This window comes from Halocynthiibacter styelae (assembly GCF_016123485.1).
Taxonomy (GTDB): domain Bacteria; phylum Pseudomonadota; class Alphaproteobacteria; order Rhodobacterales; family Rhodobacteraceae; genus Halocynthiibacter; species Halocynthiibacter styelae.
The window spans coordinates 112,348-168,470 of sequence record NZ_JADCKQ010000010.1 but is presented as its reverse complement, the minus strand read 5'-3'; the positions used below and the strand labels follow the sequence as shown (position 1 = coordinate 168,470).

At 55.9% G+C, this 56,123-nt stretch carries 59 protein-coding genes (2 of these 59 only partly in view); 27 read left to right on the top strand and 32 right to left on the bottom strand.

Going from position 1 to position 56,123, the window contains the following annotated elements:
* The 10 genes from H1D41_RS13770 to dtd all read left to right on the top strand — a co-directional run.
* Positions 1-238, top strand: partial view of a pseudouridine synthase gene (locus H1D41_RS13770; protein WP_228849452.1) — the final stretch only. The gene continues 698 nt to the left of window position 1, outside the view; the window shows 238 of its 936 coding nt (coding positions 699-936); its start codon lies off the left edge, out of view; the stop codon is at positions 236-238.
* A 132-nt stretch (positions 239-370) separates the two neighbouring features.
* Positions 371-1,081, top strand: a complete 711-nt coding sequence (locus tag H1D41_RS13765) for an SGNH/GDSL hydrolase family protein (RefSeq protein WP_267473693.1) — start codon at positions 371-373, stop codon at positions 1,079-1,081.
* A gap of 92 nt (positions 1,082-1,173) precedes the next feature.
* Positions 1,174-1,998 carry a TerC family protein gene (locus H1D41_RS13760; protein ID WP_107498321.1) on the top strand — a complete coding sequence of 275 codons (825 nt, stop codon included), beginning with the start codon at positions 1,174-1,176 and terminating at the stop codon, positions 1,996-1,998.
* Between the two features lie 172 nt (positions 1,999-2,170).
* Positions 2,171-3,052 carry a 5-bromo-4-chloroindolyl phosphate hydrolysis family protein gene (locus tag H1D41_RS13755; protein WP_228849450.1) on the top strand — a complete coding sequence of 294 codons (882 nt, stop codon included), beginning with the start codon at positions 2,171-2,173 and terminating at the stop codon, positions 3,050-3,052.
* Positions 3,053-3,081: 29 nt separating this feature from the next.
* Positions 3,082-4,272: a toxic anion resistance protein gene (locus H1D41_RS13750; protein WP_228849449.1), complete on the top strand. Its 1,191-nt coding sequence runs from the start codon at positions 3,082-3,084 to the stop codon at positions 4,270-4,272.
* A gap of 21 nt (positions 4,273-4,293) precedes the next feature.
* Complete coding sequence (locus H1D41_RS13745; RefSeq protein WP_228849448.1) at positions 4,294-5,235, top strand: DUF2927 domain-containing protein; 942 nt, start codon at positions 4,294-4,296, stop codon at positions 5,233-5,235.
* A gap of 15 nt (positions 5,236-5,250) precedes the next feature.
* The gene (locus H1D41_RS13740; RefSeq protein ID WP_228849447.1) at positions 5,251-6,393 is read left to right on the top strand and encodes an SPFH domain-containing protein; all 1,143 of its coding nucleotides are present in this window, start codon (positions 5,251-5,253) and stop codon (positions 6,391-6,393) included.
* A gap of 117 nt (positions 6,394-6,510) precedes the next feature.
* On the top strand, positions 6,511-7,035 hold the full coding sequence (locus tag H1D41_RS13735) for a cytochrome b (protein WP_228849446.1): 525 nt from the start codon (positions 6,511-6,513) through the stop codon (positions 7,033-7,035).
* A 3-nt stretch (positions 7,036-7,038) separates the two neighbouring features.
* The gene (locus H1D41_RS13730) at positions 7,039-8,139 is read left to right on the top strand and encodes a TFIIB-type zinc finger domain-containing protein (RefSeq protein WP_228849445.1); all 1,101 of its coding nucleotides are present in this window, start codon (positions 7,039-7,041) and stop codon (positions 8,137-8,139) included.
* Between the two features lie 9 nt (positions 8,140-8,148).
* Positions 8,149-8,586, top strand: a complete 438-nt coding sequence (gene dtd / locus H1D41_RS13725; RefSeq protein ID WP_228849444.1) for a D-aminoacyl-tRNA deacylase — start codon at positions 8,149-8,151, stop codon at positions 8,584-8,586.
* On the opposite strand, the gene H1D41_RS13720 is transcribed toward dtd, so the two are convergent.
* Positions 8,587-9,111 carry an alkylphosphonate utilization protein gene (locus H1D41_RS13720; protein WP_228849443.1) on the bottom strand — a complete coding sequence of 175 codons (525 nt, stop codon included), beginning with the start codon at positions 9,109-9,111 and terminating at the stop codon, positions 8,587-8,589. It lies immediately after the preceding gene.
* Positions 9,112-9,298: 187 nt separating this feature from the next.
* Here H1D41_RS13720 and H1D41_RS13715 point away from each other — a divergent pair, with 187 nt between their 5' ends.
* Positions 9,299-10,561 (top strand): uracil-xanthine permease family protein, encoded by a 1,263-nt coding sequence (locus tag H1D41_RS13715; RefSeq protein ID WP_228849442.1) that lies wholly within the window; start codon positions 9,299-9,301, stop codon positions 10,559-10,561.
* A 17-nt stretch (positions 10,562-10,578) separates the two neighbouring features.
* Here H1D41_RS13715 and H1D41_RS13710 read toward each other — a convergent pair whose 3' ends face one another.
* The 4 genes from H1D41_RS13710 to gcvT form a co-directional block, all read right to left on the bottom strand.
* Positions 10,579-11,082, bottom strand: coding sequence for a hypothetical protein (locus H1D41_RS13710; RefSeq protein ID WP_228849441.1), 504 nt, complete (start codon positions 11,080-11,082; stop codon positions 10,579-10,581).
* Positions 11,083-11,166: 84 nt separating this feature from the next.
* Positions 11,167-14,022, bottom strand: a complete 2,856-nt coding sequence (gene gcvP / locus H1D41_RS13705; RefSeq protein WP_228849440.1) for an aminomethyl-transferring glycine dehydrogenase — start codon at positions 14,020-14,022, stop codon at positions 11,167-11,169.
* Positions 14,023-14,096: 74 nt separating this feature from the next.
* Positions 14,097-14,462 (bottom strand): glycine cleavage system protein GcvH, encoded by a 366-nt coding sequence (gene gcvH / locus H1D41_RS13700; RefSeq protein WP_228849439.1) that lies wholly within the window; start codon positions 14,460-14,462, stop codon positions 14,097-14,099.
* Positions 14,463-14,489: 27 nt separating this feature from the next.
* Positions 14,490-15,584 carry a glycine cleavage system aminomethyltransferase GcvT gene (gene gcvT, locus H1D41_RS13695; protein ID WP_228849438.1) on the bottom strand — a complete coding sequence of 365 codons (1,095 nt, stop codon included), beginning with the start codon at positions 15,582-15,584 and terminating at the stop codon, positions 14,490-14,492.
* A 190-nt stretch (positions 15,585-15,774) separates the two neighbouring features.
* Here gcvT and H1D41_RS13690 point away from each other — a divergent pair, with 190 nt between their 5' ends.
* A complete protein-coding gene (locus H1D41_RS13690) occupies positions 15,775-16,389 on the top strand; it encodes a helix-turn-helix domain-containing protein (RefSeq protein ID WP_228849459.1) in 615 nt (204 codons plus the stop codon).
* 53 nt (positions 16,390-16,442) lie between these two features.
* Here H1D41_RS13690 and H1D41_RS13685 read toward each other — a convergent pair whose 3' ends face one another.
* From H1D41_RS13685 to H1D41_RS13675, 3 genes are all read right to left on the bottom strand, one after another.
* Complete coding sequence (locus H1D41_RS13685; protein ID WP_228849437.1) at positions 16,443-16,988, bottom strand: peptidoglycan-binding domain-containing protein; 546 nt, start codon at positions 16,986-16,988, stop codon at positions 16,443-16,445.
* A gap of 93 nt (positions 16,989-17,081) precedes the next feature.
* On the bottom strand, positions 17,082-18,146 hold the full coding sequence (locus H1D41_RS13680; protein WP_228849436.1) for an AbrB family transcriptional regulator: 1,065 nt from the start codon (positions 18,144-18,146) through the stop codon (positions 17,082-17,084).
* A 30-nt stretch (positions 18,147-18,176) separates the two neighbouring features.
* Positions 18,177-19,436 (bottom strand): urate hydroxylase PuuD, encoded by a 1,260-nt coding sequence (locus H1D41_RS13675; RefSeq protein WP_228849435.1) that lies wholly within the window; start codon positions 19,434-19,436, stop codon positions 18,177-18,179.
* Positions 19,437-19,559: 123 nt separating this feature from the next.
* Between H1D41_RS13675 and H1D41_RS13670 the strand changes: the two genes are divergently transcribed.
* Positions 19,560-20,480, top strand: coding sequence for a LysR family transcriptional regulator (locus tag H1D41_RS13670; RefSeq protein WP_228849434.1), 921 nt, complete (start codon positions 19,560-19,562; stop codon positions 20,478-20,480).
* Between the two features lie 152 nt (positions 20,481-20,632).
* On the opposite strand, the gene H1D41_RS13665 is transcribed toward H1D41_RS13670, so the two are convergent.
* The gene (locus tag H1D41_RS13665; protein WP_228849433.1) at positions 20,633-21,502 is read right to left on the bottom strand and encodes an oxidoreductase; all 870 of its coding nucleotides are present in this window, start codon (positions 21,500-21,502) and stop codon (positions 20,633-20,635) included.
* Between the two features lie 158 nt (positions 21,503-21,660).
* Here H1D41_RS13665 and H1D41_RS13660 point away from each other — a divergent pair, with 158 nt between their 5' ends.
* Complete coding sequence (locus H1D41_RS13660; protein WP_228849432.1) at positions 21,661-22,302, top strand: TetR family transcriptional regulator; 642 nt, start codon at positions 21,661-21,663, stop codon at positions 22,300-22,302.
* Here H1D41_RS13660 and uraH read toward each other — a convergent pair whose 3' ends face one another.
* Positions 22,303-22,656 (bottom strand): hydroxyisourate hydrolase, encoded by a 354-nt coding sequence (gene uraH, locus H1D41_RS13655; RefSeq protein ID WP_228849431.1) that lies wholly within the window; start codon positions 22,654-22,656, stop codon positions 22,303-22,305. It abuts the gene before it with no gap.
* A gap of 151 nt (positions 22,657-22,807) precedes the next feature.
* Here uraH and puuE point away from each other — a divergent pair, with 151 nt between their 5' ends.
* From puuE to H1D41_RS13640, 3 genes are all read left to right on the top strand, one after another.
* A complete protein-coding gene (gene puuE / locus H1D41_RS13650; RefSeq protein WP_228849430.1) occupies positions 22,808-24,235 on the top strand; it encodes an allantoinase PuuE in 1,428 nt (475 codons plus the stop codon).
* Positions 24,232-24,735: an ureidoglycolate lyase gene (locus H1D41_RS13645; RefSeq protein ID WP_228849429.1), complete on the top strand. Its 504-nt coding sequence runs from the start codon at positions 24,232-24,234 to the stop codon at positions 24,733-24,735. Before puuE ends, H1D41_RS13645 begins: the two co-directional genes overlap by 4 nt.
* Before the next feature lie 73 nt (positions 24,736-24,808).
* The gene (locus H1D41_RS13640; protein ID WP_228849428.1) at positions 24,809-26,131 is read left to right on the top strand and encodes a uracil-xanthine permease family protein; all 1,323 of its coding nucleotides are present in this window, start codon (positions 24,809-24,811) and stop codon (positions 26,129-26,131) included.
* A gap of 55 nt (positions 26,132-26,186) precedes the next feature.
* Here the strand turns inward: H1D41_RS13640 and H1D41_RS13635 are convergent, their stop codons facing one another.
* From H1D41_RS13635 to rpe, 8 genes are all read right to left on the bottom strand, one after another.
* Positions 26,187-26,684 (bottom strand): GNAT family N-acetyltransferase, encoded by a 498-nt coding sequence (locus H1D41_RS13635; protein WP_228849427.1) that lies wholly within the window; start codon positions 26,682-26,684, stop codon positions 26,187-26,189.
* A 14-nt stretch (positions 26,685-26,698) separates the two neighbouring features.
* A complete protein-coding gene (locus tag H1D41_RS13630) occupies positions 26,699-26,959 on the bottom strand; it encodes a YjhX family toxin (protein ID WP_228849426.1) in 261 nt (86 codons plus the stop codon).
* Between the two features lie 582 nt (positions 26,960-27,541).
* Positions 27,542-27,877, bottom strand: coding sequence for a hypothetical protein (locus H1D41_RS13625; protein WP_228849425.1), 336 nt, complete (start codon positions 27,875-27,877; stop codon positions 27,542-27,544).
* Between the two features lie 223 nt (positions 27,878-28,100).
* Entirely contained in the window at positions 28,101-28,622 is a 522-nt protein-coding gene (locus H1D41_RS13620; RefSeq protein WP_228849424.1) for a histidine phosphatase family protein, read from the bottom strand.
* Positions 28,623-28,726: 104 nt separating this feature from the next.
* Complete coding sequence (locus tag H1D41_RS13615; protein ID WP_228849423.1) at positions 28,727-29,548, bottom strand: bifunctional allantoicase/(S)-ureidoglycine aminohydrolase; 822 nt, start codon at positions 29,546-29,548, stop codon at positions 28,727-28,729.
* 96 nt (positions 29,549-29,644) lie between these two features.
* Positions 29,645-30,598, bottom strand: coding sequence for a transaldolase (tal, locus tag H1D41_RS13610; protein ID WP_228849422.1), 954 nt, complete (start codon positions 30,596-30,598; stop codon positions 29,645-29,647).
* Between the two features lie 89 nt (positions 30,599-30,687).
* Positions 30,688-30,981, bottom strand: coding sequence for a hypothetical protein (locus H1D41_RS13605; RefSeq protein WP_228849421.1), 294 nt, complete (start codon positions 30,979-30,981; stop codon positions 30,688-30,690).
* 531 nt (positions 30,982-31,512) lie between these two features.
* A complete protein-coding gene (gene rpe / locus H1D41_RS13600) occupies positions 31,513-32,196 on the bottom strand; it encodes a ribulose-phosphate 3-epimerase (protein WP_228849420.1) in 684 nt (227 codons plus the stop codon).
* Between the two features lie 190 nt (positions 32,197-32,386).
* Here rpe and deoC point away from each other — a divergent pair, with 190 nt between their 5' ends.
* The 3 genes from deoC to H1D41_RS13585 are packed head-to-tail and all read left to right on the top strand — an operon-like array spanning position 32,387 to position 36,032.
* Positions 32,387-33,397: a deoxyribose-phosphate aldolase gene (deoC, locus tag H1D41_RS13595; RefSeq protein WP_228849419.1), complete on the top strand. Its 1,011-nt coding sequence runs from the start codon at positions 32,387-32,389 to the stop codon at positions 33,395-33,397.
* A 5-nt stretch (positions 33,398-33,402) separates the two neighbouring features.
* A complete protein-coding gene (locus tag H1D41_RS13590) occupies positions 33,403-33,687 on the top strand; it encodes a hypothetical protein (protein ID WP_228849418.1) in 285 nt (94 codons plus the stop codon).
* The gene (locus H1D41_RS13585; protein WP_228849417.1) at positions 33,684-36,032 is read left to right on the top strand and encodes an aldehyde dehydrogenase family protein; all 2,349 of its coding nucleotides are present in this window, start codon (positions 33,684-33,686) and stop codon (positions 36,030-36,032) included. Before H1D41_RS13590 ends, H1D41_RS13585 begins: the two co-directional genes overlap by 4 nt.
* 77 nt (positions 36,033-36,109) lie before the next feature.
* Here the strand turns inward: H1D41_RS13585 and H1D41_RS13580 are convergent, their stop codons facing one another.
* The 8 genes from H1D41_RS13580 to H1D41_RS13545 all read right to left on the bottom strand — a co-directional run bounded on the left by H1D41_RS13580 (position 36,110) and on the right by H1D41_RS13545 (position 44,538).
* Positions 36,110-36,799 carry a DUF1523 family protein gene (locus H1D41_RS13580; RefSeq protein ID WP_228849416.1) on the bottom strand — a complete coding sequence of 230 codons (690 nt, stop codon included), beginning with the start codon at positions 36,797-36,799 and terminating at the stop codon, positions 36,110-36,112.
* A gap of 7 nt (positions 36,800-36,806) precedes the next feature.
* A complete protein-coding gene (locus H1D41_RS13575; protein WP_228849415.1) occupies positions 36,807-37,076 on the bottom strand; it encodes a hypothetical protein in 270 nt (89 codons plus the stop codon).
* Between the two features lie 12 nt (positions 37,077-37,088).
* Positions 37,089-38,423, bottom strand: coding sequence for a DUF6638 family protein (locus tag H1D41_RS13570; protein ID WP_228849414.1), 1,335 nt, complete (start codon positions 38,421-38,423; stop codon positions 37,089-37,091).
* A complete protein-coding gene (locus H1D41_RS13565; protein ID WP_228849413.1) occupies positions 38,420-39,001 on the bottom strand; it encodes a hypothetical protein in 582 nt (193 codons plus the stop codon). The genes H1D41_RS13570 and H1D41_RS13565 overlap by 4 nt, the downstream gene beginning before the upstream one ends.
* A gap of 127 nt (positions 39,002-39,128) precedes the next feature.
* On the bottom strand, positions 39,129-41,063 hold the full coding sequence (locus H1D41_RS13560; protein ID WP_228849412.1) for an ATP-binding protein: 1,935 nt from the start codon (positions 41,061-41,063) through the stop codon (positions 39,129-39,131).
* An 83-nt stretch (positions 41,064-41,146) separates the two neighbouring features.
* Entirely contained in the window at positions 41,147-42,277 is a 1,131-nt protein-coding gene (locus H1D41_RS13555; RefSeq protein ID WP_228849411.1) for a hypothetical protein, read from the bottom strand.
* A gap of 210 nt (positions 42,278-42,487) precedes the next feature.
* The gene (locus tag H1D41_RS13550) at positions 42,488-43,561 is read right to left on the bottom strand and encodes a hypothetical protein (RefSeq protein ID WP_228849410.1); all 1,074 of its coding nucleotides are present in this window, start codon (positions 43,559-43,561) and stop codon (positions 42,488-42,490) included.
* Between the two features lie 167 nt (positions 43,562-43,728).
* On the bottom strand, positions 43,729-44,538 hold the full coding sequence (locus H1D41_RS13545) for an alpha/beta hydrolase (RefSeq protein ID WP_228849409.1): 810 nt from the start codon (positions 44,536-44,538) through the stop codon (positions 43,729-43,731).
* A 96-nt stretch (positions 44,539-44,634) separates the two neighbouring features.
* Between H1D41_RS13545 and H1D41_RS13540 the strand changes: the two genes are divergently transcribed.
* The gene (locus tag H1D41_RS13540; RefSeq protein ID WP_228849408.1) at positions 44,635-46,101 is read left to right on the top strand and encodes an NAD-dependent succinate-semialdehyde dehydrogenase; all 1,467 of its coding nucleotides are present in this window, start codon (positions 44,635-44,637) and stop codon (positions 46,099-46,101) included.
* Between the two features lie 155 nt (positions 46,102-46,256).
* On the opposite strand, the gene H1D41_RS13535 is transcribed toward H1D41_RS13540, so the two are convergent.
* From H1D41_RS13535 to H1D41_RS13510, 6 genes are read right to left on the bottom strand one after another with little or no spacing between them, the layout of a single operon-like run.
* Positions 46,257-47,111, bottom strand: a complete 855-nt coding sequence (locus H1D41_RS13535; protein WP_228849407.1) for an energy transducer TonB — start codon at positions 47,109-47,111, stop codon at positions 46,257-46,259.
* A complete protein-coding gene (locus tag H1D41_RS13530; RefSeq protein ID WP_228849406.1) occupies positions 47,108-47,515 on the bottom strand; it encodes an ExbD/TolR family protein in 408 nt (135 codons plus the stop codon). The genes H1D41_RS13535 and H1D41_RS13530 overlap by 4 nt, the downstream gene beginning before the upstream one ends.
* Positions 47,512-47,862 (bottom strand): biopolymer transporter ExbD, encoded by a 351-nt coding sequence (locus tag H1D41_RS13525; RefSeq protein ID WP_228849405.1) that lies wholly within the window; start codon positions 47,860-47,862, stop codon positions 47,512-47,514. Before H1D41_RS13525 ends, H1D41_RS13530 begins: the two co-directional genes overlap by 4 nt.
* Positions 47,863-47,890: 28 nt before the next feature.
* Positions 47,891-48,550 carry a MotA/TolQ/ExbB proton channel family protein gene (locus H1D41_RS13520; protein ID WP_228849404.1) on the bottom strand — a complete coding sequence of 220 codons (660 nt, stop codon included), beginning with the start codon at positions 48,548-48,550 and terminating at the stop codon, positions 47,891-47,893.
* On the bottom strand, positions 48,547-48,999 hold the full coding sequence (locus H1D41_RS13515; RefSeq protein ID WP_228849403.1) for a hypothetical protein: 453 nt from the start codon (positions 48,997-48,999) through the stop codon (positions 48,547-48,549). The genes H1D41_RS13520 and H1D41_RS13515 overlap by 4 nt, the downstream gene beginning before the upstream one ends.
* A gap of 18 nt (positions 49,000-49,017) precedes the next feature.
* Positions 49,018-51,084 (bottom strand): TonB-dependent receptor domain-containing protein, encoded by a 2,067-nt coding sequence (locus tag H1D41_RS13510; RefSeq protein ID WP_228849402.1) that lies wholly within the window; start codon positions 51,082-51,084, stop codon positions 49,018-49,020.
* Positions 51,085-51,262: 178 nt separating this feature from the next.
* Between H1D41_RS13510 and H1D41_RS13505 the strand changes: the two genes are divergently transcribed.
* From H1D41_RS13505 to H1D41_RS13480, 6 genes are all read left to right on the top strand, one after another.
* Positions 51,263-52,372 (top strand): hemin-degrading factor, encoded by a 1,110-nt coding sequence (locus H1D41_RS13505; protein WP_228849401.1) that lies wholly within the window; start codon positions 51,263-51,265, stop codon positions 52,370-52,372.
* A complete protein-coding gene (locus H1D41_RS13500; RefSeq protein WP_228849400.1) occupies positions 52,369-53,235 on the top strand; it encodes a heme/hemin ABC transporter substrate-binding protein in 867 nt (288 codons plus the stop codon). Before H1D41_RS13505 ends, H1D41_RS13500 begins: the two co-directional genes overlap by 4 nt.
* Positions 53,236-53,237: 2 nt before the next feature.
* Positions 53,238-54,326, top strand: coding sequence for a FecCD family ABC transporter permease (locus tag H1D41_RS13495; RefSeq protein ID WP_228849399.1), 1,089 nt, complete (start codon positions 53,238-53,240; stop codon positions 54,324-54,326).
* A 3-nt stretch (positions 54,327-54,329) separates the two neighbouring features.
* Positions 54,330-55,127, top strand: a complete 798-nt coding sequence (locus H1D41_RS13490) for a heme ABC transporter ATP-binding protein (RefSeq protein WP_228849398.1) — start codon at positions 54,330-54,332, stop codon at positions 55,125-55,127.
* A gap of 171 nt (positions 55,128-55,298) precedes the next feature.
* Positions 55,299-55,778, top strand: coding sequence for a thiamine pyrophosphate-dependent enzyme (locus H1D41_RS13485; RefSeq protein WP_228849397.1), 480 nt, complete (start codon positions 55,299-55,301; stop codon positions 55,776-55,778).
* Positions 55,779-55,807: 29 nt separating this feature from the next.
* Positions 55,808-56,123, top strand: the 5' portion of a protein-coding gene (locus tag H1D41_RS13480) for an aminotransferase class I/II-fold pyridoxal phosphate-dependent enzyme (RefSeq protein ID WP_228849396.1). 56 nt of this gene lie beyond the right edge of the window; the window shows 316 of its 372 coding nt (coding positions 1-316); the start codon lies at positions 55,808-55,810; the stop codon falls past the right edge of the window.

Sequence of the window (56,123 nt, the reverse complement as noted above, 5' to 3'; positions counted from 1 at the left end):
ACTGAAATCACGTGTTGTGCGCGATCAGCTGGGGCTTGATGGTGCGGATGAAAAGCCAACGGTTACGCGCCGTCGCAAACCCGGCCTGAAATCCGGGACACATGGGAAGAAGCCGACCAGATCACAGCCCGCGGCACAAAGGGCTGATGCCGGGGCAGGTTCACAGAAAGCTTCTGCAGGTAAACGCCCGGACCGCAGAAGCAAAAACGCCCCCCCCAGGAAGCCAACAAGACGCTGATAGCAGGCTCTTATTTCTCCCGGGGGATGAATGCAAAGGCAGAAAGATAACCCTAATGCATTGACACATGCAGTTGGTTGACTGTTTTCTGGTGCAATACGATCATCTGATCCCCCGGAAAGACAGGTTTCAATGCAGTACGGTAAACAGTTTCTCGCCAGTTTTTTTCTTCGCCTGATATCCATATTTATTGCACTTCAACTTGTAACAGCCTGCGCGGAAACCACATCGCCAGGAGGAAATGACCGAATTCTTCTGATGGGGGATTCTCTGATGGCCTGGAACCGGCGTTCTGGGCAGTCCGTAGCGCAACAACTGGAAGCTGATCTGCACCAGCCGGTGCTTGATCGTTCAGCCCTAGGTGCCTCTGTCATCCGAAGAACACCCCTTGGCGCCGCAATGGGCCTGAATATACCTCAGCAATTTCAGCCCGGGCAACGGGACTGGATTGTTCTGAATGGCGGTGGAAATGATCTGTTTCTGGGATGCGGATGCAACGCCTGCTCTGAACGTCTGAACCTTCTTGCGTCGGAAGATGGCAACTGGGGGGCAATTCCCAACCTTTTGTCCCGCCTTCGGGCCACCGGTGCACAGGTCATTTATGTGGGATATTTACGCAGCCCCGGTGTCGGTTCCCTTATTGAAAACTGTGCAGATGAAGGAAATGAACTGGAACGGCGTCTGATCACAGCCACCCGCAAAGATCCTGGCGTACATTATGTTTCCCTTCGGGATCTCGTTCCCCATGGCGACCGTTCTTACCATGCGTTTGACTTGATTCACCCGTCTCCCAAGGCCAGCCGCGCCATCGCCGCCCGTGTCGCAAACATCATTCGCAAATAGTTACGGGGAATTCTCCGGCAGACTGCACCATTTACAAATGACGCCAATTTAAGCAAAAACGGCGAAACGATTTCTGTAAGCCGGAGCGGCCAATGTCCGAACTTTTAACTTTCGAAAACCTGGGTAACCTTCTGATGCTTTGCTTCCTGCAGGCGGTGCTTGGGTTTGATAACCTTCTTTACATCTCTATTGAGAGTCAGCGCGCGCCAAAGGAAGCGCAGAAATCTGTGCGTTTCTGGGGCATCATCATTGCGGTGGCCCTGCGTGTTGTTCTGCTGTTCGTCATGATCCGCCTGATCGACGCCATGGCAGCACCTTTCCATATCTTCGACATGCCGGGTATTCTCGAAGGCGGCGTGAACTTTGCCACTGTGGTTTTCATCATCGGTGGTGTCTTCATCATGTATACGGCGGTGAAAGAGATTTCTCACATGCTGTCCGTCAGTCACCTGGATACGGATGTTGAGAACAAGTCCGGCAAATCTGCCGCCCAGGTGATCACGCTGATCGTGATGATGAACCTGATCTTCAGCTTTGACTCAATTCTGTCCGCCCTTGCGATCACCGATGTCTTCCCGATCCTGGCAGCCGCGATCCTGATGTCTGGTCTTGCGATGCTGGTTCTGGCTGACGGTGTGACGAAGTTCCTGGAAAAGAACCGAATGTATGAGGTCCTGGGCCTGTTCATCCTGCTGATCGTGGGTGTGGTTCTGCTGGGCGAAGCCGGCCAGGCTGCAGCACATGCGGTGCATGATGATGCGCTGGCGCTGAAAGTGTTCGGTTACGAGATCATCCCAATGTCCAAATCCACCTTCTATTTCGCGGTCATCGTTCTGTTCGCAGTTGAGATCATCCAGTCCGGCTATCAGCGCAAACTGAACCGCGAACGCGAGGCAGGGGGTAAATCTGCCCATTAATTCCCCCTGGCACCACTTCTGGTTTTAAACGGCAATTTCCCCTATATAGTCTTGTAACAGAGACAATCTTAACTGGGGAAATTGCAGATATGGGCGGAAACGGGGTCAAAAACCTTGGGTTCTGGGTACTTGTTGCCCTGATCCTTTACGCAACCTTCAAGGGGGCCGCGTAATGGCAAAACGTTTCGGTGGTGATTACAGCCCGCAGGGGCGCACGCAACACTCTGTTGCCCCTGCCCCCGGCGCAGGACCGGCCAAACCCACAATGGGCGACCGGTTCCGCGCCTGGCTGCTTTTTGTGGCCCCCATGCCGCTGGTGTTCAAAGCTTTTGGTCGTGATCCACTTGCGCTCGCAATGACACTGATCGCTTTCGCTGCATTGATCCTGGCCGCCTGGCTGACCCGTGAAGGTCTGCGGGCAGAAGCTGAATATGACGCCCGTCAGGTCGCCCGCCGCCCGGCCCTGCCCCGCAAGATCATTGCTTCTGCGCTCAGCGGGATTGGTGTGATGCTTGCTGCTTTCACCGGCATGGGCGGGGTGTTCGGCCCCATCGCCCTTGGCCTGCTGGCCACGGGATGTCATTTCATCGCCTTTGGCCCAGACCCGCTGTCAGACAAAGGCATGGAAGGCATCGACCGCTTTCAGGCCGATCGTGTGGCCCGCGCGGTGGAGGATGCCGAAGAACATCTGGAAGCTATGCGCGATGCCATCCTGCGTGCGCGCGACCGGATGCTGGAAACCCGGGTGGAACGTTTTGCTGTCACTGCACGCAATATGTTCCGCACCGTGGAAGAAGATCCGCGCGACCTGACGGCTGCGCGCAAATATATGGGCGTCTATCTGAAAGGCGCACGTGATGCGACGGTGCAATATGTATCCATCGCGACACGCGGTGCCAACGCAGAGGCCCGCGCAAAATTCGAGGCTTTGCTGGATGATCTGGAAACAGGGTTCACCAGCCGCACCCAGAAGCTGCTGGAAGACGGGCAGGATAATCTCGACGTCGAAATCGAAGTACTGCGCGAACGTCTCGCGCGGGATGCAAATGTCTGAATGAAGTTTTCTGAACAGGGATAAAATCTATGAGTGTTACTGTACAAAAGCAGGCCGAAGCCCGCGCCGCTGAAATTTCCGAAATCTCTGCCGTGACTCTGGCAGAGCCATCCAATGCGCTGGTGCCGATGGCCGAGGCTGATGCGCCCGTTGCCGCTGAGATCACAAAGCGCATGGATGAAATCGACATGGGCGATACCGGATCTATTGTCAGCTTTGGCTCAAGCGCCCAGGAAGAACTTCAGGTGATCAGCCAGGCGATGCTCTCTGATGTGCGCAACAAAGATGTCGGCCCGGCCGGTGACAGCCTGCGCGATATCGTATCCACCATTCGTGGCTTTTCCATCACTGAACTGGATACACGCCGCAAGCGGTCCTGGTGGGAAAAACTGACAGGTGCTGCATCCCCCTTCGCCAAATTCTATGCCCGGTTTGAAACCGTGCAGGGCCAGATTGACAACATTACCGACAACCTTCTGGATCACGAACATAAGCTGCTGAAGGATATCAAATCCCTGGATCAGCTGTATGAAAAGACTCTCGCCTTTTATGACGAACTGGCACTGTATATTTCTGCCGGTGAAGAAAAACTGCGCGTGCTGGATGAAGACGTGATCCCGGCGAAAGCTGCAGCTGTTGATGCTGCACCAGAAGATCAACAGGTGATGGAAGCCCAGGAGTTGCGCGATCTGCGTGCCGCCCGGGATGATCTGGAACGCCGCGTGCATGACTTGAAACTGACACGTCAGGTGACCATGCAATCCCTGCCGTCTATCCGTCTGGTTCAGGAAAACGACAAATCTCTCGTCACCAAGATCAATTCAACATTGGTGAACACCGTGCCTCTCTGGGAAACTCAGCTGGCGCAGGCCGTGGCAATTCAGCGGTCTTCCGATGCGGCGGATGCGGTTAAAGAAGCAACAGACCTGACCAACGAACTGCTGACCGCCAATGCAGAAAACCTGCGTCAGGCAAACGCCAAAGTACGTGCGGAAATGGAACGTGGTGTCTTTGACATTGAGGCCGTGAAAGCCGCCAATGAAACCCTGATCGCCACCATCAATGACAGCCTGCAAATCGCGGATGAAGGCAAAGCACGTCGTGCCGCTGCCGAAGAAGATCTGAAAAGGATGGAAACTGACCTAAAAGACACGCTTGCCTCTGCCAAAGCGCGCGGTGATAGTACCGACGACACGGCCGGGACTGCGGTTCCTGCTTAAAGGCATTTGAACGGAGGAAGAATGCTGAACCGGAAGACAATCTGCGCACTTGCAACGGCCCTGACATTTGTTGCGGGCTGCACCCCGGCCACACGGCCCGGCACGGAGGTGCAACAGAACCGGTTCAGCCCTCCACCTGCGGCAACAGTCACGCGCACAACCCCGCAAAGCCTTGCAATGAAAGAACATCTGGCCCGTTCTGAGCAGGCCAGTGTCGCCAACGGCCATATGCGCACAGACACTGCGCCGCGGGATGCACGTTTTACGCGCACTGACCTTATTGACAATTTCATGGCGGTTGCGCTCTTTGATGAGACCAACAATCCCAATGGTGGTGCACGCCGTGCCGAAGCCCCTTTGCGACGCTGGGGACAACCTGTACGATTCGGAATTTATTTCGGTGAAGACGTGCCGCTGGATCAACAACGCGAAGATCTGACCAATATCCGGGGCTTCGCAAGCCAGGTGGCCCGCGCCACCCGTCATCCGGTGACTGTCAGCAATACAAATGCCAATTTCCATGTGCTGGTTCTGAATGAACATGAACGTCGGAACTGGCACAGTCAGTTGCGCCGCATTCTGCCGGATCTGCCTGTCCAACTTGTCCGCGCCATTTTGCACCTGCCGCGTCACAAACAATGCCAGATGCTGGCATGGGATCCGACCGGCAGTGGCACATTCACCCAGGCGATTGCGCTTGTCCGCGCCGAACATCCAAACCTGACGCGCTTGTCCTGCTTCCACGAAGAACTGGCCCAGGGCATGGGTCTGCCCAATGACAGCCCCGATGCGCGTCCGTCGATCTTTAACGACGACGAAGAATTCGGTCTGCTGACGCGCCACGACGAATATCTGCTGCGCATTCTTTACGATCCGCGCCTGCGCCCTGGCATGCGTGCCAGAGAAGCCCGTCCGATCGTTGAAAACATCGTATCCGGCCTGAACCCGGACCGCCGTATTTAAAGTAAGGAGAACCCAATGGGTATCTTAGATTTCCTCTCTGGTCAGTTCATTGACGTTATTGAATGGACCGATGACACACGCGACACAATGGTCTGGCGGTTTGAACGCGAAGGCCATGAAATCAAATATGGTGCCAAGCTGACCGTGCGCGAAGGCCAGGCTGCAGTGTTTATCCATGAAGGCCAGCTGGCGGATGTGTTTACACCCGGTCTTTACATGCTTGAGACCAACAACATGCCGATCATGACCAGTCTTCAGCACTGGGATCACGGCTTTGAAAGCCCCTTCAAGTCAGAAATCTACTTCATCAACACCACCCGGTTTAACGACCTGAAGTGGGGCACAAAGAACCCTCTGATGCTGCGCGACCCGGAATTCGGCCCGACCCGTATTCGCGCGTTTGGTACCTATTCCGTGCGTGTAAAAGATGCTGGCCGCTTCCTGACCGAAATCACCGGTACTGACGGCGAGTTCACCATGGATGAAATCAGCTTTCAGATCCGCAACATCATCGTGCAGGAATTCTCCCGCGCGGTGGCGGCTTCGGGCATTCCGGTTCTGGATATGGCGGCAAACACCGGCGATCTGGGCAAACTGATTGCAACAGAGATTTCCGCCACCATCGCATCCTATGGTCTGGAGATCCCGGAACTCTATATCGAAAACATCTCTCTGCCGCCTGCGGTAGAAGCCGCCCTTGATAAGCGCACCTCTATGGGTGTTGTCGGCGATCTGGGCAAATACACGCAATTCTCTGCCGCGGAGGCCATGACAGCCGCTGCCAATAACCCAAATGGCGATGGCGGCATGGGCGCGGGTCTTGGCATGGGAATGGGCATGACGATGGCGCAACAGATGCAGAACGCCATGATGCCGCAATCCGGCCCCTGGGGCGCAGCCCCGGCGCAACCCGCTGCCGCACATACCCCGCCGCCTCCTCCACCGCCGGTCGAAAAGCTCTGGCATATCACCCAGAGCGGCAGCACAACCGGCCCATTTTCACGCGCCGCCATGGGTAAAATGGCGTCTGAGGGCAGCCTGACCCGCGAAAGCCTGGTCTGGACCGCCGGTCAGGATGGCTGGCAGAAAGCTGGCGCGATCACCGAACTGGCGCAACTCTTCACCATCCTGCCGCCGCCACCGCCCCCTGGCAGCTAAATCCTTCACGCCCGCCGCAACCCGGCGGGCGATTTCTTTCCGGCCTGTGGGGTTTCGGGAAAATTTCTTGCGGACGGCCCAACGGGCTTTCATGATGAAAGCAGAACGGAGGCCCGCATGAAACGCACACTGATTAAATGGTTACATTGGTTAAGCTTTGCCCTGCTGATCTATTTCTTCGCGGTTGAGCCAGAAGAAGATATGGCCGATGCGGGCGCTGCCCTGTCCACACATGCGGGTGCCGGGCTGCTGCTGGCGATTGTCACCGGGATCTGGCTGTTCATCTGGCTGCGAAAGGGGCTTATCGGACAAGCAGGCCCCAAACTGCCGGGATGGGGCAAGAAGTTTCACAGCCTCAACCACAAGCTTCTGCAAATCGGCGTGCCGGTGGTTGTGGCTTCCGGCGCATTTGCAGGTCTTGCTGCGCCTTTCCTGATCAAGAGTTTCGACATCATCCCGATCAACTTCGCAGGCGGCAACAAGACCCTGCATGACTTCGCAACCGAGATCCATGAGATCGTCTTTGACGCATTGATCATCCTGATTGTGCTGCACGCGGTATTTCACATCTGGCGGCATGTCCGATTAAGGGATAATGCTTTGCGTATAATGTTTCCAAAAATTCTGCACCGCTGGCTCTGACATATGACTGACACCCCGGATACCCATCGTTTTCCCTGTGATGCCTGTGGCTCTGATCTGCGGTTTGATCCTGCAGCGGGCCTGCTGAACTGTGATCATTGCGGCAATCAGGAAACACTGGAAGGGCACGGGGCGATCAGCCATTCAGATGCCATCCGGGAACTGGATTTCCGCACTGCCCTGAACGCGCAACTGCCCGAGGCTGAGACCGAGGAAATCCGCACATCATCCTGCCCGAACTGCGGCGCACATGTGGTGTTTTCGGATGAAAGCCACGCCGAAGAATGCCCCTTCTGCGCGACACCCGTGGTGACAGACACCGGCGCATCGCGACAAATCAAACCCAAAGCCGCCCTGCCCTTTGCCCTTGAGGAAACTCAGGCCCGTGGTGCTATGACCGACTGGCTGGGCAGTCTCTGGTTCGCACCCAACGGCTTGCAGGAATATGCCCGCAAGGGGCGCAAAATGAACGGCATCTATGTCCCCTACTGGACCTATGACGCCGACACCAAGACCCGCTACAGCGGCCAGCGCGGCACAGTCTATTACGAAACCCGCACCGTGCGTGTGAACGGCAAAACCCAGACCCGTCAGGTCCAGAAAATCCGCTGGCGCAATGTATCGGGCCGGGTTGCGCGGTTTTTTGATGATGTTCTGGTGCTGGCCAGCCGTAGCCTGCCGAAGAAATACACCGATAACCTTGCCCCCTGGGACCTGTCGCATCTTGAACCTTACCGCCCGGAATATCTGGCCGGGTTCAATTCTGAAGGCTACGTCGTGGAACTGGCCGACGGCTATGACGAAGCCCGTGCTCTGATGGATCAGGTCATTCGCCGCGACATCAAATTTGACATCGGCGGCGATCGTCAACGCATTTCTTCCATGGATACCAGCGTGTCGGATGTGACCTTCAAACATATCCTGCTGCCGGTCTGGATGGCGGCCTATAAATATCGCGGCAAGACCTACCGTTTTGTTGTGAACGGACAGACAGGCCGCGTGCAGGGTGAACGCCCCTGGTCGGCCTGGAAAATCGCGATTGCGGTTACGCTGGGCCTGATCGTGGCCGGTGGGCTTGGTTATATCATCGCGCAAAATCAGTAAGGACAGATCATGAAAGCAGTGGTTCAGCGGGTCTCAGAGGCAAGTGTCGATGTCGATGGCACCCGCATCGGGGAAATCGGTGAAGGCGTTATGATCCTGGTCTGCGCCATGCAGGGCGATAGTGAGGCAAACGCTGATAAGCTCGCCGCCAAAATCGCAAAACTGCGCATCTTCCGCGATGACGAAGGGCGCATGAACCGTTCCCTTGCCGACATTGGCGGTGCGGCCCTGATCGTCAGCCAGTTCACCCTGTCTGCCGATACCTCGCGCGGCAATCGCCCGGGGTTCTCAACTGCTGCCAGCCCTTCCGAGGGTGAACGGCTTTATGAATATTTCATCACCCGGATGCAGGCTGAAGGCATTCCGGTACAGACTGGGAAATTTGGCGCAGATATGAAAGTGCGTCTGCTGAACGACGGGCCTATCACCATCCCGATGGAATTCTGATCAGCCGGTTTTCTTAACAAATTGCGTCAGAATCACGATCTGCTGCCCGTTCACCCGGCCTTCAATATGGGTTTCATTCGCCGGTGACAGGGAAATATTACGCACGGGGGTGCCGCGTTTCGCGGTAAACCCAGCCCCTTTCACTGGCAGATCCTTGATCAGAACAACACTGTCGCCAGCGGACAGAACAACACCATTGCTGTCGCGATGAACCAGTGCGTTTTCATCCGGCAGATCTTCCTCAGCCCAGGCCAGCGTGTCAGGTTCAAGATACGCAATATCCAGAATATCCTGCGCCCAGGCCTCTGATTTCAGACCATGCAGCAGACGATAGGCCAGAACCTTCACGGCTTCGCTTTCAGACCAGATTGCGCCGCTGAGACATTGCCAGTGTGGCGCATCTGAAATCGGGCCCTTTACACCTGCAAGACAGGTATCACAAAGCTGCACAGTCGCATCACGCGGGGCCATGCTATGGGTGGTCAGACCACCAGGGGCCGAGCAGATTTCGCAGGTGTCAGACATGATCATTCCTTTTCCGGTTGTCCGCCTGTAACACGTCTTTCCCCACAAGGAACAGTCACCTGCCGCATTTCTCAGCAATCAGAAAATATTCTGTCCTCTGTGTGAAAACCATCTGGAACATTGGGCAATTTTCCGCCAGGTAAGCAACAATTTGGACGAAGCGCATATGCGCCTGAAAGGACAAAAAATGACACCCAACGAAAATACTGACTATAACTTTGGCCCGGGCCAGGCGCTGGTTGGCGCCCAGATGCTCTTTGTGGCCTTTGGTGCGCTGGTACTTGTGCCCCTGCTGACCGGCCTTGACCCAAGCGTCGCCCTGTTCACCGCGGGCATCGGCACCCTGATTTTCCAGGTCGTGACCAAAGGCAAAGTGCCGGTGTTCCTGGCCTCTTCCTTCGCTTTCATCGCGCCTATCGGTGTCGCCACCGCAACCTGGGGTCTGGCTGCGACCACCGGTGGCCTTGCCGCGGCTGGCCTGTTGTATGTTCTTCTCAGCTTTGCGGTGCGTATTTTCGGCAGTGGTTTCCTGCATAAGCTTCTGCCACCTGTGGTCGTTGGCCCGGTCATCATGATCATCGGCCTGTCGCTGGCACCGGTTGCTGTGAATATGGCAACGGGTCTTGCCGGTGACACGCAGATCATGCCGAAATCCACCGCACTGATCCTGGCGGCAGTGTCTCTTGGTGCAACCATGCTGACCGCAATCCTGGGCCGTGGCATTATGCGTGTCGTACCGATCATGGTCGGCGTGATCGCAGGTTATGCAGCTGCCATCTTTATGGGGCTGATCACAGGTGAAAGCCTGATCAACGGGTCTGCCTTTACCTCTGCCCCCTGGTTCGCTGTTCCCGGCTTTGTTGCGCCGGAATTCAACCTTGCGGCCATCCTGTTCATCCTGCCTGTGGCCATTGCCCCCGCGATTGAACATTTCGGTGACATTCTGGCGATCGGCAATGTGACGAAAAAAGACTATATGGAAGAGCCAGGAATTCAGAACACCATGCTGGGTGATGGTCTGGCCACGATGGCTGCCGGTTTCCTTGGTGGCCCGCCAAACACCACCTATTCAGAAGTGACCGGCGCCGTAACCCTGACACGAGCTTTCAACCCGGCGATCATGACCTGGGCTGCGATCTTTGCAATCATCCTGGCCTTTGTCGGCAAAATCGGCGGCGCGCTTGGCACAATCCCGATGCCTGTCATGGGCGGCATTATGATCCTGCTGTTTGGCATGGTCACAGTTGTTGGCCTGTCTGTGCTGGCACGCCTTGGTGACACTCTGACAGAGCCGCGCAACATGGTGATCATCTCAACCGTGCTGGTGATCGGCCTTGGCGGCCTGACCCTTGAGTTCGGCGAAAGCTTTAAACTCGCAGGTATCGGCCTGTCCGGCATCGCAGGCCTGGTCCTGAACATGATCCTGCCGAACCCGGGCGCTAAAACTTAGCTTCTTAACAATTGAACTCAAAAGTGTCCGGACAAAACCGGGCACTTTTTTTGCCTCGCTGTAGAAGATGTCACCACGCGCTTCTTCGCCTGCCAAGTCCAGTATGGAACATGTCCGGCTTCTTCCCCCGTCACATAGAATTTCCGATTGCACCGCAAACATAAGCAATCAAAATGTGTGCTCCAGGTATTTTCTTCAAATTTCTCGTGCTCGATGGATACGATCCCGCAATCCGCTTCCTTCTTTGGGTCGTATCTGGTTGAACCGAAGTACGCCGTACATAAGCATTTACTGCCCGTAGAAATTTCCAATTTTCTAAAGGCCTGCTCCAATACTTCGGAATTACTGCGTAATGCACCTCCGAGGTCATGCATCTGAATTCGGGCCTTTTTAGGTAAAACTGAAGCTGCAATCAGACGTAATGCATCTCTGTCATGAAGGCGAAGAACTTCCCAACAACCCGTATATATTTCGTGGCTGTCTTCAGAAAGTAGTTTCGTCGTCACATCATTCAAATCCATATACAACCATCGCCCATCAAAAGCCGAGCATCAAACAAAAAAGGCGGCCCTAAGGCCGCCTTTTGAATGCGTTCCTGAAGAAGATTACTCTTCTTCGGCGTAGTCTTCCATCGGAGGACAGGTACAGATCAGATTCCGGTCACCGTATACGTTGTCGACACGGTTCACAGGGGACCAGTACTTGTCCACACGGAAGGCACCTGCAGGGAAGCAAGCCTGTTCGCGTGAATATGGACGATCCCAGTCACCGACCAGATCTTCAACCGTGTGTGGCGCGTTCTTCAGCGGGTTGTTTTCCGCGTCAATCTTGCCTGCTTCAATGTCGCGCACTTCATTGCGGATGTCTTTCATCGCAGTGATAAAGCGGTCGATCTCAGCTTTTGGTTCAGATTCTGTTGGCTCAACCATCAGCGTACCAGCCACAGGCCAGGACATGGTTGGCGCGTGGAAACCGTTGTCGATCAGACGCTTGGCAATGTCATCCACAGTTACATGCGCGCTGTCATCCAGCGGACGTGTATCAAGGATACATTCATGTGCAACACGACCATTCTCGGCGGTGTAAAGGATGTCATAGTCATCCTTCAGGCTTGCCGCGATGTAGTTCGCATTCAGGATCGCAACTTTGGTCGCCTGTGTCAGACCAGCACCGCCCATCAGCAGAACATACGCCCAGGATACCGGCAGGATAGAAGGCGAACCAAATGGCGCCGCAGACACCGGACCAACAGCACCCGCATATTCAGGGTGACCAGGCAGGTGAGCCGTCAGGTGTGCTTTCACACCAATCGGACCCATGCCGGGGCCACCACCACCGTGTGGAATGCAGAAGGTCTTGTGCAGGTTGAGGTGGCTTACGTCACCGCCAACATCGCCCGGACGGGCCAGCCCCACCATCGCGTTCATGTTTGCACCGTCGATGTAAACCTGACCACCGTGATCATGTGTGATCTGGCAGATTTCCTGAACGGTTTCTTCAAACACACCATGGGTGGATGGGTATGTGATCATACAAGCTGCAAGATCGTCGGAATGCTTTTCAGCCTTCGCACGGAAGTCAGCAACATCAATGTTACCTTTGTCATCCGCCTGTACCGGCACAACTTTCCAGCCCACCATCTGCGCGGACGCTGGGTTTGTGCCGTGTGCAGATGTCGGGATCAGACAAACGTTACGATGTGCTTCACCGCGAGACGCGTGATAGCCACGAATGGTCAGAAGACCCGCATATTCACCCTGCGCACCAGAGTTCGGCTGCTGAGAAATCGCATCATAACCGGTGATCTGACACAGTTTGTCGTTCAGATCTGCGATCATCTCGGAATAACCAAGCGCCTGATCAGCCGGCACAAACGGGTGCAGATCGCCGAATTCAGGCCAGGTCACAGGGATCATTTCGATGGTCGCGTTCAGCTTCATTGTGCAGGACCCCAGCGGGATCATCGCACGGTCAAGCGCAAGGTCACGGTCCGCCAGACGACGCATGTAACGTGTGATTTCAGCTTCCGCACGGTTCATGTGGAAGATCGGGTGCGTCAGATATTCGGTCTCACGCAGCATCGCATCCGGCAGGCGGTATTCGCGGTTCGCTTTACTGTCGTCTTTCTTGTCGATGCCAAAGGCACGCCATACGGCCTCGATGGTTTCCGGACGGGTTTGTTCATCCAGAGAAATACCAACGCGATCTTCGCCCACTTTACGCAGGTTCACACCATTGTTGACAGCCGCCTGCATGACAACACCTTGCAGAGAACCAACTTCAACAGTGATCGTGTCAAAGAACACTTCCGGTGCTACGTTAAAGCCTGCTTCTTCCAGACCTTTCGCCAGACGGGATGTCTTGCGGTGCACAGATTGCGCGATCGCTTTAATGCCATCCGGGCCGTGGTACACAGCATACATAGAAGCAATAACAGCCAGCAGTGCCTGAGCGGTACAAACGTTAGAGTTCGCTTTTTCACGACGGATGTGCTGTTCGCGGGTTTGCAGCGCCAGACGCATGGCTTTGTTGCCGCGGCTATCGACGGAAACACCGATGATACGGCCAGGCATGGAGCGCTTCAGCTTGTCAGTGGTCGCCATATAAGCAGCGTGTGGGCCACCGTAACCCATTGGAACGCCGAAACGCTGGGTGGAACCGATGGCAATATCTGCACCCATTTCACCAGGTGATTTCAGCAGCGCGAGCGACAGGATGTCAGCCGCAACAACTGCGATCGCTTTGTGCTCATGCAGGGCTGCGATTTGTGCGGTGAAGTCACGCACGTGGCCGTTGGTACCCGGGTACTGGAAGATCGCACCGAAGTGTGCGCCCGCTTCCATATCCGCAGGATCAGCAACCGTCACGTCAATGCCCAGAGGTTCCGCACGTGTCTTGATCACGGCGATGGTTTGTGGGTGACAGAATTTGTCCACAAAGAACGACGCAGCGTTTGATTTGGATTTGCCCGCGCGTTTCGCCATGGCCATGGCTTCCGCAGCTGCGGTTGCTTCATCCAACAGGGATGCGTTTGCGATTTCAAGACCTGTAAAATCGGACACCATGGTCTGGAAGTTCAACAGAGCTTCAAGGCGACCTTGGGAAATCTCTGGCTGATATGGGGTATAGGCTGTGTACCAGGCCGGGTTTTCCAGGATGTTACGCAGGATCGGCGCAGGTGTGGTTGTGCCGTGGTAGCCTTGACCAATCAGAGAGGTCAGAACTTTGTTTTTCTTGGCGATTTTCTTCATGTGATGGAGCGCGTCACGCTCGGACATCGCATCACCCCAATCAAGCGCCGCTTTCTGGCGGATCGCGGGTGGAACAGTATCGTCGATCAATTCATCAAGGGTTTTATACCCGATGGTTTTCAGCATTTCCGCCATCTCTTGCGGGGCTGGCCCGATGTGGCGACGGTTTGCGAAGTCATAGGCTTCGTAGTCAGTCAGCTTAAATGACATGTTATTTCCCCCTGGGGCAGGCTGCACAGCAAAATCCGGCCAGGGGATCTGGCCGGAAATTTGTTATTTTCAGATTAACCGATGAAGGATTTGTAATCCGCTTCTGACATCAGATCATCCACCTGGGACGTGTCAGACATTTTCACCTTGTAGATCCAGGCGTCAGCTTCAGGGCTGTCATTCAGCGCCGCAGGGTTGCCTTCCAGCAGCTCGTTGGCTTCTACAACGGTGCCGTCTACAGGTGCGTAGATTTCAGATGCCGCTTTAACGGATTCGATCACGCCGATCTCATCGCCTTTTTCGAACTCGTCGTCAGCTTCTTTCTGCTCAACGAATACAACTTCACCCAGCTGCTCGGCAGCGTGTGCAGTAATACCGATGGTGGCGATATCGCCTTCAACGGTGATCCATTCGTGGTCTTCTGAATAATAGGTGGACATTTTACTTATCTCCCGATGTTAACGCTGTCAGCGCTTATAGTTTTGCTGCACAAATGGCAGTTTGACAATCTCTGCGGGCTGAGTTTTCCCGCGGATGACCAGATTTACCTTCTCGCCGGCCTCTCCGTGGCCCTTAGAGACGTAACCCATAGCAACCGGACCGCCGACTGTCGGACCAAAGCTGCCGGATGTGATTGCACCGATGGTGTTGCCTTCGAGGCATTGCACTTCAACGCCAGCACGCGCCGGGGCGCGGCCTTCTGGTTTGATACCAACCAGCAGTTTTGCCGGGCCTTCAGCAAGTTCACGCTGGATGCGTTCCGCACCAGGGAAGCCACCTTCTTCTTTACGACGCTTCTGCATCGCCCAGGTCAGGTTGCCTTCCACAGGCGAGGTTTCGCCGTTGATGTCATTGCCATAGAGACACAGACCGGATTCCAGACGCAGGCTGTCACGGGCACCAAGGCCGGACACATCACAATCGTCATTTTCAAGGAACAGACGTGTCAGACGGATTGCATCGCCTTCAGGAATGGAAATCTCATAGCCGTCTTCACCAGTGTAACCCAGGCGGGACACGCGGCAGGAAACGCCATCAATGTCAGCCACAGTGGTTTCCATGAAGTTCAGTTCCGCAGCAGCCGGGCAATGCGCAGCAACAACAGCTTCTGCTTTCGGGCCCTGAACAGCGATCAGCGCGCGGTCGGTGATTTCGCGCACCTCAATACCTTCAAGGTTTGCGCGCATGTGCGGGATATCCTGGTCACGCATAGACGCGTTCACAACCAGGTAGATAAAGTCACCAGCGTTAGAGACGATCAGATCGTCCATGATGCCACCAGTTTCGTTGGTGAAGAAACCGTAACGGCATTTGCCAGGCTTCAGTGTGGTGAAGGCCTGTGGGCAAAGTGCTTCCAGCTTTTCAGCGGCGCCTTCACCGTGCAGTTCAACCTGCGCCATGTGGGACACGTCAAAAATCGCGGCTTTCTCGCGACATTGGTTGTGTTCACCCATGATGCCCAGTGGATATTGCACAGGCATTTCCCAGCCCGCGAAGTCTACCATTTTTCCGCCAAGTTCGACGTGAAGATCATAAAGCGGTGTGCGGCGTGGCTCAGTCATACTCTGCTTCTCCCTGAATGCGCGGGCCTGACCTGCGCTGTGTTTCCGGCAATTCCCTTATAGGGGAAAAAATTTCCCCATAGGGGATTTTTTCTGATTAGACTCATTTAGAGTGCAAATCAATACCTCTTTCTGTATTGCTGAAAGCCCGACGAAAACGTGAAGACAGGACAAATCTGATATGGCCGAAATGGAAGATATCCAGCCCGCACGCAGTAACGAAGCCGCTGCGGCAGAGATTGCCCAGGACAGCGCAGGCCTTGCGCGCCTTATCCGGGAAACCCGTCGCAACCGGGGCTGGACGCTTGAGGAAACAGCGAAACGCGCGGGAATCGGGCGGTCCACCCTGTCCAAAATTGAAAACGATCAGACCCGCGCAGGCTTTGATATTATACGTCGCCTGACCGAAGCCCTTGATCTGCAGACACCCCAACTTTTTGTGCAAAGCAAATCCCGCGATATCGCCGGGCGGCGCGACATCACCCGCAAAGGCGCTGGCGAGGTCCGCAAGACAGAGACGTATCAACACGAATTGCTCTGCACCGAAATCACATCCAAATCCATGCTGCCCTATCTGTCCCGCATCCGCGCGCGCGACATGTCAGAGTTCGGGGAATGGGTGCGCCACCGGGGCGAAGAATTCATGTATGTTCTGGAAGGCAGCGTGGAACTTCACACCGAACACTACCGCCCCCTGCGCCTCGGCACCGGTGATTCTGTCTATTACGACGCCTCCATGGGGCACTGCTGTATTTCTGTCAGCGAAGAAGACGCGCTCGTGCTTTGGGTGTCTCAAGATACATAATGCAAAACGCCCGGCACAGACCGGGCGTTTCTTTTGGTGCATATGTCAGGCGTTCAGGAGAACCAGCCAGTCACACGGCCCCAGACGGATTTCTCAGCAGGTGCGTCAGCTTCCGCAGCAACAACATCACCGCCGTTGATTTCCGGCAGGGCTTCGCCCTCAAAATGCTCTTCATCCGCCTGGACGACAGCTTTCTCAACCACCGCAGGTGTGAAGATCGCCAGCAGGCCCAGCATTTTGGACAGAGTTTCCGGCCCGGCCATACCATCAACCGCAACACCGCTTTTTGCCTGGAATTCTTCGACAGATTTCTTGGTGACCTGACCAAAATGCCCGTCCGCATCAATGCCCAGACATTCCTGCATGCTTTTCACCATGTCGCCACGGGACCCAACGCGCAGCAGGATCAGTTCCGGCAGGCCGATCTTTGCAAATGTATCCGGACCGGCAATACCATCTGCCGCCAGGCCATTCGCCGCCTGATAGTCTTTCAGGGCTTTTTCTGTGCCGGGGCCAAAAGCACCATCCGCATCCACACCCAGTTTTTCCTGCAGACGTTTGACAGGTGCGCCTTTCAGGCCACGTTTCAGAATAGACATATGTTAACTCTCCCAGATTGTAACTGTGCAGAGATTAACCGGCTTCCCGCGTCCTGTCGAACCAATCCAGGGGGGAAAACGCACAGGTTTCCGTCATGTGCGTAAGCCACGCAACAGAAGCGGCACAAGTGCCATCAGGATCAGTAAACGCGCGATGTGATGCGCCGCAACAAAAGTGCCATCCACCCCCATCTGCGCCGCCAGTGCGATCATCACTTCAAGCCCGCCAGGCGCAAATGAGATAAACAAAGCTTCCGCAGGCAGGCCCAGGATCAGGGCCACCACCGCGCCACCGGCCAAAGCAATCAGCGAGGCCAACACAGTCATCCCGACCCCGGCCAGAAGGGAGGCTTTCAGATCCGCAAAACCCACACCCCTGAAGCGGCTGCCAATCAGCGTGCCAATCACCGCAAACGCGGAAAGGCCAATCCAATCCGGCAAAACACCCGGTGAAATCCCGGAAAGATGTGTCGCGGCAGATACGGCAAACCCCGCCAGAAAAATCGCCGCAGGGACATGGCGTCGCCGCAGGACCCAGGCAAAGGCCGCCCCGGCAAACAGCAGGATCACGATCCAGCCATAGCCCATCGCCAGAACCTCAGAGGTCTGAATATCGCCCTTTGGGATCAGCCCCATCACCGGTGGCACCAGCAATGTCAGCAACATCACACGCAGGGTCTGGATCAGACTGACCCGTGCAACATTCATGCCCTTATCTTCCGCAATCGCGATAGTGTAGCTCAGCAGACCAGGCACTGCGGCGACCGTGGCCTCAGCTTCAGGAAACCGGAAGATGCGCGCAAACAGCAGCGCGTTCAGACGGATCGTCAGATACATGACAATCGCAAGTGCCAGAAAGCTGACAGGCCAGGACATGGCGGCCTTCAGAACCTCAGGCGTTACATCTGCCCCGATCCCAATGCCCAGAAGAAGCATGCAGAAGTCTCGCAGCGCATCAGGAACTTCTGTCTTCATCCCGACAAGTGCCGCAAGTGTCACAACAAAGGCAGGCCCCGTCAGAAACGGCGCAGCAATGCCCAGCGCCTGTGCAACAACGGCGGAAATCCCGCCCAGCATCAGCGTCAGTATTGCGTTACGATATGTCAAAAGCCTGCTCACAGCTGCAACCTGATCCGTCAGGCCAGCAAGGTCAAGCAAGACGCCCCCAAAAGGAGGCGCTCCACCTGCTTAATGCATCGCCAGACTGAAGGGCAGCTCTGCCCGCGCGGCCCGATACCAGGCTCGGATCTGTGCGCGCTCGCTGTCATCCATGGCGGTGATATTTGCCGGTGGCATCGCGTGCGTCACGCCCGCCTGCAAATAAACCTGCTTCGCCGCACGGGCGATATCTGCCGGGGTTTCCAGCAGCAGACCCTTTGGTGCACGATGAATGCCATCCCAGAAAGGTTCGCGCGCGTGGCACATAGAACAACGCCCGGCGACGATGTTTGTTGCATCCTCAAATCCTGCGGCAGAGGCAAACACCTGTTCCGTGGCGGTCAGCGCCCGCGCCTGAGATTCTTCATAAGTGTCCTGGCGCAAAGGCGCTGTGGAAATCCACATGATCAGAATGAAGATCAGCACAGACACAAGCCAGGTCCAGGTCGGGTTGCCTTTGCCCGCGTGGATCGAGTTGAAATAGTGACGGATCGTGACCCCCAGCAGGAAGACAAGCGACGCAATCAACCAGTTATATTCTGTCGCAAAGGCCAGCGGATAATGATTGCTCAGCATCAGGAAGACCACCGGCAGGGTCAGATAGTTGTTATGGGTCGACCGCAGCTTGGCAATCTTGCCGTATTTCGCATCCGGTACCCGGCCTGCTTTCAGATCACCCACGACAATTCGCTGGTTCGGCATAATGATCAGGAACACATTCGCCGTCATAATCGTCGCGGTAAATGCCCCCAGATGCAGCAGCGCCGCACGCCCGGTGAAGACCTGATTATAGCCCCAGGCCATGCCCACAAGGATCACAAACAGCAGCACCATCAGAAGCGTCGGATGATCCCCCAGTTCTGACTTACACAGGAAATCATAAACCAGCCAGCCAATGGTCAGGGAACCAGCGGATATCAGGATCGCCTGGAATTGGGTCAGCTCCATCTTTGACAAATCAATCAGATACAGTTCCGCCCCAGCCCAATAGACAATCATCAAAAGCGCGGCGCCTGACAGCCAGGTCGTATAGCTTTGCCATTTATGCCAGGTCAGATGTTCCGGCAGGCGTTCCGGGGCCACCATATATTTCACCGTGTGGTAAAACCCGCCGCCATGCACTTCCCATTCTTCGCCATGAGCGCCTTCCGGCAGAGCCTCATTGGGCTTCAGCATCAGATCCAGCGCAATGAAGTAAAACGATGCGCCAATCCAGGCCATCGCGGTAATCACATGCAGCCAGCGTACGGCTAAGCCGAGCCAGTCAAATATTATCGCCAGATCCTGCATTGGGTGCGCCCTCCTGTTGGTTGTCTTGTTATGCCACGTCAGGTTTTATCTTGCTATTTGATAAATTTCCCGACAGTTTCAAATTCTGTGATAAAATACAGGCGAGCGCAAAGGAAAACAGACATGTCTTACTTTGAAAACATCCGTACCTTTGTGCGCGTGTATGAACTTGGGTCCATGTCTGCTGCCGCCCGCGATCAGCGCATTTCCCCTGCCGTGGCCTCTTCCAGAATTTCGCAGCTCGAAAATCACCTGAATGTGCGCCTGTTTCAACGCACAACCCGGTCCCTGAATGCCACTGAACAAGGGAAGATCTTCTATGAGGGGGCCCAGCGCATTATTGAGGCCGTGGAAGATGCCGAAGCTGCGATTTCCGATGTCACCAGCAATCCCCGTGGGTCCCTGTATATCGCAGCCCCTCTGGGTGTTGGGCGACGCTATATCGCGCCGCTTCTGCCGGAGTTCACCAAAGAATACCCGCTGATTGACGTGCGCCTGCGCCTGTCTGACCGGCGTATTGATCTGACCCAGGAAGGCCTGGATGTGGCGTTTTTTCTGGGCACACCGGAAGACAGCAACCTGAAGATCCGTAAAATTGCGGATTGTGAACGCCTGCTCTGTGCGTCACCTGAATATATCAAAGCCCGTGGCATGCCGCAGAATGGTGCGGATCTTGTAGCGCAGAAACATGATTGCCTGATTCTGCGCTTCCCTGGTGCGCCGGAATTTCAGTGGCTACTTGAAACCCCGCAAGGCCCAAAGCGCTTTGCCATCACCGGCCCGTTTGAAACCGATGACGGCGATGTACTGACCAACTGGGCGCTGGAAGGTCAGGGGATTGTGCTGAAACCGCATTTTGAAGTGGCGCAACACCTGGCGGAAGGCCGGCTTGTGCCCGTCGCCACAGAAACCCCGCCCCAACCCGTGCAGCTGGCCCTGCTTTACGCCCACCGCCGCCATCAGGACCCAAAATCCCGCCTGTTTATTGATTTCATGGCAGACCGGGTGAAGGCTCTGTTTCAGGGAAGTTCTGACCTGAATTGACCGGGTGGCTCCCGCCAGGGGCACGTATTCAGAGAATACACCCCCTGTTGGGCCGGGCAGGCTGCGCCTGCGGGGGCGCTGCCCCGTCCCTGCGGAACACCCCGGGATATTTGACGAACCAAAATGTGAACAAGGATTTTCCGGGATCCCGGTCAGCCAAAAGACACGCCGGTCACCTCAGCGGACAGCCCCCAGAGCTTTTCACCCGTATCGTCGTCACAACCGACCGGTTTGATCTCTTCGGCCCGGGGCGCGCCGCGGATCCCGAAGCGCGGGCCATAATATTCTCCCGCCTGTGCAGTGGGGCATGTTGCGGCACATAACTGTGGGGCCACCCCGATCGCAACAGGGGATGCCAGAATGCGTGTCAGCCATCCGCCCATGCCGATGCTTTGCTGCCGCTCTGTCCCGCTTAATCCCGGATGCGCACCAAGCGAGATCGCATCTGCCCCGGCGGCTTCAAACCGGCGCTGCAGGGCACGCATGAACAACACATTCGCAAGCTTGCTGGTGCCGTAAGACTTCAGCCGGGAATAAGGCCGCTTGCGCCAGTCCATATCATCAAAACGGATCTCCCCCGCCCGGTAACCGCCGCTGGAAACAGTCACCACCCGTGCCCCGGGCGTGGCACAAAGCAGGCCAAACAGATGCCCCGTCAATGCAAAATGCCCGTAGTGGTTCGTCGCCATATGCATCTCATGGCCATCCGCTGTGTGACGCAGCTCTTCAAGGTTCACGACACCCGCGTTGTTCAGCAGAATATCAAGCCGTGCGTATCCTTCACAAAACTCATCTGCAAACCGCTGTACCGAAGTAAAATCCGTCAGATCCATGGCGATGCAGCGAATCCGGGCATCCGGTACCTCTGCCAGAATGCGCGTGATCGCGGCCTGTCCCGCATCCGGGCGGCGGCAGGCAATGACAACATCAGCCCCATTCCGGCACAGTTCCAGCGCAGACCGAAACCCCAGCCCGACATTCCCACCTGTTACAACTGAAACCCTACCGGTCAGATCAGGCATATCATTCAACCTCCGGTGTTTCATACTTGCCCCATTTAAGTGAATATAATTCTCTTAAATGAGATTTGTCGGAATTTTGTATGGAAGAACAGGCGACACCAGGCTTCAGATCAGTATTCCAATCTTTCGCCCCACGATCAGATATGGCACAAACCCTTATGGAAAAAGAAAAATTCATACGCGCCCGAAAACCTGAACAAAAATCAGTGCGCAAGCAGCAAATTCTTATAGCTGCCCGCCAGGTTGCGCTGCGGGATGGTCCGGACGCGTTGACACTTGCGGGGATCGCGGCCGAAACCGGGATCACCAAATCCGCTTTCTACCGCTATTTCCGCAGCAAAGAAGAGATTCTGGCCTGGCTTCTGATGAGCGAATCCAGAACCATGGCCGAAGACATGCGCGTGGCCCTGGCCGGTTGCCGGGATCTGACAGAGGCAGCCGCCGCCTATGTTGATCTTTGTGTGAAACGTCCGCTGTTCTGCAAGCTTGCCAGTGATATGGGGGCAAATCTTGAACAGAATATCAGCCTAGAAGCCCTGATCGCCATCAAACAGGAATCAGCCCGTCAGCTGGAAGACTGGTGCAATGTCCTGCTGGATCTGAACATCGTCACGGACAAAATGAAAGCGGTGCTGTTCATTCGCACCGCTTATGTCATTCTTGCCGGGCTTTGGCCTATAACCAACCGCAGCGCAATTGTACGCGAGGCATCAGAACAGGCGGGGCTGAACCATTCCTTTATCTCATTCAGGGATGAATTCCACCAGATCCTGACAGGTTACGCCCGGGGCATTGCCTGATCAACTGCCGCGATAGGTTGAACAGCCGTAAGGCGACAGAAGCAGCGGCACGTGATAGTGGCTGTCTTCATTCATACCAAAGCGGATCGGCACCTGATCAAGGAACAGAATGTCCTCGTCCACCTGGCCGGTGGCGCGCAGATAATCGCCCGCAAAAAAGATCAGCTCATAGGTGCCGGTCTTAAACTGGCCTTCCGGCAGGATCGGACTGTCGGTGCGCCCATCTGCATTGGTCACGCTTTCTGCAATCTTTTTGTGAGAATTTCCCGTGACCTTATACAGTTCAATCTTAATGCCGTCTGCCGGGCAGCCCTTTGCCGTATCCAGAACATGTGTGCTTAACCAGCCAGCCATTTTTGCGTCTCCTGCAGTTTTAACCGTTTTGCCTGCATTTTTCCCTTCGGGAAAGTTGCACTCATGGGAAACAGTTTGAGGAAAATTTTGAAGGTGCGAAAGATTATTTTAAGCTAACATCAAATCAACAATCCGCGAATGAGGAAAAATCGTGCAGAATTACCCGCGTGACATGCTTGGCTATGGCGCAAATACCCCCGATCCGAAATGGCCCGGCGGGGCGAAAATTGCTGTGCAATTTGTGGTGAATTATGAAGAAGGCGGGGAAAACTGCGTTCTGCATGGGGATGAGGCATCCGAAGCCTTCCTGTCCGAAATCGTCGGGGCCGCGCAATGGTACGGCCAGCGCCACTGGAACATGGAAAGCATCTATGAATATGGCGCGCGTTCCGGCTTCTGGCGTTTGCACCGTCTGTTCAATGAAATGCAGATCCGTCCAACCGTTTACGGCGTTGCAACGGCCTTGGCCCGTTCCCCCGCACAAGTCGCGGCGATGCTGGCATCCGATTGGGAAATCGCCAGCCACGGGCTGAAGTGGATCGAATATAAAGACGCCAATGTGGAAACCGAACGCGCCGATATGGAAGCCGCGATCAAACTGCATACCGAAGTCACAGGCACCCGCCCCACCGGCTGGTACACGGGCCGCTGTTCCGTCAACACTGTAGACATCGTCACGAGCGAGGGCGGTTTTGATTATATCTCGGACACCTATGACGATGATCTGCCGCACTGGCGCCACCACAATGGCCGCGATCAGCTGATCATTCCCTATACGCTGGATGCAAACGATATGCGTTTCGCCACGCCGCAGGGCTTTAACTGTGGCGATCAGTTCTTCAGCTACCTGCGTGACAGCTTTGATGCGCTGTATCGCGAAGGCGAAGAGGGCAAAGCAAAGATGATGTCGATCGGCATTCACTGCCGCCTGTTGGGTCGCCCTGGCCGGATTGAGGCCCTGCGCGACTTCATTGAATACGCTATGTCCCATGAAGATGTCTGGTTCCCGCGTCGCATCGACATTGCGCGACACTGGCAGGAACATCACCCGGCCCCTGCGCAATGGGCCCGGCCATCGCAAATGTCACGCGAAGCCTTTGTCGCGGCCTATGGCGGCATCTTTGAACACTCCGCCTGGGTTGCCGAAAATGCCCATGATCTTGAAAAAGGCCCGGCGCATGATTGCCTTGAAGGCGTTCACAGCCTGCTGTGTCGTGCCTTCCGTGCCGCGGATCATGACGCCCGCCTTGGGGTTCTGAACGCCCACCCGGACCTGGCTGGCAAGCTCGCCGCCGCCGGTCGCCTGACAGACGAAAGCACATCGGAACAGGCCAGCGCCGGTCTTGATATGCTGACAGATCAGGAACGTGACACCTTCACGCGCCAAAACAGCGAATATGTTGCCAAACACGGCTTCCCTTTCATCATCGCCGTGCGCGACAATGATAAGGCGTCAATCATGGCGGCGTTTGAACGGCGCATCAGCAATGACAGCGCCACAGAATTTGCTGAGGCCTGCAAACAGGTGGAACGCATCGCCTGGTATCGTCTTTCTGATAGCCTGGAGAGCGCGCTATGACCCGCCCCCTTCATACCGAACCCATGACGCGCGACGCTTTCGCGCCTTTCGGTGATCTCATGCAGATCGAAGGCGAACCGGATGTGATGATCAATCAGGGCATGTGTGGCCGGTATCACGACAAGGCACATATTGATTTTGACGGCGGGCGCATGGGTGTCAGCCTGTTTAACGCAACGCCCCGCGCCCTGCCCTACACGTTGGATATGATGGAACGCCACCCGCTGGGCTGTCAGGCTTTTGTGCCGATGACCCAACATGGGTTTCTGGTGATCGTCGCACCCGATGAAGGCGGCAAACCGGGCACGCCCCGCGCGTTTCTGACCGAAGCGGGACAGGCTATCAATTTTCACCGCAACACCTGGCACGGAGTTCTGACACCTCTGCACGCGCCGGGCCTGTTTGCGGTCATCGACCGGATCGCCACGGAAGGTGATGCGGCTGATAACCTGGAAGAACACTGGTTTGACACGACCTGGACAGTCGCCAAACCAGAATAAGAGCCGTTTCAACGGCCTTACAAAAAGGGTCTGCAAGGACCACCGAGGGACAGTCAAACGGGAGGAGAAACCAATGACTGATATGACAACGGACGCCATGCGCGATCCGAACAACACACCACCGCTGGCAACAGCGATACCACTTGGCCTGCAACACGTGCTGGCCATGTTTGCATCCAACGTCACCCCATCCATCATCGTCGCAGGGGCTGCGGGCCTTGCATTTGGTGGCGCGGAACAGGTTTACCTGATCCAGATGGCCATGCTGTTTGCAGGCATCGCGACCCTGTTTCAGACCGTGGGCGTTGGCCCCATTGGCGCACGCCTGCCCATCATGCAGGGCACAAGCTTTGCCTTCGTTGGCGTGCTGGCCGGTATCGCTGCAACACAGGGTCTGGGCGTCGCGCTGACAGCCTGTCTGATCGGTGGCATCATCCATTTTGCGCTGGGGTCTGTCATTCAGCACCTGCGTTTTCTGTTCCCACCTCTGGTCACCGGCCTCGTCATTCTGGCGATTGGTCTGTACCTGATCCCTGTGGCGATCAAATACGCCGCCGGTGGTGCTGCCCCCTTCCAGATGGAAGCCGAAAGCTTTGGTTCCCTGAAACACTGGTCTGTTGCCTTAACAGTGGTTGTTGTCGCGCTTGGCCTGAAATTCTGGACCAAAGGCACAATTTCCAACGCCGCAATCCTGATCGGCATGATCGTATCTTACATCCTGGCCTATATGCTGGGCATGGTCAGCTTTGACAAAGTCGCGGGTGCCGACTGGATCACTTCCATCCACGTCATGCCGTACGGGTTTGAATTCAACCTTGGCGCAGTTGTTGCTGTCACCCTGATCTCCGTCGTTTCCGCAATCGAAACCGTGGGCGATGCCTCTGCCACCACCAAAGCCGGTGCAGGACGCGATGCAACCGACGAGGAAATCGCAGGCGCGACCTATGCCGATGGTCTGGGCACGGCTGTGGCTTCTGTCTTTGGTGGTCTGCCAAACACATCCTTCAGCCAGAACGTTGGCATCGTTGGCATGACCGGCGTTATGAGCCGCCATGTTGTGACCATCGGCGCGATCTTCCTGATCATCTGTGGTCTGCTGCCCAAAATCGGCGCTGTCATCGCATCCATGCCTCTGCCGGTTCTCGGCGGTGGTGTGATCGTGATGTTCGGCATGGTGGCATCCGCCGGTCTGAATGTTCTGACCGAAGTCAACATGAACCGCCGCAATATGATCATCATCGCGATTTCACTTGCTGCCGGTCTGGGCCTGAACCTTGTGCCAACTGCAGTGCAGTATCTGCCAGGCGTTCTTAAGGTTCTGGCAACCTCTGCCGTTGCGCCAACCGCGCTGATGGCTGTGGTTCTGAACCTGGTGCTGCCAGACGAGATCGACTGATCAACCTCCATATCCAAGCAAACGCCCCGGCCATCTGACCGGGGCGTTTTTGTATCTAGCCTTCAAAGAAAGCCGGATGAAACGTGACCTCGCCACCTGGCGCGTCGCCTTGGAAAGTCAGCACCTGAAGGTAAGGGCTGGCTTCGCCATCCATAAGCAGGCCGTTTTGAACGTCAAAACCAAACCGTGCATAATAGGCGGGATTGCCCAGCAGCACACAGCCCAGCGCGCCCATTTCCTTTAAGCGTGCAAGCCCGTCCCGGATCAGCTTTGATCCGATGCCCGTCCCATGCTGATCCGGCGCGACAGCCACAGGGCCAAGGCAGAACCAACCCTTGCCAGTGTCTCCGATGATCACGGGCGAAAAACTGACGTGACCAAGAATCGCGCCCGCCTCATCCGCGACCAAGGACACCGCCAGCGCGCCAGCGTCTCGCAACAGCCCTGTGATCTTTGAATCATGAGGACTGCCATACGAGACCGTCGCGAATGCGGCTTCGCAAACGCGATCCATCGAGGCAAAATCTGCGGGTTTTTCATCACGTATCTTCATTTCGTTCTCTCCTGTCATATCCGGTTATCCATCCGCGACCGCACGGATCGCCGCCCTTTGCCGGAAATCCGGTACGGGCTGGAATTGCGAGATTCAATCAATCGTTTTCGTTTCAGTTTCTGCAGGATCGCCAGCGTCATATCGCTGTATATCATGCCATTATGCGTAAAGCAGTCCGCTTCCGTCACGCGCCCGTCTGACGCCCGTTCAAAGCGGATATGCCCGCCTTGTGCCAGCACGTGCAACACGCGCTGTTCCTGTTTTGAGATATTCATCGTAAGCCTGTATTCAGAACACAGAAAAACCCTCCGGTCCCGCCAGATGGTCTGTCTCAGGACTCCCTCAGGGAAGTCAGTTCTGTGTTACAAGCTCGCGCATCGACAATTCCTGTCATGTTCAGGTCACGTAAAACAAGCACAAGCCCCGGCAGAACACAAGCCAGAAGGCCCGCATGGCACCAGACGCCTGTATTGTCGCCCCCCCCCGCAGCTGCGCAACAAAAAAACCGCCACCTGTTTCAGGCGACGGTAAGTGAGTCGGCCCTGCCAAAACAGTTCGTGACGGTTCCCGACAGAGAATTCCACAAAGCTGGCGGGACTGGCAGGTCCGACTTGCGTCAGTCAGCATGGCATTGCCACACCGACTGACAAGTCTGAACGATACCGCCGCACTGGGGGGGGTGACAGGATCGTTCAGAACGACATTGCATCTCTGCAAATATTTGGCGCACCCGAGGAGAAGATAGGTGCGCCCCCGAAACTGCAAATGCTGTTCTTCAGAACTGGCGACTGGATGGAGATAATATGCCTGATCGTGAAAACATCTTTGCGTCCGGGATACCGAACCCGCGCAGCAGGTTATTTACGCAATTTTACAACAGTGCGTGCTGCGTCCTCTTTCTGTGCGGGCAAATTTTTGGAACGCACAACATCTTTTCCAACCGAAGCAAACAACCGTTTGCTGTCACTGGATTGCAGCTTACCTGGCCCTCTGTTTGAGAAGGAAAAGCTTAGCTGTTGCTGTACAGATTTCGCGGATTGATCCGGGAATGAAAGGGATTTTTGGGCGTTGTAAATACAAGCACTTGCCTGACCTGCCATCAATGTTGTTGCCAGGGCTATGACAAGGGCCTTGATGCCTGCTTTCTTATATATTTCGCATTTCATCTCTGATCTCCCTTTCTGATGTTTCATTTCCTGACACCAGAAAGCACGAAACCAGCTGAATAAAAAATGCCTATTACTGCACCAGATTTCAAAAAATTCGGCCGCATAAAATGACACATCGTGACGCCGCGCACAAAATATGTTTCTGCTTTAAAAAATCTGTTTCACCCCTCGCAGATTGTGTTCCTCACCCCTTATTGGTTGTCGCATAAGATCTGTCCGACTCCTCTTCAACCAGATTTCGTCCCGCTCACAAGTAATCCGCAGGAATATCCAGCGTCATATATTCCCCATTGCCCAGTTCGCTGTCGACAGGCAGCCCCAGCCCATCCCGGATCGCCCAGAGCACGGCGCAATGCGCAACGATCAGAGGAGCATGTTGTTTCTGAATGATCTCTTCAAATGCATGGCGCACCCGGGCAGAAAACCCAATCCAGCTTTCCGCACCCTCAGGTGTTTCCCCGGCGATCCAACGCGCGTACATCCCGGGATCATCCTCAGGCAGGCCTTCCCAGGATCCCATACAGACTTCCTTCAACCCACCATGAAATGCCACAGTTAATCCTGTCGCGACGGAAACAGCTTCCGCAGTCTGGCGCGCGCGTATCAGAGGGCTGGCGACAATTGAACGGATCTCTGCAAGGCGAGAGGACTGCGCCGCCTGTTCCGCCTGTACAAGACCTTTTGCATTGAGAGGCATATCCATCTGCCCGACACAGAGATTTTGTAAATTCCCGTCGGTCTGACCATGCCGCAGATACAGAACATTCATGTCACCGCCCCCAAATTTCTTTCAAAGAAATTTACCCGGCGTTTTTGAAAAACGCCGGGACCCTGCAAAACTTTAAACTTCGCCGCACAGGTTGTGTAAAGCTTTTAAAGTTTCAGCTTTGGATGACGGTTCACATCTTTATACAGCAAATAGCGGAAACGCCCCGGCCCGGCAGCAACACAGGCCTGCGGGCAGAAAGCGCGCAGCCACATGTAATCGCCAGCCTCAACCTCGACCCAGTCATCATTCAGCCGATAAACCGCTTTGCCTTCCAGCACATAAAGCCCGTGTTCCATCACATGGGTTTCGGCAAAAGGAATGCTCCCACCTGGTTCAAAATTCACAATCGTTACATGCATGTCGTGACGCAGATCTGCGGGATCAACAAAGCGCGTGGTCGACCAGGCGCCATTTGTATCAGGCATGACATTTGGAACCATGTCGCTTTCATTTGAAACAAAGCTCTCCGGCACAGAAACGCCCTGCGCCACTTCATAGGCTTTCCGGATCCAGTGGAAGGTCGCGTTCGCGGAGGTGGTGTTCGTCACAGCCCAATCCGCCCCTGGCGCAAGGAACGCATAACCGCCCTCGCTCAGAACATGGGCCTGCCCTTCGATCGTCAGATCAATCTGGCCCGCAACAACAAACAGCACGCCCTCAGCCTCAGCATCAGGTTCAGGCGTGTCACTGCCACCGCCCGGCGCCACCTCCATAATGTAATGCGAAAAGGTTTCAGCAAAGCCAGACAAAGGCCGTGCGATGATCCAGGCCCGCGTGTCGGTCCAATGCGGAAAAACTGACGTCACAATATCGCGCATCACCCCTTTGGGGATCACAGCATAAGCCGTTTTAAACACGGCGCGATCGGTCATAACCTCTGTCTGTCCCGGATGCCCGCCAGTGGGTGCGAAATAATTGCCTGACATGGTTTTCCCTCTCTTTCGGTTCCCCCTAACATAAGCAAAAGGCCGGAGGATTTCCCGCCCGGCCTTTCAGAAAGAATTACTTGAATTCTTTGATAATCAGATCATGTCTGCGATGATTTTCTCAAGCTTCTCGCTGTCGCGGGCAAATCCACGGATGCCTTCAGCAAGCTTTTCAGTCGCCATCGCGTCTTCATTCATATCCCAGCGGAACGCAGCCTCAGTCAAAGCGGCGGGACGGTCAGCCGTTGCACCTTTATCTTCCAGCATACGGGGCAGCGCGCCATCATCAGCGGCCAGTTCGTCCAGCAGCGCCGGGCTGATTGTCAGACGGTCACAGCCAGCAAGGGATTTGATTTCGCCGGTATTACGGAAGCTCGCACCCATCACAACGGTTGGATAACCATGGGTCTTGAACCAGTTGTAAATGCCGGTCACAGACACAACACCCGGATCGGTTTCGGCAGTATATTCAGTGCCCGGGTTGGCCTTTTTGAACCAGTCCAGGATACGGCCCACGAAAGGAGAAATCAGGAAAGCACCGGCTTCGGCACAGGCACGGGCCTGAGCAAAGCCAAAGATCAGCGTCAGGTTACAGTTGATGCCTTCTTTTTCCAGAACTTCCGCCGCACGAATACCCTCCCAGGTGGCGGCGATCTTGATCAGCAGACGGGATTTATCAACGCCAACCGCATCAAACAGCGCCACAATGCGGCGTGCTTTGGCGATGGTCGCGGTTGTGTCATAAGACAGGCGCGCGTCAACTTCGATGGACACGCGGCCCGGAACCAGCGCTGTGATCTGCTGACCAAAGCCAACGGCGATCTGATCAATCGCATCTTCAACAACCTGTGCGTCAGTCTTACCCGCACGATCCACGCGCCCAATCGCCGCCTGCACCAGATCCGCATATTCCGGCATGGTTGCCGCTTTCAGGATCAGGGAAGGGTTGGTGGTTGCGTCAATCGGGTTGAGGCGTTCAATCGCGGCAATATCGCCGGTATCGGCAACAACGGTGGTCATAGAGCGAAGCTGTTCAAGCGCAGATGACATGATGTGAGTCCTGTGAAGAATGAGAATTTGCGCGCAGTATAGGGGAAATCCGGCAGAGCTGACAGCGCAAAAAACAACCGCCTTGCAGATCAACTGTCGTAATTGCAGCGTTCCCAGGGGCCATAAAACATCAGCGTATGCCCAGGCATAGCATCAATCAGCATGGCAGCTTCACCTTCGCGGGGAATCAGGCCAAAACTGTGCCCATAAAATTCACAGGAAAACGGCTGCACCCTTATGGCCGTTCTCTTTACAGCTTCCAGTTTCTTCAGCATGGCTTCAATCTGTCCCGCAGGTACCCCCTTACACCCACCTTTTCTCAGGTCGAGATCCACAACATCTGCAGCGATCATCTCCCCATTTTGATCAAACAGGTAACCCACGATAAAATCCCGTGCACCCCCCGCCTCAGAGGCCAGCTGTGAAGTGACCCAATAGCCATTTCCCTGCCGCGTTTGCCGGACGTGGTGTAAACGAAACCGGTCCGGAGCAAGGCAGATTGTGAAAACGTCATCGTCCCCTGATCCGCCGGAGTCCCGCGGCGGCTTCCCCGCGAACCATCGTTTGAAAATTGCTAACATCGCTCCACCGTACGCTGAACTTTCTTTCTGTTAGCATATAGCTGGCAGTCTTACACCTGATCGATCGCATCCCGGACCATCAACCCGGGAACCATAAACGGAACGAGGCCCGATAAAATACCGGGCGAAATAAGCTTCCTCACCGGGTTTTTCCACCCCGGTCTCATCCTCCGTATGGGCGGCGTCGCCATTTTATCAACGGCTGAACTTCCATACCAATCAGACAACGAAAAACCGGGCAGAGTTTCCTCTGCACCGGCAAAACCTGTATCTTCATCTTTCCCAAAATACTCCGGGGGAGTCCCGCAGGGACGGGGGCTGGCCCCCTCCCTTTTATTCTTTACAGGCCGCCTTAATCGCACGGATGTTTTCACCATATGGCGCAGGATCTGCAACGGAACCACCCTTGAACACCGCAGACCCGGCCACCAGAACATCCGCACCCGCCGCACGCACAAGCGGCGCAGTCTCAGGTGTCACGCCGCCGTCGATCTCGATATGGATCGGACGATCCCCGATCATGGATCGCAGTTCAGCCACTTTCTCAACGCAGCTGTGAATGAACTTCTGCCCGCCAAAGCCGGGGTTCACAGTCATCACACAGATCAGATCCACCATATCCAGCAAAGATGCCACCGCCGACGCAGGCGTTCCGGGGTTCAGCGCAATGCCAGCTTTCGCGCCGGCGCCACGAATGGCCTGCAGGGTACGATGCGTATGTGCGCCGGCTTCGACATGCACCGTGATGTAATCCGCACCAGATGCGGCAAACGCCTCGATATAAGGATCCGCAGGTGCGATCATCAGATGCACATCCATCACGGTTTTAATATGCGGACGAATGGCTTTGCAGGTGTCCGGGCCAAAGGTGATGTTTGGTACAAAATGCCCGTCCATCACATCAACATGGATCCAGTCAGCCCCCTGGGCCTCCACTGCCTGAATTTCCTGACCGAAATTCGCAAAGTCAGCGGAAAGAATCGACGGGGCGATCTTGAGGGAACGGTCAAAGGACATGGCGCAGGTCTCCTGAGGATAATTTCCCTCTCCATACACGATTCCCTCAATGAAGAAAGCCGCCTGCGTGAAATTCCGGATAAATTGACCAAATAGTCAGGAAGCCGTCATATACCGCGCAGCCAGCTTGCATTGTTTGCGCTGTCATGACATTTTCACGCTTTACGCCACCGCCTTGAAAGACAGCTGAATGCAGACCGAAGTGACAAGTAACACAAGTGAATTGCAGGCCTCCGCCGCAGGACTGCCGCAACTGCACGAACCCCGCAATCCCGGCACCGACCTGGATCTGGATCGCGTGATGGCGGTGCAAGTGAATACCTCAGCTGTGGAACGCCGCTGTGCCACCCTGCCCGGCCGTCGTTCCGTGAAAAAGGATCATCAGGCGGCGTGGCTGTTGAAAGCCGTGTCCATGATCGATCTGACCACCCTGTCTGGCGATGACACCGAAGGCCGCGTACGCCGCCTCTGCGCCAAGGCGCGTCAGCCGGTGGCAAAAGACACGCTGAATGAACTGGGCCTGCCGGATCTGAAAACCGGCGCGGTCTGCGTCTATCACGATATGATCGAAACCGCGGTGAAGGCACTGCATGGCACTGGTATTCCCGTGGCTGCGGTCTCTACCGGTTTCCCGGCCGGCCTGTCGCCCGTCCACCTGCGCGTGGCTGAGATTGAAGAAAGCGTCAAAGCCGGGGCTGAAGAGATCGACATCGTCATTTCCCGCCGTCACGTTCTGACCCAGAACTGGCAGGCGCTGTATGACGAAATGAAAGAATTCCGCCGTGCCTGTGGCGATGCCCATGTGAAAGCGATCCTTGCCACCGGCGAGTTAGGTTCCCTGCGCAATGTCGCCCGTGCCTCCATGATCTGCATGATGGCCGGTGCGGATTTCATCAAGACATCGACCGGTAAGGAAAGCGTCAACGCCACCCTGCCCGTCAGCCTTGTGATGATCCGGGCGATCCGGGATTACCATGAATGGACAGGCTACCGTGTGGGCTACAAGCCTGCGGGCGGCATTTCCAAAGCGAAAGACGCGATCACTTATCTGGCCCTGATCAAGGAAGAGCTCGGCGATCGCTGGTTGCAACCGGATCTGTTCCGCTTTGGCGCATCGTCGCTTCTGGGCGATATTGAACGCCAGCTTGAACACCACCTCACCGGCCGTTACTCCGCCGCCAACCGCCATGCCATCGGGTAACCAGTATGTCTGTTAGCGGGTACATATCTATCGCAGTAATCGGGGCCAGCATCGGCCTGACCTGGTGGCGACGCAAAACCTTGTCACGCGCCGTCTCGGGATTACCGCAGGAAGATCGCAACCTTGTTGCAGATCACCCCTGGTATACGCCCCCTCCTATCGACAGATGTAACGATACACTGACAGTCTACCGCAAACTCTACAACATCACGCGCTTGCCGCACTATCTTCTCTGGGCGCTGTTTATCACCTTCAACATCGCCTTTGTAATCTGGAAAACAAACTCATGACCATCGCAGAGATTTTCAAAACCATGGATTATGGCGCAGCCCCTGAGGGCAATAAAGAAGCCCTGACCTGGCTTGAGGCCAACAACCGCAGCTTCGGCCATTTCATCAATGGCACATTCACCAAAGCCAGCGCAGGTTTCAAAAGCCACAACCCGGCCAATGGCACCTTCCTCGCAGATCTGTCCAAAGGCAGCGCAGATGACGTCGACAGCGCCGTAAAAGCCGCGCGCAAAGCGCAGGCTTCCTGGGCCAAAACGTCCGGCCATGCGCGCGCAAAAGTGCTTTATGCCATCGCCCGCCTTGTGCAGAAACATGCCCGCATTTTGGCTGTGCTGGAAACCATGGACAACGGCAAACCGATCCGCGAAAGCCGTGACATCGACATTCCGCTTGTCGCGCGTCACTTCTATTACCACGCAGGCATGGCGCAACTGGCAGAAACCGAAATGCAGGGGCGTGAGGCCCTGGGCGTGTGTGGCCAGGTCATCCCCTGGAATTTCCCGCTGCTGATGCTGGCATGGAAAGTCGCACCTGCGCTGGCCATGGGCAACACCGTAGTTCTGAAACCTGCAGAATACACGTCGCTGACGGCGCTGTTCTTTGCTGAGATCTGCCAGCAGGCCGGCGTGCCTGCCGGTGTTGTCAACATCGTCACCGGCCATGGCGCCACGGGCGAAGCGATTGTCACGCATACCGACGTGAACAAGGTTGCCTTCACAGGTTCCACCGCTGTGGGGCGTCGCATTCGCGAACTCACCGCCGGGTCTGGCAAGGCGCTGACCCTGGAGCTTGGCGGCAAATCCCCCTACATCGTCTTTGATGATGCGGATATCGACAGCGCTGTCGAAGGCCTTGTGGATGCGATCTGGTTTAACCAGGGTCAGGTCTGTTGTGCCGGTTCCCGCCTGCTGGTGCAGGAAGGGATCGCAGAGGTATTCTATGCCAAACTGCGCGCCCGGATGGACAAGCTACGCATCGGTGATCCACTGGACAAATGCATTGATGTTGGCGCGATTGTTGATCAGCGACAGCTGGACCGGATCACATCGCTGGTCGATACCCATGGCAGCGAGGGCGACGTGCATCAGGCGAAATGCGATCTGCCGGAAGGCGGCTGTTACTACCCGCCAACTCTGATCACCGGCCTGCATGCGGCAGCCACCCTGATGCAGGAAGAAATCTTCGGCCCTGTGCTGGTCGGCACCACCTTCCGCACCCCGGCGGAAGCTGTCGAAGTCGCCAATAACACCCGCTACGGTCTGGCCGCGTCTGTCTGGACTGAAAACGTAAACCTCGCGCTCGACATCGCGCCCAAGCTGAAAGCAGGCGTGGTCTGGACCAACGCGACCAACCTGTTTGATGCCGCCGCCGGTTTTGGTGGTGTACGCGAAAGTGGCTTTGGCCGTGAAGGCGGCTGGGAAGGTCTGGCGGCCTATACGAAACCTGCAACTGCTGTGAAAAAGCTGGCCCCAATCGCGCCATATGCGCCGGGCACAGCGAATGCTGCCGACACAATTGATCGCACTGCTAAGATGTATATCGGTGGCAAACAGGCGCGTCCGGATGCGGGCCAATCTCAGGCGATCTGGTCGCCGAAGGGCAAGCTGCTGGGCCACGTTGGCATTGGCAGCCGCAAGGACATCCGCAACGCTGTGGAAGCCGCCGCGAAAGCGCGTTCCACCTGGGGCAAGACATCAGGTCATCTGCGCGCGCAGATCCTGTATTATGTCGGTGAAAATCTGTCGGCCCGTGCGGATGAATTTGCAGCCCGCCTGGACGCCATGTCCGGCAAGAAAACCGGCGCAGCGGAAGTCGAAGCCTCTGTCAGCGCACTGTTCACTGCTGCGGCCTGGGCGGACAAATACGATGGTCAGGCCCATGGCGTGCCGATCCGTGGTGTCGCACTTGCGATGAAAGAAGCCGTGGGCACCATCGGCATGCTCTGCACGGATGATGCGCCGCTGCTGGGTCTTGTGACATCCGTGACCGCAGCCATGGCCATGGGGAACGCTTCCGTCGCGGTGGCCTCACACGCCTTCCCGCTTGCGGCGACGGATTTCTACCAGGTGCTGGAAACCTCTGACGTGCCCGCAGGTGTTGTGAACATCATCACCGGTGATCACGCGGAACTCGCCAAAACCTTAGCGGATCACCTGGATGTGGATGCCGTCTGGAGCTTCTCTTCCTCCGATATTTCCGCCGATATCGAGGCCCGTTCCGCAGGCAACCTGAAACGCACCTGGGTCAACAATGGCCAGGCGCGCGACTGGAACGCCCCGGATATGCGCCCCTTCCTTGAGGCCGCAACAGAAGTGAAAAACATCTGGATTCCTTACGGCGAATAAGACCCGCAGACAGTCAAACAAAAGCCCCGCCGGATCACATATCCGGCGGGGCTTTTATGTTTTGAAACTCTGATCCGTTAAACTCGGGGCTTACCGCGCCAGGTGTTGATCCAGGCCATAAAGCGCCCCCAGACACCCTGCGCCCGGTCCTGTGCCGCGTCCACATGTTCGTCAATCGCATTCAGTGTCGGATCAAGGTTGCGTTCCCGGAACTGCCGCCAGGCGGCGCGCAGGAACAGCCAGCCGATGATCAGGAAGCTGAAGAAAAAGACGTTAAACCAGGGGATCACCCGCACATCAGGCCCGGCTACCGGTTTGATTGACACAGCATTCGGGAAAACCGTCAGCAATTTGTTGCGCCAGCCGTAATGGGTGATCACAGCCCATTGTTCCTGCCCGCCAGACGCAGCAAGCGCCGCAGATTCCGCCTGCAGGTTAGAACTGTCGAACTTAAAATACGGCGGCCAGATCCAGCCGGTATCCTCGTTCCGGTAAACCATGACTTCTTCACTTTCACGACGGAAGAATCCCCAGATCCAGGTCTTGCGGCGCACAGTGTTGATCAGGCGCATATCACGGTTCGTGCCTTCCACATTGCCACTGTCAGCCTGAGCGTAGAACATGCGGTTATACCAGGAAAAATCCTGACGAATGATCTCGGTTGAGGTGACGCGCACCACATCATGTTGCGGCAGCACATAGTGGAAAAACCCGCCCATGATGATGATCAGAAGGACTTTCAGTCCGAATTTAATTCTCTGCAGCATTGGTCCCTCAGTTCGTATTCGTCACAAAGAAGGCCGTGATCACAAAGACCACCGGCACAACATAAATCAGCAATATCAGCTTCTTGCGAAAGCCGTTTTCATAAGACGCCATACCCGCATCCAGATGCGCCTGACGTGCGGCATCATCCCCCTGCGGATCGGCGTCCCATTCTTTTTCCAGGCGTTCCAGCCGCACAGAGCGCGAATACCAGGACACCAGCCAATAGGCGACCGTCATCCCGAGGAAGCCAAAGATAATCAGACGTATTAAACCCATTTCAGCCTCCTTTTATACTGCGCCGCCCCATGGCCCGGTGAACCGCTGCACCTGTTTCGGTGTCTCCCCTTCCATCGGGGTTTCACCGCCAAACAGGGCTGCACGGGCACCGGCCTTATCTACCATATAATCACGCGCAAGGAATTCCGCCACATATCCTTTCTTGGCATCGGGCCAGGACATGTAATCGCGGTAAAACCGTTCCTTGTGACAGATGAACAGCTGACGGATGTCTTTGGGTGACAGTTCCGCAAGCAACATATTCACCAGATCCTTATCCGCATGATTGCGCGCACGCAGGGTGTAGAAATAGGCCGGGTGTTCCGATGTGATCTTCGGCCATTTCCCCGCGCCATTCGCCCAGCGCAAAAGGTCCGCCAGCCCGTGGAATTCCTGCGGCAGGTCGCGCCCGTATCGCCGAGCTAAGGCCCGGATGTCGCGACGTGTTGCACCAGACAGGTCTTCGCCTGCATCTGCGGCCACATCGACAACGATGAAATCCATCTTCTGCTGCAGGATCGCCGCCGCATCCACACCTCGCGCCTTCACAATTGGTTCCACCAGATCGTTATACTCAAGAAATTTCGCAACCTGATTTCTGTTATCAAAATCAAACACATGTTTGATCGGAAGCTTATTGCCAAGCGGTTCCTTATCTTCCCGTGAAATCAGCGCCGGGTGATCCATGTTCTGGAACAGATAGACACCGCCAAAATGGGCACTCCAGAAGTTTTCCTGCTTAAACATTGGCGTTTTCAGGGCGATCGGCTGGCGCGTCACATCGCCGGTTTTCTTCGCCAGCGTAATCATATCCGCGATCAGCACATCATCAAGCCAGCCGTCATCTTCATTGCGGAAACGGTTGATCATGCCTTCAAGGCGGTTCGCGTCAGACACATGCGCTTCGGTCGTGTCGGCCTCAATCGTGATCTGGCGGATGTCAAACAGCGCCAGCGGATCATCGACGGCATAGACGGAATTCAACAACTCCCCCGCCACCGCATCCCGTGTGGTCAGGGCAAACAGCTGGCTTTCATTGCGTTCAATAAACTGCCGCAAAATCCCGCGCGAGGTCGAGAACTGCGCATTCAAGAGCGGCGCAGTTTTCTGGTCTGTGGTCAGCAGAATAAACTGCCGGTTACAGCCCCCGTGGTTCATATAAAGATGATCGCCCAGCTCATCCCCGATCTCGGGGGAATAACCGGAAATATCAATGTGGAAATCCGTGAGGCTTGTGGTCTTCCCCGTCAGACTTTCGAGCGCCCGATTGTATCGCGCGACCAGAGCAGGCGAGGAGACCTCAATCAGATTGCCAAACATCAGACCATGTTGGATGAGACGTTTCATTTATCTTCCTTCAACAACTGAGCATCACGAATATCTTTTTTTAGGCGATTCCACTCTTTTTTGAGATATTCCCGCCCAGCTCTAGCAACTGCGTCCGAAGCATCGGCCTTATCAGTCTCAGGGCATTGGGTAGCGCTATGCATTGCTGCCCCTAGAGAATTCGCCAGATCTTCTTCAGTATTCAAGCTCATTCCAATCTTAAAATAGAGCCAAGAAATCTTCTTGTCGACGACACCTCCACTTCTAACGAAACTCAGGTGTGTGAACTCAGAAATATCGTCTCGCATTTGATTTATCCAAGCTTGCCGAAACTGAGCAATTTGGAGTTCAGACTGGACTTTTCTATTTGTTTCTTCTCGTTTTTCGGCGGAAACATTTGCTAAATATGTTCCTAAGACAGCCAACACAAAAACTATAAGTAAAGTACCTAACGCGATTGTCAGATTTTGATATTTTCCGATAAATTCATCCAGATCGTCCGGGTGAACCCCATACCACCACAATACGGAAGTCACCATGAGTACCGGAACAACAAGCCAAACTGATAAAGTTCGGTACACTCCGATTATCACCTTCATATTATTTTCCGATCAACACAAAGGTTCGCGCCCGGCACCGAGGGTGGGCGTATTTCACGCCCGCCCTGGGGGGCGGGGTCGGGCGTGAACCGGGCTTGCAGCCCGGAAGGGACAGAGCGAAATGCGATCACCCTTTCCCCTCCAGATAGCGCCGCTTCGCCTCTTCCATCCGGCCCATCTCGCGCACGGCGTTGTCAATCGCCATTTCATCCGACTTATCGGCATAGCGGAATTCACTGTCGGCGTAGCGGTTGATTTCCTGGATCACCATCTCCACCGTGATCGGTTGGCGCATGTCATTGATCATCGCAAGCTTGGCCGCGTAGTCTTTGAACAGGAAGAGTTCCGGGTTTTCCATCCATTCATCCGGCAGTTCAAAATCCATCGCCCGGACTTTCACCGCATCCGTGATGTTCTTGATCGCACGGCCCGTGAAACGTTCATCCGCCTGCTGGATCGCCTTCAGATAGGTGCCGAGCTTGGCGATAGTATCCAGCGCGCCTACTTCCGAGTTGACCTTGTCAAAGACATTCAGCAGCCCCGCCTCATGCGGGCGGGCATGGCCTTCAAAGCTGGCGGCAACGGCTTTTTTGATTTCCTGGGCCGAGAACAGCTCATGGTCGCCCACCGGAATATCATGGTTCTTACCCATCAGGAGCGACAGGATATCAATGTAATCTTCCCGCGTCTGCGGCCCATCCACAAGGAAGCGCGCCCCCGCCCGTTGACGCAGCGCATCATCTACGTTTTCCGGGTAGTTCGAGAACATGCCAAAGGTGCAGTTCCCCCGCACAACCGTATTGGCACCGGCGAAACTTTCCATCAAAACAGCGGTGATTTCCAGCTGGCCTGCGGAAGATTGACGATCGCCGCGTTTGCCTGCCAGCTGGTCAATGTCATCAATCGTGCCGAAGCCGATGACATTCGGGTCCAGCACATTGTTGATAAAGGCCTTGGCGTTCTGGCCGGATTTACCCTGATAGCTGTCGATATTATCGGTCGACAGGTTCTGATAGCGGAAGGGATAGCCCGCGACCTGACAGTAATCATTGATCAGCCCGGCCATCATCTGGATCAGCGTGGTTTTACCCGTGCCCGGCTTGCCATCACCCATAAAGGTAAAGATGAAACCGCCCAGTTCGGCAAACGGATTAAGCTTGCGTTCAAAGTCATAGGCCATGACCATTTTCGCCAGTTTCATAGCCTGATATTTCGCGATGTGGTTGCCGACGACCTCATTGGGTTTTTTGAAGTTCATGGTCAACTTGCTGCCCTTGGCGGCACGCGCCGGGGTGAAACCCGCGATAGTCAGATCATCTGCTTCGACCTTCCAGGACGCATTGTGAAACGCCTCAAGCCGCCCGGCATTTTGTGCGCGCAGGCTGACCTTTTCCATCAACTTTTCACAGAAAGACATGATCGTGGCGACAAGCTTTTCTTCTTCCGCCAGCGCCGACAATTCCTGGTCCAGCTCCCACAACGCACCATGCAGGGCAAGCTGGCCATTGTCCGTCAGAACTTCCTCAACCTCACCAATATCGGCGGTGACCTCTGTCGCATGTGAGGCCAGCAAAAAGGATGCGGCATTGGCAAATACGGACAGGGTGACAAGGGCCTCTGCCGTCAGAAGTTCGCTAAACGCCGCCTTGCGATCATCGCCCAAAACACCTTGCAGATTGTCACGCTTCATGGCCGCAAGTTCGGTCGCCTCACCAAAGTTTTCTGCCACGGCCAATGCAATCGAAATCGCCCGGCGCAGGTCGTTCAACACGGTCGCTTCCAGCGGTGAGGTCAGTGGATCATCCCCCCCCAGGCCTTCAATGCGCGCAATCAGCTGCACGCCTTCAGGTCGCGCTGTGGATCGCGTCACAAGGCCGGGCGTCGTCGACCGGAACCGCCTGCGTGTCGGAATACCGGATGACCCACCCGCAACAGGTGCAGCTTCACGCCCCTTGCCAATCCGCGGCGTGTGATCAATCCCTGCCAGCATGTTCCCGGCAGCATCATAATGTTTGCGAATATCGTCTTCACGCAGTTCCATCTGATCGGATGAATGGCTCATAACTCTTCCCTCTTAATTGCAGCGCCCCCTTTCATCTTGCGAAAAATACTCCCGCCGGAGGCATTAAATTCTCTGCGTCAGGTTCAGCGATAGCGCAGCACACGCCCTTTCCCGCTGACGACAAATTTCTCAACATTGGCAAAGCCGGCAGGCCGCATGTCATCCAGCACCTGGAAGGGGCGTTCCGGCATGATGATCGCGCGTTTCGTGCGGGTGGCACCGGTATCAACGCCCTTGCCGCTGAACGGATCCAGCTTAAACACTTCGCGATCCACCGTGGAAAACCAGCCGGATTTCTCCTGCAGGACTTTCTCGCTTTCCAGATCCTCAACCGTCCAGGCCAGCGCCCAGTCATCGCCCACAGGCGCGCGCGCTTTTTCCAGCACCTCGCGGATCGGGCCGCGCTGGAGGGTGAAGGCAGAGGAATACATCGGACCAATGTGGATACGGCGCAGGCGTTTGGGATGCAGATCGTCGAAATCCTCATCAAACCCTTTGGCAATCGTCACCAGTTTCAACCCGTTGATCGCCTGGGCCATCAGGTGATGTTGCACACCAGGCCAGCGGCGGCTGTCTTTGGGCAGGGCCGTGCGGCCGCTGTCTTCAAGCGTCATCAGATAGATCACCGGCAGGTTCACCTGATTGTCCCAGGTCGCCCAATGCACAAGAAATTCCCGGCGGTCTTCCCCGATGTTCCCCTGCCAGAGCGCTTCGGGGTCGTTGGACGCCCAGAAGAGTTCCCCTTTCAGAAGCTCTTCATAATAAAGCCTTTGTGACAGGGCGAATTGCAGTTTTGTCGGGATAGACAGATCACCGACAATCTGGCGCACCATATCGTCTTTCAGGGCTTCCGTTGAGGGCATATTGCGCAAATGGCTTTCGGCCTGGCTGGCGTCATTGGCCATGCGCAGAAGCTCCGCAAGCACCGGAAAACCGCTTTCGTTGCGGTCAATCGTCATCTCACCCGCGCCCATGCCCTGCATTCGGCCCGTCATCAGATATTTCGTCGCCAGCGCCTGGAATGTATAAGACAGCCCGGACAGATAGCGGGTCAGCACGGCCATTTCCGCTTTGGAATATTCCCGTTCCTGCTGCATCACCGCCGCCACCCGTGTCAGATGGCGGGTGATCCGCTGAAATTTCGCAAAATACCGCCGCGCCAGCCGCCCGTCCGAGAGGTCACTGTGATCGCGGGTGAGGTTAACTTCGGTCATTGAACGCCCTGCCGAGTGTCAAAAATAGCGCCTTTGTAAGACTGGTAAGTAAGAGTATATAATCCCAGAGCCAGACACAGAGTATAGTAACTACCGCTACCCCTGCCAAAGGCAACGCCCAATGTCCCGCGGGATCAAAGCCAAGCTTTCGCAGTCCGACATAAAGGAGCAGGCCCGCGAAGGTCACAAGGCCTGCTTTTAGTTGCCAATTCATCCGCCGTAGAGGTTCTTATCGTGCTTCTCGACGATCTTCTCAAAGCGGCGGGCAAAACGTTCGTCTGACTTGGCTTTCGCCTCCAGCACCTCACGGGCAAAGACCATGTGGTCTTCGTGTTTCTCCATCATTTCAGCCATACGCTGATTGGTGGCGGACCCGATGGCGGCCATGGCAGTTTGGGCTTTCTGGTCTGTTTCCACGCCGATCTCGTTGATCTGGTGGGCAACATCCTGTTGCTGCGCGGTTTTCAGAGAGCTGGTCAGCGCATCATACAGCACCACGCGTTGCTTGGTGTCTGTCTGCAGTTTGTTGATCAGCACCATCTGCGTCGCGGCCTGGTTCTGCAGGGAATCGACCCAGGTTTTGCCTTTCTCGATATAGCGTTCCAGGGTCTGTGACTTGGCGATCTTCACCTGTTCCTGCTGAACCATCTCATTGTATTGTTCATTAAGACGGGCCAGTTCGGATTCCAGTTTCGTGCGCGCAGCAGCGTCCTGTTCCACGGAAATCTTGTTTTCCAGTTCAATGATCTTCGGATCCATGCCCTGAATTTCAGCTTTCAGCGTTTCAAGTTCACCCACAACCATTTCGCGTTCATCCAGCGTGCCTTCAAGGTTACCGGAGACTTTGGTTTTCTGTTCGTTCAGAACAGTCAGCTGGCCTTCCAGAAGCTGGACGATCACATCAGATTTGCTGATCAGATCCTGCAGTTTATCCTGCACAGAAGCTTCGCGCATACGTTCCTGACGCATGGCTTCGGATTTGCCCTTGGAGAAAATCCCAACGAAGGTTTCCCAGCCGGTCTTTGACCGCATCTCGTCAAATTCTTTGGAAAACCCAGCGGTGACATCATCAAGCCCCATGATGAGTTCCGCGATATTTGCGTTCATCAGGTCTGTGTGGGCGTGAACATCATCCAAAGATGCGTTTTCGATATCAATGTCGCTTTCCCCGGCTTTCATTTTCGCCCGGGCGGTTTCGATCCGGCTTGTGATCGCCTCGATCTGGGCCTGGGCCTCTGAAACCTGTTGCTGGCTTTGCTGAATCTGCGTGTTAAAATCGGCCATAGTGCTCCCTAATCCATTTACTACTGCACCCTATATAGGCGTGGTAACGGATTTTTGAAGATTTGGGCAGGGAAAATCGACAGAACAAGTCGGAAAATTGCAGGTTGCAAGGCGGGGGCCAGCCCCCGCACCCCCGGGATATTTACAGAACGAAAATGGCTGGAAGATTACAACCCAAGCACCGCTTTGGTGAGTGTGGACGTTTCATCCGCCAGCGCGTCAATCACATTGAAATGGTGCAGGTCCGGATCAATCACCAATTCACAACCCCAGGCATCCGCAAGCCATCTGGCCTGATCAAGGAAGGCCGGGCGCTCATCCCCGCCAACCCAACAGGTCACGGGGGTTTTGCGAGGGGCGGTTTCGCGCAGCGGGCTTTCGGCCCAGGCGCTGTCCGCGTCCATTGCGAAATCATCATTCATTGCGATGTCGACCAGAGGGCGCAGATCGGACAGCGGCGAAATTGGCGTGACCTTTACAAGGCGTTCCGCGACGTCCGGCGCAAGCGCCACATCGTGACACAACATCCGCGCCACGAGATGTCCACCGGCGGAATGCCCTGCCAGCGCAATTGGCCCTTTTGTCATGCCCGCGATATGATGCAGCGCCTTGCAGATTTCCTGCGTAATGCCCGCGATTGAGGCCTCCGGACAAAGCGTATAAGACGGCATCGCCACCGCCCAGCCCCGCGCCTGTGCACCTTTGGCAAGATGCGACCAGGATTTATTGTCAAACGCCCGCCAATAGCCGCCATGAATAAAGATCAGTGTACCGTCCGGGCGGCTTTCCGGCAGGAACAGATCAAACTGCTGCCGGGGCGCATCGCCATACGCCAGGTTCAGCCGCGCCCGCCCTGCGGTGTTTTCATGCATGCGCCAGTCATGGGCCATTTCTTCCCAGCGATCCGGGTAATCGGTTGCGCCTTCAATATAAGCACCGTTCGCATAAGCATCATCGTTGGACTGTATATCCGGCATGGCTGGCTCTACCCCTGTGGATTTGATCATATTATCTGGACAAGACTTAGGCTGCGTGCTTTGAAAGCGCAACTGTTCTGCATTCGGAGAGATATCATGTCCGCAACCAATCTGAAATCCCTGCTGAAAGACCCAAGCCTGTTGGAAACCCGCGCCTATATCAATGGTGAATGGGTCGAAACCGGTGCAACGTTTGACGTGAAAAATCCGGCGCGTGGCGATGTAATTGCCACCGTACAGGACGTCAGCCGCGCCCAGACCGAAGCCTGTATTGCAGATGCCGAAGCTGCGATGAAACCCTGGGCAGCCCTGACGGCCAAAGAACGGGCGAACACCCTGCGTCGCTGGTTTGAACTGATGATTGAGAATGCAGATGATCTTGCCGCGATCCTGACCGCTGAGATGGGCAAACCTCTGGCCGAAGCCAAGGGCGAGATCATGTATGGTGCGTCTTTTGTCGAATGGTTCGCGGAAGAAGCCAAACGGGTTTACGGTGAAACCATTCCGGGTCACCAGCCGGACAAACGCATCATGGTGCTGAAGCAGCCGATTGGTGTTGTCGGTTCTATCACGCCATGGAACTTCCCCAACGCGATGATCACCCGTAAAGCCGCCCCAGCGCTTGCGGCCGGTTGTACCTTTGTGGCGCGTCCCGCGACTGAAACCCCGCTGTCGGCCCTTGCAATGGCTGCCCTGGCGGAACGCGCGGGCATTCCTGCAGGTGTCTTCAACGTGATCCCGGCGACAGATGCAGCAGGCATCGGCCAGGAGTTCTGCGAAAACTTTGCCGTTCGCAAACTGACCTTCACCGGGTCTACCAATGTTGGCCGTATCCTGATGCGTCAGGCGGCAGATCAGGTGATGAAATGTTCTATGGAACTTGGTGGCAACGCGCCTTTCATCGTCTTTGATGATGCCGATCTCGATGCAGCCGTTGAAGGCGCGATGATCTGCAAGTTCCGCAACAACGGCCAGACCTGCGTCTGTGCAAACCGGATTTACGTCCAGGCCAGTGTCTATGATACTTTCGCTGAAAAACTGGCAGCCGCGGTTGCGAAACTGAACGTCGGCGACGGCATGGAAGACGGCATTACAACCGGCCCGCTGATCACCCCGGCCGCTGTGGCGAAAGTGGAAGAACACCTGGCAGACGCGACCTCAAAAGGCGCAACCCTGCTGTCCGGCGGCAAAGCACACGCATTGGGCGGCACCTTCTATGAGCCAACCATCGTCACAGACGTCACCCAGGAGATGCAGGTGGCAACCGATGAAACCTTCGGCCCGCTGGCACCGCTGTTCAAATTCGATGACGTCGATGACGTGATCGCAATGGCGAATGACACGATCTACGGGCTGGCAAGCTATTTCTACGCCAAAGACCTGTCGCGCGTTTACAAAGTCGCAGAAGCCCTGGAATACGGCATGGTCGGTGTGAATACCGGCGTGATTTCCACAGAGGTAGCCCCTTTCGGCGGCGTCAAACAATCCGGCCTTGGTCGCGAAGGGTCTCACCACGGCATCGAAGAATACCTTGAGATGAAATACATCTGCATGTCTGTGTAACAGATAGCAAATACAACGGGCTTCCTGCGCTTGCGAAGCCCGTTGCAACCGGCATGTTCCGATATCGTTTTCAACTGTTCGGCAGAACAACACAGATACCGAAACACCAGCCTTTCCTTCAATAGATCAGATGCTTGCGCCCAAAGGCATATCCTTCAGCGCCGTGCTTCATAGGTGTAACCGAAGTCCCGGCGTGCGCCTGTCGGGGGCGGTGGGAAGGGGCCTGCCCGGACGACATGATCGATGGCGGCCTGGTCAATTGTTGGGTTCCCGGACGACCGGCGAACCCGGATGCGCGATGGTGCGCCAGAGGCCTGAACATGAAAGCTGATCGTCACTTCACCCCGTGCCCGGGAACGGACCCGCCGCGTCCGCGATAGTTTTCGCCACACAAGCCCATCATAATTAGATGCTGCCGCATTTCCCGCTGCCTGCGCATTCCCGGATGCCTCCGAAGAAGCTTCCGTCGCCGTGGCTTCCTGCCGCCCATCCGCCTGACCACGGGTACTGTTCTGGCGGCTGTTGGATCCACGTGGTGCGCTGCGGGCTTGTTGTTGTTCCGGTTGACGGCGTTCGGACCGGTTCGGGCGACGCTGTGGACGCGGGGTGTCAGCGGCGGCTTCCTGCGCTGTCACATCCGGTTCTGCGGTAACGGTTTCGGCCGGTGCAGGGCTGACGGCCACATCTGCCGCAACCACGGCTGTAACGGTCACCTCCACCGGTATGGCAGTGGCCACAGGTTGCTGCACCTGCGGGGAAACACTGGCCATCTGAAGCGGCGGCGGCGACAGGACCGCGACTTCTGTCGCTTCCGGCATGTCCGGCTGAACCGGCTGGGCAATCCCCATCACCATATCTTCAAACCCGGAACCAAGACGGGCAAATTCAGCCGGTGCCCCTCCGGCAACCTGCACTTCTGAAGGGGCATAACCCAGACCAAACCCTGCAGCATGCAACGCAAATGAAATGCAGATAACACCGGTGGCCAAAGCAGAAGATCGTAACTTCATTGCAACCCTCTTTCGGTAACAAGCCAGATCTGTGTTGCCCCCGCCAGACGCAGCTGATCGGTCACCTTCAGCAAGGTCATCGCGGAAACGTCACGATCCGGGATAAGACGCAAAGCGATCTGCCCTTCTTCATTTTCATCGGTATCCGGCAGCTCTGACATATCGATATCTTCCGGCAGAACCACTGCGCCCCGCAACGACAGGTGACCATCTGCATGCAGGATCAGCGTATCCGGTGGCGGACGCCCCTCAAGGCCTTCCACATTCACAAGTTTCAGCTCATCATCCAGGGGCGGCGAAACCGTACCTGCGATGAGAAAGAAGATCAGCATCAGAAAGACCACATTGATCAGGGCAATTGTGGGTTCTGTCGCTTTGCGTTTCTGTCCGCCCCGCAACCTCATCGCAGCACCACCACCGATACATCCGACACCGCGCGCGAACGCGTCAGCGCATCAACAAACAGCTGGGCAGGCACGGTTTCTTCAATCGACAACAGCACAAGCGTTTCTGTCGCATCGCTGGTTTTTGCGTCAATGATCGCCCGGGTGATGTCGGCAAAATCCGTTGGAGCCCCATTCACCGAAAGCCCGTCCTCAGCAACGCGCAGAAAGATCGGGTTCTTCGGCGTCGCAGGTTCAGTGCGGGTTTCCCCTGTTGTGATCAGCGGGATTTCTGCAAATTTTGTGAAAGTAGACGTCAGCATAAAGAACAGCAAAAGCAGAAAGATGATATCAATGAGCGGCGTCATAGACAATGCCCGCCGCACAAACCCGGGGTTACGCCGCCGCATGGATCGGCTCTTTCGCCTGCTCCGCCGGACACAGCAGCATGTTCAGGGCTTTATCCGCAAAGACGCGTTCGCCTGCGACACGGCTTTCAAGCCAGGTCAGCAACAGCGCCGTTGGCATGGAAACAGCCAGGCCAACCGCCGTGGTCATCAGCGCCACCCAGATTCCGCCCGCCAGCAGTGATGGATCAACAGATGTACCAGCGCCCTGCAGGTTCTGAAAAGCTTCGATCATCCCCAGAACCGTGCCAAACAGCCCCAGAAGCGGCGCGGTCTGCGCGATGGTATCCAGCGGGCGGAACCCGGTTTCAAGCTGGGCCAGACGGTCTTCCACACGGGCCGCCAGGCGTTCAGCCAGGCGGGTTTTATCCGCAGTATCTGCCTCAAGAGTTTCACTGAAAACAAAGCTCAGATGGCTGCGGCTGCGCTGCATGCCCAACTGCAACCCGTGCATGTCGCCCCTGTCATATGCCATCAGCGCCGCCTCAAGACTGGCCCGGCGACCAACGCCAAAGCGACGGAACTGAATGATCTTGTAAAGCACCACCGCAAGCGACAGCACGGACATCACAAGCAGCAAAGCCACCACCGGGCCGCCCAGGGTGATAAAGCCGCGAATGGCATCAATTGTATACGTCAGCCAGGTCATCCCAGCACCTCATTTTCTGTTCGGCTTTGCAATTTCAGAGCATCGGCGCAGGCATTTGCATCCAGATCGCCCCCTACACATTGGTTCACCCCGTTGATCAGAATATTGCCCAGGCTTTCGCAACTGGCGCCCGCCAGATCAAACTGACGCACGCGCGGGCGGCCTGTGGGCAGGGCCTGAAAATCGAACAATGTCAGGGTCTGCACCGCCCCCTCTTTCGTAAAAAGCACGGTTTCCAGCACCAGACGGTCAAGGTCCGTTTCCAGCGTATTCTGCGCCAGGAAACTTAGACGACAGCCGCCTTCAACATTGGTCAGTGTATTGAGTTCAATTGAAACCTGAGGTTCCGGTGCGGATGTTTCCGCCCGCACCGGTCCCCCCATGATCGCCAGTCCGGCTGTTATCAATGCACCCGCCAGCTGAGGGAATTTGCGATCATGGGTTTTCATAGGTCTTTCCTTTTCGGATCAGAAGGTTTTGGTCAGAGACAGGTTGAAGGAACGGCCTTCATTGCTAACCGCAGTGGACTGCTGGTTGCTGCGATAGTTGCGATCAAAAATGTTGCTGATGCCAAAACGGAAAGCTGTATCCTCAAGAACACCGGATTCAGGCGACCACTTCACATAAACATCATGCACAGCATACCCACCGGTATCACCTTCGCGTTTTGCCGCTGTCATATCCCAGCCAAGTTCAACATTTGTTTCCGGCGCGCGCCAGCCAAGACCCAGGGCCAAAGTATCAGCTGGGAGATCATCAATCCGGACCATTGAACCGGTATCCAGATCGAGTTCTTCCCCATCAAGATACGTATAAGCTAAAGAACCGAACCAGGTTTCAGACGCCCAGGATGCTTCCAGCTCAAGGCCTTGAATATGTGATTCAGCAATATTCACATATGTAGCTTCGCCAGCTACGCCATCATTGTTACGCACGATCTGGTCCGTCATGTTGTTGCGGAAGATCACGCCTTTCAGGGCTAATTCATCACCGCCGACAATTGCATCGTTAAACTGCCAGCTTGCACCAAGTTCAAAATTGCGGCTGACTTCAGTATCCAGAGATCCGACCGCAGCCTGATTTGCCCCGCCAGATGTCGCACGTGTATCGTAAAGTTCGTCCACAACAGGCAGACGCTCGGTATAGGACGCAGAACCGAAGACCGCGAAACGGTCGTTAACTTTGTAATGCGCAGCGATTGTCCCGGCATAACCAGTATTACTGGTTTCCTCACCTGTTGTCAGATCCGCGTGTGGTGCTGTATCCTGGTGATCCAGGCGAAGGCCACCGATGAGAGTCAGACGGTCGTTGAAGACCATTTCATTTTGCGCATATGCGCTCAGCATTGTTGTTTCACCAGCCGGGTGGAAAGAACTTACTCCAGCAGAACGCACAACAACACGATCCTGAACTGAATAGGAAAGCCCAGTTGTCAGGTAGTTTTCAAACGAAGCCCCTGACCACTCAGACCGGTTTTCAATCTTCAGACCTGTTTCTTCGTATGCATAGTCTACATCAAAGGCGGGTGAAAAAAGATTCACATCTGTCATTCCCACAAAGCTATCAGCATAAGAAAGCTGAACATCCAGATCGATCAGGTTGTTCCCTGCCGGATTGTAATTGTAGCTTACATAGGCCGTGGTATCCTCAACATCGCGATCAATGGTGCCCCAGAACGTGCTGTTATCAATCGTATCGTAAACAATATCGTCGCCGAAGCCATCATAGTAAATATAGGCAGCTTCTACAGTGTGTTCGAGGTCTGTACCGAACCTGTAGCTGCCCTTCAGCATATAGTTTCGCTCACTTACATCGGTGCCCAGAAGTTCTTCACCGTCACCGTTTTCACTTGCGTCGGTTTCGTTGATGAAGACCCCCAGAAGCACATCAAGCCGTTCATCCGGTGAATAGGCAAAGAACGTAGATGATTCCGCCTGACCACCGTTGGAACCATACTGCAGACGCTGACGGATCGCGAAATCATCGTCACCTTCAAGGAAGTCAGCCGCGTCTTTGGTTTCAAGTGCAATCACACCCGCAATCGCACCGGATCCATACAGGGTAGATGATGACGGGCCACGCAGAACCTCGACGCTTTTGAAGAAACCCGGATCCGTGAACAAAGACCCCATCCGATATTGTTCATAGTATTTCCCGACGCCATCAATATTCACGATGATTTTCGGTTCATCGGAAGACGTTCCGGAACCAATCCCGCGAATGTTCAGGCTTTCGCCGAAGGGTGATTCAGAGCCAACAGTTGTGACGCCAGGGGCACGCTGCAGCACATCCCCAATGGTACCCAGTTCTGCCTCTTCAATATCTTCTTCGTTCAGAACAGTAACTGATTGCGGCACATCAATCGCGACACGCTCAGAACCGGCACCAAAGACCAGACGGCCCAGCATTGTGAAGAAACCCGGCTCTTCAGGTGTTTCCTGCGCCATGACAGGTGCCGCAAGTGTCGCGACCATAAGACCGGCAAGCGTGGTGGTCGCCAGCAGTCTGCGTTTTTGTGAAGCATGTCCGTGCATGTTCTTCCCCTCATCCATATTTTGCGTCGGGCTGGCATGCGTGATGCAGGCTGGCGTAGTGATCCCGTAGCCGGATGTTTCCCGGAGAAGTCGAAGGGTTCGATAATGAACTTGACTAAAACTGTCAACTAATGAAAAACCCCTTTGTGACGAATTCTTAAACACGCTCCAGCAACGGATGACCACGCATCCAAGCCAGGCAAAGCCAGATCCCGGAAGCTTTGATATGCTGGACGAAACAAAACTCACCACCGCACAAATCCGCGCTGCACGCACTGAAAACCCACAAAGCCGCGAACGCGATTTTGCGGATAGCCTTGGAATCAGCGAGGCCGAATTTCTCGCCGCCTATACCGGTGAATTTGACAGGCAGCGCGTGACACGCATCACCGCCACACCCGATGACATTATTCAGGCCGCGAAAAAACTGGGCGAAGTCCTGGCCCTGACCCGCAACGAAAGCTGCGTCATTGAACGCGTTGGCACCTATGACGAATGGCACGACGGGCAGCATGCTTCTATGGTGCTGGGGCCGGATGTGGATCTGCGGATTTTCGGTAAATTCTGGACCCATGCCTTTGCGGTTGAAAAACCCGGCGAAAACGGCCCACGCCGCAGCCTGCAGATCTTTAGCAGCACAGGCATGGCCGTGCATAAAATCCACCTGCGCGAAGACAGCAACCATGAGGCCTGGGATGAGATCGTAGAAAACCTGAAGCTCAGCGATCAGGTCACCGACCTTGAATTCCGCACTAAAGGCGCCCCGGAAATGCCAAAAGCAGACCCGGAAAAGGCCGATAAACTGCGCGCCGAATGGGATCGGATGACCGACACACATCAGTTCGGGCGCATCGTGTCCCAACTGAAGATGAACCGTTTGGGTGCCTACCGGATCGCCGGTGCCCCCTATGTGCGCCGTGTGGAAAATGGCAGCGTGTCGAAAGCCCTTGAAGCCGTGTCAGCCAAAGACGCTGAGGTGATGATATTCGTCGGCAACCGGGGCTGTATTCAGATCCACGGCGGGCCTGCCAAAAATCTGAAACGCATGGGGCCGTGGTTCAACGTGCTGGACCCGCGCTTTGACATGCATCTGCGCGAAGATCACGTGGCCGAAGTTTATGTTGTGACCAAACCCACCAAACGCGGCCCGGCTGTTTCGCTGGAGGCCTTTGATCCTGAGGGCCGGATCATCCTGCAGATCTTCCCGGATCGCCGGACAGACGAAACCATGGTGACGCTTTGGGATGACATCGTCGGCACTCTGACCGACATGGAGGCAGACCAGTGAGGTTCCTGACAACAGCAACCCTGACCGCCGCGCTTTTCGTCCTGCCCCTGCAGGCCCAGGACAGCCACCCGGATGCAAACCGCATTGCCTCTGTCGGTGGCGCGGTCACCGAAATCATTTACGAGCTGGGCGAAGAACACCGTCTCGTCGCCCGTGACACGACCTCTGTCTATCCGCCAGCGGTGCATGAACTGCCCGATGTCGGCTATATGCGCCGACTTTCCCCGGAAGGGGTGCTGTCGGTGAACCCTGACCTTGTGCTGACCGAACCGGGTTCCGGCCCCCAGGAAACTATTGATATCCTGACAGAGGCTGGCGTGCCTTTCGTACCCGTGCCCGGGGGATATTCTGCCCAGGGTATTCTGGACCGGATCACATCTGTATCCACCGTTCTGGGCGTGCCTGAAAAAGGCGCGGAACTTGCAGAACGCATTGGCGCGGAACTGGCCACGGTCGAAGCCATGGCTGCGGCACGTGCGGGTGATGCAAAACCCCGGGTGCTGTTTGTACTGTCCATGCCGGGCGGTCGTCTGAATGTCGGCGGGCTGAACACACGTGGCGATGGCATCATCAGAATGGCCGGGGCGGAAAATGCCATTCAGGTGTTTGAAGAATACCGCACCCTGTCGGACGAAGCGATTATCGAACTCGCCCCGGATGCGATCCTGATGATGGCCCCGCGCGGGGATCACAGCACCTCCACCGAAGACATCCTGGCCCATCCCGCCGTTACCCTGACCCCGGCGGGACAAAACGCAAAAATCATCCGCATTGATGGCACGTTGCTGCTGGGTTTTGGGCCTCGCGCAGCACAGGGCGTTCAACTGCTGGCCGATGCGCTTTATGGCGGGGATGAGGGCTGACCATGTCTATGCTGACAGACGCATCCGAAGCCGTGGCCTCCCCCATTCCGCCTGTCCGGGACCGGTCCCATTCTGCGCGGCAGATGATCCTGATCCTGACCGGACTTCTTGTTGTGACCAGCTATTTCAGCCTGACAACCGGGGCGGCAGGCACATCACTGATGGATGCACTAAGCGCCCTTATTCATGGGGAAGAAATCAGCCTGCGGGACAAAGTCGTGCTGTGGGATATCCGCCTGCCGCGCCTTGCCATGGGTATTCTTGTGGGCGCGTCTCTGGCGGTCTGCGGGGCCCTGATGCAGGGGCTGTTTCGCAACCCCCTGGCTGACCCTGGCCTTGTGGGTGTGAACGCGGGCGCGGGGCTGGCAGCGGTCAGCGCGATTGTTCTTGTCGGGCATCTGCCAATGGCTATCCGCGAGGCCACGGGGTATTTCCTTGTACCCCTCGCCGCTTTCCTCGGGGGCTGGGGCACAACCCTGCTTCTGTACCGCGTGGCAACCCGGCGCGGGCAGACATCGGTTGCAACGATGCTGCTGGCGGGTATCGCGCTTGGGGCATTGTCCGGCGCGGTTGGTGGCATCCTGATTTATCAGGCCAATGATGATCAGTTGCGGGATCTGACCTTCTGGGGCATGGGATCACTGGCCGGAGCGACCTGGCTGAAGGTTCTGGTGACTGCCCCCGTGATTTTGCTGGCGATTTCTGTTGCGCCCTTTCTTGGGCGGGGGCTGAACGGCCTGTCCCTGGGCGAAGCCGCCGCGCGTCATATCGGCATCAATGTGCAGCGGGTGAAACGCCTTTCTATCCTGTCCGTTGCCGCCGCCACGGGCGCCGCTGTTGCCGCCACCGGTGGTATCGGATTTATCGGCATTGTCGTGCCCCATCTTCTGCGCCTCGCCATTGGGCCGGATCATCGTTACCTTCTGCCAAACGCCGCCCTTCTAGGGGCGATCCTTCTGCTGATCTCGGACATGATCAGCCGGGTGATCATTGCACCGGCAGAACTGCCAATCGGCATTGTCACCGCTGTGCTGGGTTCACCTGTTTTCCTCTGGATTTTGCTGCGCCGTCGTGGCGTGTTGGATATGTAAACCATGTTGAACGCTAAAAGTATCGCCCTTTCCATCGGCAAAAAGCAAATCCTGCATGGCGTTAAACTGCAGGCCGCACCCGGTCAGTTCACCACCATCATCGGTCCGAATGGCTGCGGGAAAACAACGCTTCTGCGCGCCCTGACAGGGGATCTGCCCTATCAGGGATCCGTCATGCTGAACGAACGGGATCTGCAGCAGATCCCCGTGACAGAACAGGCCGCATTGCGGGGTGTGTTGGCCCAATCCACGCCACTGGCCTTCCCTTTTACCGTGATCGAAGTCGTGCGTATGGGGCTGATGGCAGGTACGGCAGCCGCCTCGCCGTCCTTGCGCAAAACCCTGCCCTTTGACGCCCTGCGCCGGGTTGATCTGACCGGGTATGAAAACCGGTTCTACCAGGAATTGTCCGGTGGCGAACAACAACGGGTGCAACTGGCCCGGGTGTTGTGCCAGATGTGGCAGGGCACGCAGGACGGCGCACCGCGCTGGCTGTTTCTGGATGAACCCGTGTCCAGCCTTGATATCGCCCATCAGCGCGACGTGATGAAGATCGCACGCGACTTTGCAGATCAGGGCGGCGGGGTGATTGCCGTGATGCATGATCTGAACCTGACCGCGGCCTGGGCCGATCACATCGTCCTGATGCGCGCCGGTGAGGTCGTGGCCAGCGGTACCGTGCAACAGGTTTACACCAGTGAAAACCTGTCGCGCGCCTATGGTTGTCACATTGATATGTCCCGGCCACCACAACAGGGCCTGCCTTTCCTGCACCCGGCTTCCGTCGGAATATGCCAATGATGCGCGTTTCATCCGTCTGTCCCGCCCGGATCAGGATGCGGCTGCCGCACTACAGGCCCTGATTGATGAACTGGACGCCCCGGCCGCCGCAATCCCTGACCCCGGTCGCGCCCCGACGCCCCCACCGACGATTGCAGCCCGGAAGGTCTGGCCCGGGCCGTTGCGGCGCTTATGCCGGAAAATGCCATCATATCAGATGAAAGCCTGTCCTATGGGCGCGGTTTCTATCCCCATACCTTTGCCGCCCCGGCCCACGACTGGCTGGATCTGGCAGGCGGCGCAATCGGGGATGGTCTGCCCGTTGCAACCGGTGCAGCGATCGCGGGCAAAGGCGCCCGCCGTGTGATCAGCCTGCAGGCCGATGGATCCGCCATGTATTCCCTGCAATCTCTCTGGATCAAGGCCCGCGAAAAACAGCCCTGCACCAAGATCATAATCTCAAACCGCAAATATCAGATCCTGATCAGAGAATACGGCAATGTCGGCGCAACACCCGGAAAAACCGCGATGGATATGCTGGACCTGTCCAATCCGGATCTGAACTGGGTAAACCTTGCAAATGGCATGGGGGTTGAGGCCGCTGTTGCCACAAATCTGGATGAACTCTGCGATCTCATGCGCAGCAGCTTCACCAAACCCACCCTTTCCTGATCGAGCTGATTGTCTGAGGAACGCACATCATGAAACTTGCCAGAAATCTCGATAATTTCGAAATATCCGCCATTTCCCACATCTTTGCCCTGGTGCGCGATCTGCGTGCGCAAGGGCATGGGATTGTCGATCTCTGCGTGGGGGAGCCGGACTTTGACACGCCGGATTGCATCAAAGACGCCGCCGATGCCGCCGCAAGGGCGGGGGACACAAAATACACGGTGATCGACGGCACCGCTGATCTGAAACAGGCCATCTGCCGGAAACTGACCCGAGAAAATGATCTGGCGTTTGATCCGTCCGAAATCTCGGTTGGCGCCGGGGCGAAAACCGTTCTGCACACCT

Coding starts and splice junctions, on each gene's coding strand:
- H1D41_RS13490 (WP_228849398.1), top strand. CDS start 54,330: ATGTTGAACGCTAAAAGTATCGCCCTTTCCATCGGCAAAAAGCAAATC.
- H1D41_RS13710 (WP_228849441.1), bottom strand. CDS start 11,082: ATGGATTTGAATGATGTGACGACGAAACTACTTTCTGAAGACAGCCAC.
- H1D41_RS13545 (WP_228849409.1), bottom strand. CDS start 44,538: ATGCCGGATATACAGTCCAACGATGATGCTTATGCGAACGGTGCTTAT.
- H1D41_RS13520 (WP_228849404.1), bottom strand. CDS start 48,550: ATGACCTGGCTGACGTATACAATTGATGCCATTCGCGGCTTTATCACC.
- H1D41_RS13555 (WP_228849411.1), bottom strand. CDS start 42,277: ATGACCGAAGTTAACCTCACCCGCGATCACAGTGACCTCTCGGACGGG.
- H1D41_RS13765 (WP_267473693.1), top strand. CDS start 371: ATGCAGTACGGTAAACAGTTTCTCGCCAGTTTTTTTCTTCGCCTGATA.
- H1D41_RS13530 (WP_228849406.1), bottom strand. CDS start 47,515: ATGAGGTTGCGGGGCGGACAGAAACGCAAAGCGACAGAACCCACAATT.
- H1D41_RS13755 (WP_228849450.1), top strand. CDS start 2,171: ATGGCAAAACGTTTCGGTGGTGATTACAGCCCGCAGGGGCGCACGCAA.
- H1D41_RS13535 (WP_228849407.1), bottom strand. CDS start 47,111: ATGAAGTTACGATCTTCTGCTTTGGCCACCGGTGTTATCTGCATTTCA.
- H1D41_RS13580 (WP_228849416.1), bottom strand. CDS start 36,799: ATGCTGCAGAGAATTAAATTCGGACTGAAAGTCCTTCTGATCATCATC.
- H1D41_RS13540 (WP_228849408.1), top strand. CDS start 44,635: ATGTCCGCAACCAATCTGAAATCCCTGCTGAAAGACCCAAGCCTGTTG.
- gcvH (WP_228849439.1), bottom strand. CDS start 14,462: ATGTCCACCTATTATTCAGAAGACCACGAATGGATCACCGTTGAAGGC.
- H1D41_RS13685 (WP_228849437.1), bottom strand. CDS start 16,988: ATGTCTATTCTGAAACGTGGCCTGAAAGGCGCACCTGTCAAACGTCTG.
- H1D41_RS13640 (WP_228849428.1), top strand. CDS start 24,809: ATGACTGATATGACAACGGACGCCATGCGCGATCCGAACAACACACCA.
- H1D41_RS13510 (WP_228849402.1), bottom strand. CDS start 51,084: ATGCACGGACATGCTTCACAAAAACGCAGACTGCTGGCGACCACCACG.
- H1D41_RS13615 (WP_228849423.1), bottom strand. CDS start 29,548: ATGTCAGGCAATTATTTCGCACCCACTGGCGGGCATCCGGGACAGACA.
- H1D41_RS13590 (WP_228849418.1), top strand. CDS start 33,403: ATGTCTGTTAGCGGGTACATATCTATCGCAGTAATCGGGGCCAGCATC.
- H1D41_RS13495 (WP_228849399.1), top strand. CDS start 53,238: ATGTCTATGCTGACAGACGCATCCGAAGCCGTGGCCTCCCCCATTCCG.
- H1D41_RS13515 (WP_228849403.1), bottom strand. CDS start 48,999: ATGAAAACCCATGATCGCAAATTCCCTCAGCTGGCGGGTGCATTGATA.
- H1D41_RS13485 (WP_228849397.1), top strand. CDS start 55,299: ATGCCGGAAAATGCCATCATATCAGATGAAAGCCTGTCCTATGGGCGC.
- gcvT (WP_228849438.1), bottom strand. CDS start 15,584: ATGACTGAGCCACGCCGCACACCGCTTTATGATCTTCACGTCGAACTT.
- H1D41_RS13505 (WP_228849401.1), top strand. CDS start 51,263: ATGACCACGCATCCAAGCCAGGCAAAGCCAGATCCCGGAAGCTTTGAT.
- dtd (WP_228849444.1), top strand. CDS start 8,149: ATGAAAGCAGTGGTTCAGCGGGTCTCAGAGGCAAGTGTCGATGTCGAT.
- H1D41_RS13585 (WP_228849417.1), top strand. CDS start 33,684: ATGACCATCGCAGAGATTTTCAAAACCATGGATTATGGCGCAGCCCCT.
- H1D41_RS13570 (WP_228849414.1), bottom strand. CDS start 38,423: ATGAAACGTCTCATCCAACATGGTCTGATGTTTGGCAATCTGATTGAG.
- H1D41_RS13635 (WP_228849427.1), bottom strand. CDS start 26,684: ATGAAGATACGTGATGAAAAACCCGCAGATTTTGCCTCGATGGATCGC.
- H1D41_RS13575 (WP_228849415.1), bottom strand. CDS start 37,076: ATGGGTTTAATACGTCTGATTATCTTTGGCTTCCTCGGGATGACGGTC.
- H1D41_RS13735 (WP_228849446.1), top strand. CDS start 6,511: ATGAAACGCACACTGATTAAATGGTTACATTGGTTAAGCTTTGCCCTG.
- H1D41_RS13620 (WP_228849424.1), bottom strand. CDS start 28,622: ATGAATGTTCTGTATCTGCGGCATGGTCAGACCGACGGGAATTTACAA.
- H1D41_RS13565 (WP_228849413.1), bottom strand. CDS start 39,001: ATGAAGGTGATAATCGGAGTGTACCGAACTTTATCAGTTTGGCTTGTT.
- H1D41_RS13675 (WP_228849435.1), bottom strand. CDS start 19,436: ATGCAGGATCTGGCGATAATATTTGACTGGCTCGGCTTAGCCGTACGC.
- H1D41_RS13625 (WP_228849425.1), bottom strand. CDS start 27,877: ATGAAACATCAGAAAGGGAGATCAGAGATGAAATGCGAAATATATAAG.
- H1D41_RS13630 (WP_228849426.1), bottom strand. CDS start 26,959: ATGAATATCTCAAAACAGGAACAGCGCGTGTTGCACGTGCTGGCACAA.
- rpe (WP_228849420.1), bottom strand. CDS start 32,196: ATGTCCTTTGACCGTTCCCTCAAGATCGCCCCGTCGATTCTTTCCGCT.
- deoC (WP_228849419.1), top strand. CDS start 32,387: ATGCAGACCGAAGTGACAAGTAACACAAGTGAATTGCAGGCCTCCGCC.
- H1D41_RS13760 (WP_107498321.1), top strand. CDS start 1,174: ATGTCCGAACTTTTAACTTTCGAAAACCTGGGTAACCTTCTGATGCTT.
- H1D41_RS13665 (WP_228849433.1), bottom strand. CDS start 21,502: ATGCCTGATCTGACCGGTAGGGTTTCAGTTGTAACAGGTGGGAATGTC.
- H1D41_RS13660 (WP_228849432.1), top strand. CDS start 21,661: ATGGAAAAAGAAAAATTCATACGCGCCCGAAAACCTGAACAAAAATCA.
- H1D41_RS13730 (WP_228849445.1), top strand. CDS start 7,039: ATGACTGACACCCCGGATACCCATCGTTTTCCCTGTGATGCCTGTGGC.
- H1D41_RS13525 (WP_228849405.1), bottom strand. CDS start 47,862: ATGACGCCGCTCATTGATATCATCTTTCTGCTTTTGCTGTTCTTTATG.
- uraH (WP_228849431.1), bottom strand. CDS start 22,656: ATGGCTGGCTGGTTAAGCACACATGTTCTGGATACGGCAAAGGGCTGC.
- H1D41_RS13645 (WP_228849429.1), top strand. CDS start 24,232: ATGACCCGCCCCCTTCATACCGAACCCATGACGCGCGACGCTTTCGCG.
- gcvP (WP_228849440.1), bottom strand. CDS start 14,022: ATGTCATTTAAGCTGACTGACTACGAAGCCTATGACTTCGCAAACCGT.
- H1D41_RS13720 (WP_228849443.1), bottom strand. CDS start 9,111: ATGTCTGACACCTGCGAAATCTGCTCGGCCCCTGGTGGTCTGACCACC.
- H1D41_RS13690 (WP_228849459.1), top strand. CDS start 15,775: ATGGAAGATATCCAGCCCGCACGCAGTAACGAAGCCGCTGCGGCAGAG.
- H1D41_RS13750 (WP_228849449.1), top strand. CDS start 3,082: ATGAGTGTTACTGTACAAAAGCAGGCCGAAGCCCGCGCCGCTGAAATT.
- H1D41_RS13670 (WP_228849434.1), top strand. CDS start 19,560: ATGTCTTACTTTGAAAACATCCGTACCTTTGTGCGCGTGTATGAACTT.
- H1D41_RS13550 (WP_228849410.1), bottom strand. CDS start 43,561: ATGGCCGATTTTAACACGCAGATTCAGCAAAGCCAGCAACAGGTTTCA.
- H1D41_RS13740 (WP_228849447.1), top strand. CDS start 5,251: ATGGGTATCTTAGATTTCCTCTCTGGTCAGTTCATTGACGTTATTGAA.
- H1D41_RS13715 (WP_228849442.1), top strand. CDS start 9,299: ATGACACCCAACGAAAATACTGACTATAACTTTGGCCCGGGCCAGGCG.
- tal (WP_228849422.1), bottom strand. CDS start 30,598: ATGTCATCTGCGCTTGAACAGCTTCGCTCTATGACCACCGTTGTTGCC.
- H1D41_RS13745 (WP_228849448.1), top strand. CDS start 4,294: ATGCTGAACCGGAAGACAATCTGCGCACTTGCAACGGCCCTGACATTT.
- H1D41_RS13560 (WP_228849412.1), bottom strand. CDS start 41,063: ATGAGCCATTCATCCGATCAGATGGAACTGCGTGAAGACGATATTCGC.